Annotated in this window: 56 protein-coding genes and 7 pseudogenes (2 of these 63 cut by a window edge); 36 read left to right on the plus strand and 27 right to left on the minus strand. The window is 67.4% G+C overall.

The genetic code is table 11. The annotated features are described in order from the left end of the window. A protein-coding gene (locus tag BN4346_RS35180; RefSeq protein ID WP_067972129.1) for a class I adenylate-forming enzyme family protein crosses the window boundary here: on the plus strand, positions 1-420 show its final stretch. It extends 1,107 nt beyond the left edge of the window; only the last 420 of its 1,527 coding nucleotides appear in the window; the start codon falls outside the window, past its left edge; it ends in the stop codon at positions 418-420. A 49-nt stretch (positions 421-469) separates the two neighbouring features. On the opposite strand, the gene BN4346_RS35185 is transcribed toward BN4346_RS35180, so the two are convergent. From BN4346_RS35185 to BN4346_RS35200, 5 genes are all read right to left on the minus strand, one after another. Further along, on the minus strand, positions 470-1,729 hold the full coding sequence (locus BN4346_RS35185) for an ATP-binding protein (protein ID WP_067972132.1): 1,260 nt from the start codon (positions 1,727-1,729) through the stop codon (positions 470-472). Positions 1,730-2,229: 500 nt separating this feature from the next. Further along, positions 2,230-2,907 (minus strand): GH25 family lysozyme, encoded by a 678-nt coding sequence (locus tag BN4346_RS35190; RefSeq protein ID WP_067972135.1) that lies wholly within the window; start codon positions 2,905-2,907, stop codon positions 2,230-2,232. Then, entirely contained in the window at positions 2,904-3,080 is a 177-nt protein-coding gene (locus BN4346_RS49015; RefSeq protein WP_235653628.1) for a hypothetical protein, read from the minus strand. Before BN4346_RS49015 ends, BN4346_RS35190 begins: the two co-directional genes overlap by 4 nt. 48 nt (positions 3,081-3,128) lie before the next feature. After that, positions 3,129-3,935, minus strand: coding sequence for a hypothetical protein (locus tag BN4346_RS35195; RefSeq protein ID WP_154677594.1), 807 nt, complete (start codon positions 3,933-3,935; stop codon positions 3,129-3,131). 191 nt (positions 3,936-4,126) lie between these two features. Continuing rightward, positions 4,127-4,816: a chymotrypsin family serine protease gene (locus tag BN4346_RS35200; protein ID WP_067972462.1), complete on the minus strand. Its 690-nt coding sequence runs from the start codon at positions 4,814-4,816 to the stop codon at positions 4,127-4,129. Positions 4,817-5,127: 311 nt separating this feature from the next. Between BN4346_RS35200 and BN4346_RS35205 the strand changes: the two genes are divergently transcribed. The 8 genes from BN4346_RS35205 (at position 5,128) to BN4346_RS35240 (ending at position 13,939) form a co-directional block, all read left to right on the plus strand. Further along, positions 5,128-6,660: a class I adenylate-forming enzyme family protein gene (locus tag BN4346_RS35205; RefSeq protein WP_067972140.1), complete on the plus strand. Its 1,533-nt coding sequence runs from the start codon at positions 5,128-5,130 to the stop codon at positions 6,658-6,660. A 37-nt stretch (positions 6,661-6,697) separates the two neighbouring features. Continuing rightward, a complete protein-coding gene (locus BN4346_RS35210; RefSeq protein ID WP_067972142.1) occupies positions 6,698-7,945 on the plus strand; it encodes a DNA recombination protein RmuC in 1,248 nt (415 codons plus the stop codon). Positions 7,946-7,954: 9 nt separating this feature from the next. Then, the gene (locus tag BN4346_RS35215) at positions 7,955-8,614 is read left to right on the plus strand and encodes a TetR/AcrR family transcriptional regulator (RefSeq protein ID WP_067972144.1); all 660 of its coding nucleotides are present in this window, start codon (positions 7,955-7,957) and stop codon (positions 8,612-8,614) included. 73 nt (positions 8,615-8,687) lie between these two features. Further along, the gene (locus tag BN4346_RS35220; protein WP_067972146.1) at positions 8,688-9,509 is read left to right on the plus strand and encodes an SDR family oxidoreductase; all 822 of its coding nucleotides are present in this window, start codon (positions 8,688-8,690) and stop codon (positions 9,507-9,509) included. 13 nt (positions 9,510-9,522) lie between these two features. Next, on the plus strand, positions 9,523-10,743 hold the full coding sequence (locus tag BN4346_RS35225) for an acyl-CoA dehydrogenase family protein (protein ID WP_067972149.1): 1,221 nt from the start codon (positions 9,523-9,525) through the stop codon (positions 10,741-10,743). Beyond that, a complete protein-coding gene (locus tag BN4346_RS35230; RefSeq protein ID WP_067972151.1) occupies positions 10,740-11,516 on the plus strand; it encodes an SDR family oxidoreductase in 777 nt (258 codons plus the stop codon). Before BN4346_RS35225 ends, BN4346_RS35230 begins: the two co-directional genes overlap by 4 nt. Beyond that, positions 11,509-12,537, plus strand: coding sequence for a phosphotransferase family protein (locus tag BN4346_RS35235; RefSeq protein WP_235653629.1), 1,029 nt, complete (start codon positions 11,509-11,511; stop codon positions 12,535-12,537). Before BN4346_RS35230 ends, BN4346_RS35235 begins: the two co-directional genes overlap by 8 nt. Position 12,538: 1 nt before the next feature. Next, on the plus strand, positions 12,539-13,939 hold the full coding sequence (locus BN4346_RS35240) for an MFS transporter (protein WP_067972157.1): 1,401 nt from the start codon (positions 12,539-12,541) through the stop codon (positions 13,937-13,939). A gap of 12 nt (positions 13,940-13,951) precedes the next feature. Here the strand turns inward: BN4346_RS35240 and BN4346_RS35245 are convergent. The 6 genes and pseudogenes from BN4346_RS35245 to BN4346_RS35265 all read right to left on the minus strand — a co-directional run. Continuing rightward, positions 13,952-15,202: pseudogene (locus BN4346_RS35245) on the minus strand (FAD-dependent monooxygenase); the annotation flags it as partial. Beyond that, the gene (locus tag BN4346_RS49920) at positions 15,160-15,633 is read right to left on the minus strand and encodes a transposase (protein WP_407695150.1); all 474 of its coding nucleotides are present in this window, start codon (positions 15,631-15,633) and stop codon (positions 15,160-15,162) included. The gene BN4346_RS49920 and the pseudogene BN4346_RS35245, both read right to left, overlap by 43 nt. A 28-nt stretch (positions 15,634-15,661) precedes the next feature. Next, positions 15,662-16,057 carry an IS5 family transposase gene (locus BN4346_RS49925; protein ID WP_067972409.1) on the minus strand — a complete coding sequence of 132 codons (396 nt, stop codon included), beginning with the start codon at positions 16,055-16,057 and terminating at the stop codon, positions 15,662-15,664. Positions 16,058-16,096: 39 nt separating this feature from the next. Further along, positions 16,097-16,438: pseudogene (locus BN4346_RS35255) on the minus strand (FAD-dependent monooxygenase); the annotation flags it as partial. A 2-nt stretch (positions 16,439-16,440) separates the two neighbouring features. Continuing rightward, complete coding sequence (locus tag BN4346_RS35260) at positions 16,441-17,064, minus strand: TetR/AcrR family transcriptional regulator (protein ID WP_067972164.1); 624 nt, start codon at positions 17,062-17,064, stop codon at positions 16,441-16,443. 65 nt (positions 17,065-17,129) lie between these two features. Beyond that, positions 17,130-17,870, minus strand: a complete 741-nt coding sequence (locus BN4346_RS35265) for a dienelactone hydrolase family protein (protein WP_067972167.1) — start codon at positions 17,868-17,870, stop codon at positions 17,130-17,132. A gap of 97 nt (positions 17,871-17,967) precedes the next feature. Here BN4346_RS35265 and BN4346_RS35270 point away from each other — a divergent pair, with 97 nt between their 5' ends. From BN4346_RS35270 to BN4346_RS35280, 3 genes are read left to right on the plus strand one after another with little or no spacing between them, the layout of a single operon-like run. Continuing rightward, positions 17,968-18,768 carry a thymidylate synthase gene (locus tag BN4346_RS35270; protein ID WP_067972173.1) on the plus strand — a complete coding sequence of 267 codons (801 nt, stop codon included), beginning with the start codon at positions 17,968-17,970 and terminating at the stop codon, positions 18,766-18,768. Then, positions 18,765-19,259, plus strand: a complete 495-nt coding sequence (locus tag BN4346_RS35275) for a dihydrofolate reductase (RefSeq protein WP_067972176.1) — start codon at positions 18,765-18,767, stop codon at positions 19,257-19,259. The genes BN4346_RS35270 and BN4346_RS35275 overlap by 4 nt, the downstream gene beginning before the upstream one ends. After that, positions 19,247-20,461 (plus strand): winged helix-turn-helix domain-containing protein, encoded by a 1,215-nt coding sequence (locus BN4346_RS35280; protein ID WP_067972180.1) that lies wholly within the window; start codon positions 19,247-19,249, stop codon positions 20,459-20,461. Before BN4346_RS35275 ends, BN4346_RS35280 begins: the two co-directional genes overlap by 13 nt. On the opposite strand, the gene BN4346_RS35285 is transcribed toward BN4346_RS35280, so the two are convergent. Further along, positions 20,448-21,149, minus strand: coding sequence for a DoxX family protein (locus tag BN4346_RS35285; RefSeq protein WP_067972182.1), 702 nt, complete (start codon positions 21,147-21,149; stop codon positions 20,448-20,450). The two genes, BN4346_RS35280 and BN4346_RS35285, sit on opposite strands and share 14 nt — an antisense overlap. A gap of 344 nt (positions 21,150-21,493) precedes the next feature. Here BN4346_RS35285 and BN4346_RS35290 point away from each other — a divergent pair, with 344 nt between their 5' ends. The 4 genes from BN4346_RS35290 to BN4346_RS35305 all read left to right on the plus strand — a co-directional run bounded on the left by BN4346_RS35290 (position 21,494) and on the right by BN4346_RS35305 (position 25,518). Further along, on the plus strand, positions 21,494-22,075 hold the full coding sequence (locus tag BN4346_RS35290) for a sensor domain-containing protein (protein WP_235653630.1): 582 nt from the start codon (positions 21,494-21,496) through the stop codon (positions 22,073-22,075). A gap of 72 nt (positions 22,076-22,147) precedes the next feature. Continuing rightward, complete coding sequence (gene thyX / locus BN4346_RS35295; protein ID WP_067972189.1) at positions 22,148-22,900, plus strand: FAD-dependent thymidylate synthase; 753 nt, start codon at positions 22,148-22,150, stop codon at positions 22,898-22,900. 31 nt (positions 22,901-22,931) lie between these two features. Beyond that, a complete protein-coding gene (dapA, locus tag BN4346_RS35300; RefSeq protein WP_067972192.1) occupies positions 22,932-23,834 on the plus strand; it encodes a 4-hydroxy-tetrahydrodipicolinate synthase in 903 nt (300 codons plus the stop codon). Positions 23,835-23,841: 7 nt separating this feature from the next. Next, positions 23,842-25,518, plus strand: coding sequence for a ribonuclease J (locus tag BN4346_RS35305; RefSeq protein ID WP_067972465.1), 1,677 nt, complete (start codon positions 23,842-23,844; stop codon positions 25,516-25,518). Positions 25,519-25,544: 26 nt separating this feature from the next. Here the strand turns inward: BN4346_RS35305 and BN4346_RS35310 are convergent, their stop codons facing one another. The 3 genes and pseudogenes from BN4346_RS35310 to BN4346_RS35320 form a co-directional block, all read right to left on the minus strand. Next, a complete protein-coding gene (locus tag BN4346_RS35310) occupies positions 25,545-26,411 on the minus strand; it encodes an SAM-dependent methyltransferase (RefSeq protein WP_078058616.1) in 867 nt (288 codons plus the stop codon). Between the two features lie 30 nt (positions 26,412-26,441). Then, positions 26,442-26,627 (minus strand): annotated as a pseudogene (locus BN4346_RS35315) (SDR family NAD(P)-dependent oxidoreductase); the annotation flags it as partial. Further along, positions 26,626-26,946, minus strand: a pseudogene (locus BN4346_RS35320) (putative quinol monooxygenase); the annotation flags it as partial. The pseudogenes BN4346_RS35315 and BN4346_RS35320, both read right to left, overlap by 2 nt. A 147-nt stretch (positions 26,947-27,093) precedes the next feature. Between BN4346_RS35320 and BN4346_RS35325 the strand changes: the two are divergent. Continuing rightward, positions 27,094-29,613 carry a DNA translocase FtsK gene (locus BN4346_RS35325; protein WP_078058617.1) on the plus strand — a complete coding sequence of 840 codons (2,520 nt, stop codon included), beginning with the start codon at positions 27,094-27,096 and terminating at the stop codon, positions 29,611-29,613. 98 nt (positions 29,614-29,711) lie between these two features. On the opposite strand, the pseudogene BN4346_RS35330 reads toward BN4346_RS35325, so the two are convergent. After that, positions 29,712-30,949: pseudogene (locus BN4346_RS35330) on the minus strand (wax ester/triacylglycerol synthase domain-containing protein). Positions 30,950-31,119: 170 nt separating this feature from the next. Between BN4346_RS35330 and BN4346_RS35335 the strand changes: the two are divergent. Continuing rightward, entirely contained in the window at positions 31,120-31,629 is a 510-nt protein-coding gene (locus tag BN4346_RS35335; RefSeq protein WP_067972207.1) for a DUF421 domain-containing protein, read from the plus strand. Here BN4346_RS35335 and BN4346_RS35340 read toward each other — a convergent pair. Beyond that, positions 31,626-32,114, minus strand: coding sequence for an amino-acid N-acetyltransferase (locus tag BN4346_RS35340; protein ID WP_407695137.1), 489 nt, complete (start codon positions 32,112-32,114; stop codon positions 31,626-31,628). The genes BN4346_RS35335 and BN4346_RS35340 overlap by 4 nt on opposite strands. 91 nt (positions 32,115-32,205) lie before the next feature. On the opposite strand from BN4346_RS35340, the gene pgsA reads away from it, so the two are divergent. The 4 genes and pseudogenes from pgsA to pspM all read left to right on the plus strand — a co-directional run bounded on the left by pgsA (position 32,206) and on the right by pspM (position 35,042). Continuing rightward, complete coding sequence (gene pgsA, locus BN4346_RS35345) at positions 32,206-32,802, plus strand: CDP-diacylglycerol--glycerol-3-phosphate 3-phosphatidyltransferase (RefSeq protein ID WP_067972214.1); 597 nt, start codon at positions 32,206-32,208, stop codon at positions 32,800-32,802. Between the two features lie 144 nt (positions 32,803-32,946). Beyond that, complete coding sequence (gene clgR / locus BN4346_RS35350; RefSeq protein ID WP_067972216.1) at positions 32,947-33,288, plus strand: transcriptional regulator ClgR; 342 nt, start codon at positions 32,947-32,949, stop codon at positions 33,286-33,288. A gap of 105 nt (positions 33,289-33,393) precedes the next feature. Further along, positions 33,394-34,161: pseudogene (gene pspA, locus BN4346_RS35355) on the plus strand (phage shock protein PspA); the annotation flags it as partial. Positions 34,162-34,328: 167 nt separating this feature from the next. Next, positions 34,329-35,042, plus strand: coding sequence for a phage shock envelope stress response protein PspM (gene pspM, locus BN4346_RS35360; RefSeq protein ID WP_235653632.1), 714 nt, complete (start codon positions 34,329-34,331; stop codon positions 35,040-35,042). Here the strand turns inward: pspM and BN4346_RS35365 are convergent. Together BN4346_RS35365 and BN4346_RS35370 are read right to left on the minus strand one after the other, a co-directional pair. Then, a complete protein-coding gene (locus tag BN4346_RS35365; protein WP_067972225.1) occupies positions 35,039-35,461 on the minus strand; it encodes a DUF5313 domain-containing protein in 423 nt (140 codons plus the stop codon). The two genes, pspM and BN4346_RS35365, sit on opposite strands and share 4 nt — an antisense overlap. A 10-nt stretch (positions 35,462-35,471) precedes the next feature. Next, positions 35,472-35,918, minus strand: a complete 447-nt coding sequence (locus BN4346_RS35370) for a limonene-1,2-epoxide hydrolase family protein (protein WP_067972228.1) — start codon at positions 35,916-35,918, stop codon at positions 35,472-35,474. Between the two features lie 187 nt (positions 35,919-36,105). Between BN4346_RS35370 and BN4346_RS35375 the strand changes: the two genes are divergently transcribed. Genes BN4346_RS35375 through BN4346_RS35385 form a run of 3 tightly spaced genes read left to right on the plus strand, consistent with a single transcriptional unit; the run spans position 36,106 to position 39,990 of the window. After that, positions 36,106-38,607, plus strand: a complete 2,502-nt coding sequence (locus BN4346_RS35375) for a plasma-membrane proton-efflux P-type ATPase (RefSeq protein ID WP_067972232.1) — start codon at positions 36,106-36,108, stop codon at positions 38,605-38,607. 57 nt (positions 38,608-38,664) lie between these two features. Continuing rightward, entirely contained in the window at positions 38,665-39,837 is a 1,173-nt protein-coding gene (locus tag BN4346_RS35380) for a glycosyltransferase (protein ID WP_067972234.1), read from the plus strand. Between the two features lie 9 nt (positions 39,838-39,846). Next, a complete protein-coding gene (locus BN4346_RS35385; protein WP_078058618.1) occupies positions 39,847-39,990 on the plus strand; it encodes a DUF3046 domain-containing protein in 144 nt (47 codons plus the stop codon). Between the two features lie 59 nt (positions 39,991-40,049). On the opposite strand, the pseudogene BN4346_RS35390 reads toward BN4346_RS35385, so the two are convergent. After that, positions 40,050-40,229, minus strand: a pseudogene (locus BN4346_RS35390) (glycosyltransferase); the annotation flags it as partial. Beyond that, positions 40,205-40,771 (minus strand): TetR/AcrR family transcriptional regulator, encoded by a 567-nt coding sequence (locus BN4346_RS35395; RefSeq protein WP_456080968.1) that lies wholly within the window; start codon positions 40,769-40,771, stop codon positions 40,205-40,207. The gene BN4346_RS35395 and the pseudogene BN4346_RS35390, both read right to left, overlap by 25 nt. Before the next feature lie 231 nt (positions 40,772-41,002). Between BN4346_RS35395 and recA the strand changes: the two genes are divergently transcribed. The 4 genes from recA (at position 41,003) to BN4346_RS35415 (ending at position 45,208) form a co-directional block, all read left to right on the plus strand. Next, positions 41,003-43,144: an intein-containing recombinase RecA gene (recA, locus tag BN4346_RS35400; protein WP_067972239.1), complete on the plus strand. Its 2,142-nt coding sequence runs from the start codon at positions 41,003-41,005 to the stop codon at positions 43,142-43,144. Further along, the gene (gene recX / locus BN4346_RS35405) at positions 43,113-43,649 is read left to right on the plus strand and encodes a recombination regulator RecX (RefSeq protein ID WP_067972241.1); all 537 of its coding nucleotides are present in this window, start codon (positions 43,113-43,115) and stop codon (positions 43,647-43,649) included. The genes recA and recX overlap by 32 nt, the downstream gene beginning before the upstream one ends. Before the next feature lie 84 nt (positions 43,650-43,733). Next, on the plus strand, positions 43,734-44,279 hold the full coding sequence (locus BN4346_RS49510) for a PGRS repeat-containing protein (protein WP_067972243.1): 546 nt from the start codon (positions 43,734-43,736) through the stop codon (positions 44,277-44,279). Positions 44,280-44,611: 332 nt separating this feature from the next. After that, entirely contained in the window at positions 44,612-45,208 is a 597-nt protein-coding gene (locus BN4346_RS35415) for a hypothetical protein (RefSeq protein ID WP_154677595.1), read from the plus strand. A gap of 72 nt (positions 45,209-45,280) precedes the next feature. On the opposite strand, the gene BN4346_RS35420 is transcribed toward BN4346_RS35415, so the two are convergent. From BN4346_RS35420 to BN4346_RS35440, 5 genes are all read right to left on the minus strand, one after another. Next, the gene (locus tag BN4346_RS35420) at positions 45,281-45,514 is read right to left on the minus strand and encodes an Rv1893 family protein (protein WP_067972251.1); all 234 of its coding nucleotides are present in this window, start codon (positions 45,512-45,514) and stop codon (positions 45,281-45,283) included. 63 nt (positions 45,515-45,577) lie between these two features. Then, entirely contained in the window at positions 45,578-46,462 is an 885-nt protein-coding gene (locus BN4346_RS35425) for an amino acid ABC transporter permease (RefSeq protein WP_067972254.1), read from the minus strand. After that, positions 46,459-47,136, minus strand: coding sequence for an amino acid ABC transporter permease (locus BN4346_RS35430; protein ID WP_067972257.1), 678 nt, complete (start codon positions 47,134-47,136; stop codon positions 46,459-46,461). The genes BN4346_RS35425 and BN4346_RS35430 overlap by 4 nt, the downstream gene beginning before the upstream one ends. Continuing rightward, a complete protein-coding gene (locus BN4346_RS35435) occupies positions 47,133-47,954 on the minus strand; it encodes a glutamate ABC transporter substrate-binding protein (RefSeq protein ID WP_078058620.1) in 822 nt (273 codons plus the stop codon). The genes BN4346_RS35430 and BN4346_RS35435 overlap by 4 nt, the downstream gene beginning before the upstream one ends. Beyond that, positions 47,954-48,712 carry an amino acid ABC transporter ATP-binding protein gene (locus tag BN4346_RS35440; RefSeq protein ID WP_067972260.1) on the minus strand — a complete coding sequence of 253 codons (759 nt, stop codon included), beginning with the start codon at positions 48,710-48,712 and terminating at the stop codon, positions 47,954-47,956. The genes BN4346_RS35435 and BN4346_RS35440 overlap by 1 nt, the downstream gene beginning before the upstream one ends. 126 nt (positions 48,713-48,838) lie before the next feature. Here BN4346_RS35440 and miaB point away from each other — a divergent pair, with 126 nt between their 5' ends. Together miaB and BN4346_RS35450 are read left to right on the plus strand one after the other, a co-directional pair. Further along, the gene (gene miaB, locus BN4346_RS35445) at positions 48,839-50,278 is read left to right on the plus strand and encodes a tRNA (N6-isopentenyl adenosine(37)-C2)-methylthiotransferase MiaB (RefSeq protein ID WP_235653741.1); all 1,440 of its coding nucleotides are present in this window, start codon (positions 48,839-48,841) and stop codon (positions 50,276-50,278) included. Continuing rightward, a complete protein-coding gene (locus BN4346_RS35450) occupies positions 50,275-50,880 on the plus strand; it encodes an Rv2732c family membrane protein (RefSeq protein WP_067972267.1) in 606 nt (201 codons plus the stop codon). Before miaB ends, BN4346_RS35450 begins: the two co-directional genes overlap by 4 nt. Before the next feature lie 9 nt (positions 50,881-50,889). Here BN4346_RS35450 and BN4346_RS35455 read toward each other — a convergent pair whose 3' ends face one another. Further along, a complete protein-coding gene (locus tag BN4346_RS35455) occupies positions 50,890-52,194 on the minus strand; it encodes a DUF349 domain-containing protein (RefSeq protein WP_078058622.1) in 1,305 nt (434 codons plus the stop codon). 360 nt (positions 52,195-52,554) lie between these two features. On the opposite strand from BN4346_RS35455, the gene BN4346_RS35460 reads away from it, so the two are divergent. From BN4346_RS35460 to dapF, 5 genes are all read left to right on the plus strand, one after another. Continuing rightward, complete coding sequence (locus tag BN4346_RS35460; RefSeq protein ID WP_067972270.1) at positions 52,555-53,436, plus strand: DMT family transporter; 882 nt, start codon at positions 52,555-52,557, stop codon at positions 53,434-53,436. A gap of 88 nt (positions 53,437-53,524) precedes the next feature. Beyond that, on the plus strand, positions 53,525-54,442 hold the full coding sequence (locus BN4346_RS35465) for a DMT family transporter (protein WP_067972272.1): 918 nt from the start codon (positions 53,525-53,527) through the stop codon (positions 54,440-54,442). A gap of 10 nt (positions 54,443-54,452) precedes the next feature. Continuing rightward, positions 54,453-55,121 (plus strand): class III extradiol ring-cleavage dioxygenase family protein, encoded by a 669-nt coding sequence (locus tag BN4346_RS35470; RefSeq protein WP_067972480.1) that lies wholly within the window; start codon positions 54,453-54,455, stop codon positions 55,119-55,121. Next, positions 55,118-56,032 carry a tRNA (adenosine(37)-N6)-dimethylallyltransferase MiaA gene (gene miaA / locus BN4346_RS35475; protein WP_067972275.1) on the plus strand — a complete coding sequence of 305 codons (915 nt, stop codon included), beginning with the start codon at positions 55,118-55,120 and terminating at the stop codon, positions 56,030-56,032. The genes BN4346_RS35470 and miaA overlap by 4 nt, the downstream gene beginning before the upstream one ends. Before the next feature lie 4 nt (positions 56,033-56,036). Next, on the plus strand, positions 56,037-56,099 hold the 5' end (the start) of the coding sequence (gene dapF / locus BN4346_RS35480) for a diaminopimelate epimerase (protein ID WP_067972277.1). Its footprint extends 816 nt past the window's final position; only the first 63 of its 879 coding nucleotides appear in the window; its start codon is at positions 56,037-56,039; its stop codon lies beyond the right edge, outside the window.

Genomic DNA, 56,099 nt, shown 5'->3' on the forward strand with positions numbered 1-56,099 from the left:
CGGCCCGATGCCACGGCGGCCACCATCGTCGACGGCTGGCTGCACACCGGCGATGTGGTGCGTGTCGACGACGCCGGCCGGGTGCACATCATCGACCGGCTCAAGGACATCATCAACCGCGGCGGCGAGAACGTCTCCAGCGTCGAAGTGGAGGCCGCACTGCTGTCGGCGCCCGGGGTGGCCGACGCCTGCGTGCTCGCGGTGCCCGACGACGTGATGGGCGAGAAGGTCGGCGCGGTGTTGCTCGGCGAGGGCATAGACGTGGCCGCGGTGGTTAACCACTGCCGCGGCCAGCTGGCGGACTTCAAGGTGCCGCAGTACATCGCTGTGGTCACCGAGGCACTGCCCCGCACCGCCAGCGGCAAACTGCTCAAAACGCAGCTGCGTGAGCAGGTGCGATGGGGCCAGCCGCTGCGGTAGTCGGCGTCAACCCGGGTAGGAGATCCTGTACCAGTTGGGGCCGTCTGAATCAGGTCGTGGAGGTCTGCCACAGGGCGCTCACTGGCATGGCGAGCATTTTTGGCCCAAATGGCAGGGTCTGCGCTCCGGTGTGCATGACAATGCCGGCACGGAAATCGTCGCCGGTCCGCTGGGCGAGGTGCCGCAGTCCACGGAAGTCGGCGGGCCCGACAGTCGAGGCCGCTTTGACCTCGATGCCGACAACGTCACCGCATCGATGTTCGAGGACGGCGTCCACCTCGACTTGATCCCTGGTCCGGTAATGGAAGAGCGCAACGTCTTCGTCACACCAGGTCAGCTGGCGTGCCAGTTCCATCAGGACGAAGCCCTCAAGGAGGGGGCCGAACTGGCCCGTAGGCCGCAAAATGCTACGCGCGTCCGCGCCGATCTGGTGCGCAGCGATACCGGAGTCGACGAACGCGAGTTTGGGGGCTGTCGTTGCTCTGGTGCTGACGTTTCGGGACCACGCCGGTATCCGCTTGACGAGAAAGACCTCTTCGAGCAGGGCGACATACTTCTTGACCGTCGTAGCGCCGAGCCCGAGTTCGTTGCCCAAGGTGGCGATGGACAGCAGCTGCCCTGATCGGGCGGCCAGCATCTGAACCAATGCGCGCATCTCGGTTGTCCGCTCGATCTCCGACAATTGCTGCACATCGCGGGCGATCAGATCGCCGAGGTACGAATTGAAAAAGCTGCGCCGTCGCCGATCGTTGGTTCGTGCGACCGCTTCTGGGAAGCCGCCACGAACGAGTCGCTCGGCGTACTCCGGTCGTGAAACCGTGGAGCTGTGACGCAGCTTGTCGCCCTGGGCGAAGACGGCGTCGATGAATCCGTCAGGGGCTCTGTCGATCTCCCCTTGGGAGAAGGGCCAGAGCTCAATAGTCTCCATTCTGCCCACGAGAGTGTCGGGTAGGGACCGCAGGCCGAGCACGCGCGCCGATCCGGTCAGCAGAAAGCGCCCGGGCGTGGGGTCTGCATCCACCTGGGCCTTGATGGACAGCAGCAGATCGGGTGCTCGTTGGATCTCGTCGATGACCATCGGGCCGGATTGGTCGACGAAGCCGTCCGGGTCTTCAAGGGCGGCCTGTCGGGTCAGGGAGGTGTCCAGATCACGCCATTCAGCGTTGCGGCCCTTTGCTATGAGCCGAACCAGAGTGCTCTTGCCGCTTTGGCGGGCACCGTTGACCAGCACAACTCGGGTGTCCTCCAGAGCCGCGTTCACGGCAGCCTCGGCGTGTCGGGGCAAAACCGGTCCCAGCAGGGTACGCATCCACACTCCCCTCTGTCGGACTTGCTGGAGCACGTGGATCTGCCGCTACTATACGCGTGGATCTGCCGCATAGTAGCGCGCGGATCTGCCGCTACTGTGCGCGTGGATCCGCCGTGCTATGACTTGCGCTGACCGGGAGTTGTCAGTGGCTCGCGGTTAGCGTTCGAGGCGTGTGGACGTGACGTGACGTCCTGCAATCGAGAAGGGGAGAGAGATGGAGGACGAACACAGCGAGGAGAACACAGCGAGGATGAGCCGGAATCGCGGGCGGGCCATCTTCGTCGGTCGGAATCGGACAAATCGGACATTCTCGCGGCAACGTGAATCAACCCCTGGAATGCGTGTGGGTTGACGCGATAAATCTGCAGGTCAAAGGCCCGAGGCAATTGGCTGTGCCCCAAGAAGGTCGGATGCCAGACCATCGGACAAACCCCATCGAGAGACGGGCCTTTGCCTCGGACGGTGGCACGGGCGACCCCGATGGGTGTTCTGAACAGCGGTTATAGCGCTATGGCTCCGTCAGGTGTCGGCGCTCGGGTGGTCGGGGTGGTGCCGAACAGGTTTCGCAGGTCGGTTCCTCGGTAGGCGTTGCAGTCGACGGTGCGTCCGGCGATGCGGGCTTGGTCGGTGAACTGCCAGGCGGCTGGGGTGGCGCCGCCGTAGGGTGCCCAGCCTGTTCCGGTGTTGCTGCCGGAGCGGGCGTAGATGGTGGAGGAATATCCGCCGCCGTCGGGGTAGCCCGAGGAGACCAGGTAGGTGGCCAGTCCCGCCAGCGTGCCCCCGCCCTGCTGTTGCCAATACCAGTTTGGGTAGTAGCCCAGTTGTACGGTGATGCCAGCGGTGTTGAACGCGTCGACGACGGCGGTCAGGTTGGCGAGGTTGCCGCCGTTGGCTTCCCAGTCCAGCATCGCGACCGGTCCGCCGTTGTTGGCCGTCCAGGTGTGGGCTTGGGCAGCCGGGTTATCGGTAGTGACGTAGTGGTAGCCGATGACGGGCAGATCATTGTGCTGGCACCATTGCTGCACAGGCGGCCAGTAGGGGTCTTCGTAGTAGCTGCCTTCGGAGACCTTGTGGCAGATGCCGCTAAAGCCTTCGGGAACAAGCTGTTCCAGGAAATCGATGGCGTCCTGTGTCGATGACCAGTTGTTGTTGCTGCAATCGGGGTAGAACAGCGTCACGGCCGCCGGTGCCAATGGTCGGTGTGGGCAAGACATGAGGTGATGCGCACCAGCCCGTCACGCTCACGGCGCACCTGCCAGCACAGCCCGTCCTCGGTCTTGACCGCGGTGGCCACCGCCCCGGCCTGACGGCGAATCTCCCCGGCCCGCGTCGGGCGACCATGCTTATTCACCGCTTATTCACCCGCGCCCGTCCGCTGCGAATTCGCCAGCTTCAGGGGTTATAACCCGGACGGAAGGTCGAAGAGACCCGAGGTGGCAGCGGCATCACCAGCCCCGCCGTCCCCCATGAGGTCCGCGATGACCATGAACGGTATCGACTCAAACTCGGCGGGGAGAAAGTTGGCGTCGGCTACGAGCATCTGCTGCAGGGCGGTCGTAATGGTTGATTCCGAACCGCTGGCGATCGCGGTGGCGAGTCCGTTGTCGGCGGTGAGCAAGTCCCCAGCCTCGGTGGCCCAGCTCTGATTGAGCGGCTCGAAAAACCACTGGTTGATCACCGTCGACAGTGGACCGGTGTCTGCGAGGATGGCCGTCTCGACCGGCTTCAAGTCCCCGTTGATGAGCTGCAGACCTGTGTCCGCCATCCTTATTTCGCTGCCGATGTCCTGAGTAAGCGTCGACTGAAGGTCACTCGGCGCCTTGGAGACGTCGATACCGGCGAGCAGGGACTTGTCGTCGGTGAAATCCGTTGCGGCGGTACTCAACGAGTCATCTGGGCCGGTGTTACCGGTGGCGCCTGCCGACCCGCTGGTGGACGGGTCGCCGAGGAGGTTCTCCACGTCGGCCCATAGCCAGCCCAGGCCTGGACTGCTTGTGGCACTGGTGATATCGGCGATGTCGTTGCCGGGTGCAGCGTGAGCGGCGCCCGATCCGAGCATCATGGCTGTGGCGATGGCCCCGCCGACAAGAGTCGCACCGGCGCCAAAGCGGCGCACGCCCTGAGCGGACATTTCAAAACCCCCATGCAAATCATCGCTTCTCATCAGCGATCTGGCGCCAGACGATATCACGCTGTGGCGGGGCATGCCAGAGCGAAATCGTTTTGGGTTGAATCAATTTCGCTGCCGACACGGTGGGAGATGACTGGTGGTCGCCTGCAAAATCTCTGTGGAATCTGGACCTCAGAGCGGTCCGCTACGTAACCGACGTCAGGGCGGAACCGCGTTGGTGACCCAGCTGGGAATTCCCGGAAAAAGCAACCCCACGGCCGTCCATCTCAGGCCGGGATCGGGATGAAACCGGCCCCCGGGCCACCACCGGCGTTGACGTCATCAAGGATCGCACTGAACTTCGTCATATTTGTGAATTGATGCGGGGGATGTACTTGAAACTGACCGACGGAGCCAGGCACGAACATGCCGCCGGTGATCAGGCCGATCAGCTGGTCATTGGAGGTGACCGGGCCGCCATTATCGCCGGGCTGATTAGCCCCCCCGCCCATGGTCATTCGCGGGCCCGGACCGGGGAGGGAGCTGTTGTCGCTGCAGAAGTCGCCGGTGGCGGCTCCGAGTCGGCACTCGGACTGGTGCCATTCTGGGTCGGTCCCGATGCCGTTGATGACGAAGCCGGCGAAGTTGGGGATCGGGGTGATTTTCGCGGGGTCGAATTTGATGACCGCGTAGTCCAGGTCGCCGTTGGTGGCCACCATGGTGCCCACGGGGCCGAGATCGTCGGAGCCTTCGGCGACGACGGGGGAGTCGGGTCCGCCGCAGCTCGCGGCGGTGAAACCGACCAGATCCCCGGTCTTGTCGTGGCCGATGGTGGTCAGGGTGCAGTACGTGCCGTTGACAATAATCCCGGCTCCGCCGCCCAGAGGGAGTGCCGCCGAGGCTACCGGAGCGCGCACCACGGCCAGCAGAGGTATGAGCACGAAAACGCCGATCCACCAGCGGTATCCAGGTTTCATCATTTGCACTCTAATAATGCTTCCCTTCGATTGACGGGATACGGACGAAGACGGGATCGACGACCTCGGCTGGGAAGCCGCCAATATCGTGGGCGACTCATTGGGCGCCATGGTCGCTCAAACGCTGGGCGCCGGGCATCCGAGACGAGCACGCTTGCTGACCGTCATAGCCTCTTCTGCTTCGGCAAGAATCGGCCGCGCGTCGGTCAAAGCACCGTCGTATGGTGGCCTGGGGGACCAGCGCAAAAGGAAAGGCACCACGATGCCCTCTCTGCTGAGCATGGCGCATAGCCGGCGATGACGGGTTGCCCATGACAAACGTCGTCGAGATTCCACGTCGCCACAATCCTTTTCCGACCACCGGGGTGCTCCGAGACCGCCACGGCGTCGCGCACTACCAGCAACTGCCCGCCACGCTGCTCGACCTGCTGGCCGAGCAGGCCGAGCAGCGGCCCGACGGCGAGGCCGTGGTGGAACTCGGTGGCGACCGGCTGACCTACCGGCAGTTGTGGCAGCGGGCGGCACGGGTGGCCGGCGGACTGCGGGCCGACGGCCTGGGGCGCGGTGACCGGGTCGCGTTGCGCTACCCGGCGGGGCTCGACTGGGTGCTGGCGTTCTGGGGCACGTTGATGGCCGGTGGAATACCGGTGGCCGTCAACACCCGTTCGGCTGCAAAGGAAGTCGACTTCGTGCTCACCGATGCCGGGGTTCGGGTGGACCTGGCTCCCGGCACCGCACTGCCCGATGGCCAACCGTATGTGGTGGACGAGCTCGAAGCCACCGACACCGCGGCGCTGTTCTACACCTCCGGTACCACCGGCAGCCCCAAGGGAGTGCCTACCACCCACGAGGCGTTTGTGACCAACGCCGAGAACATGATGCGCACCTTGGGACGATCCCGGGCATTGGGCGAGGAATATCGCACGCTGATCTCGGTCCCGCTGTTCCATGTGACCGGCTGTAACTCCCAACTGCTGGTCGCCGCCTACACCGGTGGCACGGCGATCATCATGCCGTCGCTGAGCCTTCCCGAGTTGATCGCAACGCTTCCCGCACAACGAATCTCATCGATGGTGACGGTACCGGCGATCTACTCGTTGTTGCTGCGGCATCCCGGTTTCGCTGCGGTCGACGTGAGCGGGGTGCGGTGGGTCGGCTACGGCGGGGCGCCGACGGCACCCGTGCTGGTCCGCTCGCTGCGCGAGGCATTCGGCGCGGCAACGGTCTTCAACGGCTACGGCATGACCGAGACCGCCTCGCTCATGACGGTGCTGCCGGACTCCGACGCGGTGGCGCACGCGGACTCGGTCGGCTACGCCGTGCCGTCGGGAGACATCGGTGTGGTTGCGCTCGGGGACGATCCGGGCACCGGTGAACTGGTGGTGCGCGGTGCGAATGTGATGCGGGGCTACTGGAACCGGCCCGAGGCGACCGCCGCCACGATAATCGACGGCTGGCTGCACACCGGCGACGTGGTGCGTGTCGACGACGCGGGCCGGGTGCACATCATCGACCGGCTCAAAGACATCATTAACCGCGGGGGCGAGAACGTCTCCAGCGTCGAGGTGGAAGCAGCCCTGCTGTCGGCTCCCGGCGTGGCCGACGCGTGTGTGCTGGCGGTGCCCGACGAGGTGATGGGGGAGAAGGTCGGCGCGGTGCTGATCGGCGACCAGCACGAGATCGATGTGGCGGCAGTGCTGGAGTACTGCCGCAGCCAATTGGCGGACTTCAAGGTGCCGCAGTACATCACCGTGGTGACCGACGCGCTGCCGCGCACCGCCAGCGGCAAGCTGCTCAAGGCGCAGCTGCGTAACCAGGTGCGATGGGGCTCGCCGCTGCGGTAACTCCGGACTTGTCGGTGGCGCGCGCTACCTTGCCGGCATGGACACAGCACTGCTGATCCTCCTTACCTCGCTGGCACTGCTGGCGGTGATCCTCCAGGTGGTGGTGCTCGTGCGCCCCGCCGGCGGGGCGATCTCGCCTTCGCAGCTCTCCGCGCTGCGCGGGGACAGTGAGCGCGTGGAGCGGACGCTGCGCGAAGAGCAGCATGCCGGGCGGGCCGAACTCGCGCAGGCGTTCCATCAGTGGCAGCTGACCCTCCACCGCTTCGGATCGACCCTGCAGGGAACGCAGGACAAATTGGGCGCCACGTTGGATCGACAGCTCAGGAGCCTGCAGAGCGAGAACACCGCGCAACTGGAGAAGATGCGCGCCACGGTGGACGAAAAGCTGCAGGCGACGTTGGAAACCCGTCTGGCGCAATCGTTCACGCAGATCTCCGAGCGCCTGGAAGCCGTGCAGCGGGGCCTGGGCGAGATGCAGACGCTGGCCACCGGGGTGGGTGATCTGAAGCGGGTTCTGACCAATGTCAAGACCCGCGGCATCTTCGGTGAGGCGCAATTGGCCGCGCTTTTGGCCGAGACGCTGACGCCCGAGCAGTACGCCACCAACGTCGTCACCGTGCCCGGTTCGAAGGCTCGGGTGGAGTTCGCGATCCGGTTGCCCGGCGCCACCGGTGCCGGTGAGGTGTTGTTGCCGGTCGACGCCAAGTTTCCGCGTGAGGATTTCGAGCGCCTGCTCGACGCCCAGGAGCGCGCTGACGTCGCGGGAGAGGCTGCCGCTCGGCAGGCGTTGGTCCGGCGGATCGAAGCCGAGGCCGGCGATATCCACGACAAGTATCTCGAGCCGCCGCACACCACGGATTTCGCGATCCTGTTCCTGGCCACCGAGAGTCTGTATGCCGAGGTCCTGCGCCAGCCGGGGCTGTTCGAGCAGATCCAGGCCAAATACAAGGTCACCCTGGCCGGGCCGACCACCTTGGCCGCCCTGCTCAACAGCCTGCGCATGGGTTTTCGCACCCTGGCGATCGAGCGGCGCAGCAGTGAGGTGTGGCAGGTGCTCGGCGCGGTCAAGACCGAGTTCGGAAAGTTCGCCGCGGTGCTGGAGAAGACCCGCAAGCAGCTCGACACCGCCCGCAACACCATCGACACCGCCGGTGTCCGCACCCGCGCCATCGAACGCACGCTTCGCGGGGTGGAATCGCTGCCCGAACCGGAGGCCGAAGCCATGCTGGGTGACCTCGCTGACGGAACCCCGGCATCCGGTGAACTTGATATCGAGTTCAGTTAGGATTTCGGGATGGATGCGGTCCCGGCTGTTGCGGTCACCCCGGCGCGCCAGCTGCCGGCGACGGTGCGCGGTGCACGGACCCGGGCGGGACTGGTGGCGGCGGCCCGCAAAGTGTTCGAACGGGACGGCTACCTCGACGCGAAACTGATCGACATCACCAAAGCCGCCGGCTGTGCGACCGGATCCTTCTACACCTACTTCGCGAACAAAGAAGAGATATTCGCCGCCGTCCTCGAGCAAGCCCAGCAGGACATGATGCATCCGGGCATGGGCCGGGTGAGCGACACCGACGACCCATACGCGGTGCTCGAAGCGAGCAATCGTGCCTATCTGGAAGCGTATCGGCGCAATGCCCAGTTGATGGGACTACTTGAGCAGGTGGCACAGATCGATCCCAAGTTCCGTGCCTTCCGTGCGCGACGAGCCGACGCGTTCGTCCAACGCAATGCCGCCGGCATCGCCGATCTGCAGGCGCGGGGTATCGCCGGCGCCGATGTCGATCCGCTGCTGGCGTCGCGGGCGCTTTCGGGAATGGTCAGCCGGCTGGCCTACACCCTCTTCGTGGTCGGGGAGGGTGGCGACGGCTCGGGCACCGACTTCGAGGCGCTGGTCGACACGGTCACCAAACTCTGGGCGAATGCCCTGCAGTTCCGTGAGACCAATAATTGAACATGAGGTCGGATTCAACTACAGTCACTGGCGCTGCGGCGTTGCTGCGGACGGAAGAGCGAGGAAGTCGCCGATGAAGGTTGCCGAGCGGGTCGCGATAGTCACCGGGGGTGGGGGCGGCATCGGCGGCGCGCTGGCAGCAGCGCTTGCTCATGCCGGGGCCAAAGTCGTGGTCGCCGATCTCGACGCGGACGCCGCCGGGGAGGTGGCCCAGGCGATCAACGCCGAGCAGCCCGGCGCCGCGGTCGGTCGCGGCGGTGACGTCTCCGACACCGAGACCATCCGGGAACTGATCGCGTTGGCGCAGGAGCGATACGGCCCGGTCGACTTCTACTTCGCCAACGCCGGGATCACCGGTGCCCCCGGCCTGCCCGGCGAAGCCGACTGGGATCAGGCCATCGACGTCAATCTGCGCTCGCACATCCGCGCGGCGCAGCTGCTGATTCCGGACTGGGTGCGCCGCGGGGAGGGATATTTCGTCTCCACGGCATCCGCCGCCGGCCTGCTCACCCAGCTCGGCGGTGCCACCTACTCGGTCACCAAGCACGCGGCCGTCGGATTCGCCGAATGGCTCAACATCACCTACGGCGACCAGGGTGTGCGGGTCAGCTGCCTGTGCCCGATGGGGGTCAACACCAAGTTGCTGTATGCCGGTGAGCAATCCGGTGACCCGCTGGGTGATCTGGCCACCCGGGCGGTCACCACCGCCGGCGCGGTGCTGGAACCCGCCGACGTCGCCGCGGAGGTGCTTGCCGCCATCGACGACGAGCGGTTCCTGATCCTTCCGCACCCGGTGGTGCTGGAGATGTACCGGCACAAGGCAGGCGATTACGACCGCTGGCTGCGCGGTATGCGCCGCTACCAGCGCGGCCTGCTCGACTCCGAAAAGTCCTAGGTGAGGAGCCTGTATGTCCCTGTTTGAAATGTCCGAGCGGGCAACGAAATACCAGACCGATCTGCTGGAATTCATGGACGAGTGCGTCTATCCGGCCGAGTCGGTCTACGAGACGCAGATGGCCGAATCCGGCAACCCGCACTTCCAGCCCCCGATCCTGGAGGACCTCAAGGCGCAGGCGCGCGAGCGCGGTCTGTGGAACCTATTCCACCCGCACCCGGAATGGGGGCCGGGCCTGACCAATCTGGAGTACGCACCGCTGGCCGAGATCATGGGCCGCAGTCCACATCTGGCGCCGGAAGCGACCAACTGTGCCGCCCCCGACACTGGCAACATGGAAGTGTTCACGCTGTTCGGCAGTGACGAGCACAAGGAGAAATACCTCAAGCCGTTGCTGGAGGGCACCATCCGGTCGGCCTTCGCGATGACCGAGCCGCAGGTGGCCAGCTCGGACGCCACCAACGTGCAGCTGTCGATGGTGCGCGATGGTGACGGCTATGTGCTCAATGGCCGGAAATGGTTTGCCTCCAACGCTTTGCATCAGAACTGCAAGGTAATGATCGTGATGGGCAAGACTGACCCGAACGCGGCCACTCACCGGCAGCAATCGATGATGGTGGTTCCCCTCGACGCCCCGGGGGTCACCGTCATGCGGGGGCTGACGGTGATGGGCTATCAGGACCGCGAGGGTCACGCCGAGATCGACTTCAAAGACGTTCGGGTGCCCGCCAAAGATGTGCTCAAGGGTGAGGGCGAGGGGTTTGCGATCGCCCAGGCGCGGCTTGGCCCGGGTCGCATCCACCACTGCATGCGGGCCATCGGCATGGCCGAGCGAGCGTTGGAGCTACTGTGCAAGCGCGCGCAGTCCCGGGTGGCTTTCGGCCGGCCGATCTCCGACAACGCCAACATCCGTGACTGGATCGCCGAGGCGCGCATCGACATTGAGATGATCCGGCTGCTGACTCTGAAGACCGCGTATCTGATGGACACTGTCGGCAACAAGGCAGCGCAGGTCGAGATTGCGGCGATCAAGGTTGCCGCGCCCAACATCGCGCTCACGATCGTCGACCGGGCCATGCAGGTGCACGGCGCCGGTGGGCTCACCGAAGACTTTCCCCTGGCCGGCTTCTGGGCGCACCTGCGCACCCTGCGGCTTGCCGACGGCCCCGACGAGGTGCACAAGCGTGCCATCGCCCGCCAGGAGCTGGGCAAGTACCGCAAGGAATCCCGATGACGACACAGGATCTCGCGGGACGCACCGCGATCATCACCGGCGGGTCGCGGGGAATCGGGCTGGCGATCGGCCAGCGGCTGGCCGAAGCGGGCGCCAACGTGGTCCTGACCTCACGCGATCAGGAAAGTGCCGACGCGGCGGCGGCCCAGGTCAACGGGAACGCGCTGGGCGTGGCCGCCCACGTCGCCGACGACGAGGCCGCCCAGCGTTGCATCGAGGCCGCCCTGGAACGGTTCGGCAGCATCGACGTCTTGGTCAACAACGCCGGCACCAATCCGGCGTTCGGTCCGCTGATCGACCAGGACCACGCCCGGTTCGCCAAGATCTTCGACGTCAACCTGTGGGGGCCGCTGCTGTGGACGTCGTGTGCGGTCAAGGCATGGATGGGCGAACACGGCGGAGTGGTGGTCAATACGTCCTCGATCGGCGGGATGAGTTTCGCGCCGCTGATGGGCATGTACAACGCCACCAAGGCAGCGCTGATCCACGTCACCAAACAGCTTGCGCTGGAACTGTCGCCCGGGATCCGGGTCAACGCGATCTGCCCGGGTGTGGTGCGCACCAAGCTGGCCGAGGTGCTGTGGAAGGAACACGAGCAGGGCCTGGCGGCGACCTTGCCGTTGGGGCGGATCGGCGAACCGGTGGACGTGGCCGATGCGGTGCTGTTCTTGGCGTCTGATGCGGCGAGCTGGATCACCGGTCAAACCCTGGTCATGGATGGTGGCCAGATCCTCGGTGACGCAACCGGATTCCGGGGAGGTCTCGGTGGCTGACGAGCCATTGGGGATCGACCCGGCGGTTGCGGCCGCGTGGATCACCGAACTGGGCCTGCCCGTGCGCGGGCCGCTGAGCTTCGAGCGGATCGGAATCGGGCAGTCCAACCTGACCTACCGGGTATCGGACGAGGCCGGCCACAGCTGGGTGCTGCGCCGGCCCCCGCTGGGAAAGCTGTTGGCCTCGGCCCACGATGTGGCCCGGGAAGCACGCATCCTCGCCGCGCTGGGCGACACCGGCGTCCCCACCCCGAAGGTGTACGGGCTGACCCGCGACCCAGACGACACGCCGCTGCTGTTGATGGAGTTCGTCGACGGTGTGGTGGCCGACCGGATGTCGGTGGCGCAGTCGCTTGCTCCCGAGCGGCGCCGACAGATTGGGTTGTCCATGCCCAAGACCCTGGCCAAGATTCACGCCGTCGACATCACCGCGGTGGGCCTGGATGATCTGGCCAGCCACAAGCCCTACGCCCAGCGTCAGCTCAAACGCTGGGCCGGCCAGTGGGAGAAATCCAAGACACGCGAGCTACCCGCACTCGATGATCTGACCCGGCGCCTTACCGCCGCCGTCCCGCCGCAGCAAGAATTGACCCTGGTACACGGGGACTTTCACCTGCGCAACGTGATCACCTCACCGGAGAACGGCGAGGTGATCGCAGTGCTGGACTGGGAGTTGTCCACCCTCGGTGACCCACTGGCCGACATGGGCAGCCTGCTGGCGTACTGGCCGCAGGTCGGCGAAGAGCACATCGCCGGGGAGTTTGTCATCAGCACTCTGGAGGGCTTCCCGGATCGGGCAGAGCTGGCCCGGGTGTATCTGGAAGAGACCGGGCGCGACGCGGCGACGCTGCAGTACTGGCATGTCCTGGGGCTGTGGAAGGTCGCGATCATCGCCGAGGGAATCGTGCGGCGGGTGCTGGACAACCCCGCGAACAAGGCCGCCGCCGGCACTCCGATCACGGCGTGGATCGATGCCTTGGTGGACAAGGCGCGTGAGGTTGCCGACGAGGCGGGCATCTGACGTGAGCACGTCGTATCGCGCCGGCGCCGCCGCCGGCGGGGCGGACCGTGTCGGCGGTGTCCCGCGTCGGAGGATCGCGGTGGCGGCGATGGTCGGCACCACGATCGAGTTCTACGATTTCTACGTTTATGCGGCCGCCGCGGTCACCGTCTTCCCGCACTTGTTCTTCCCGCAAGGCAGTCCGACGGCGGCGCTGTTGGCCTCGTTGGCGACGTTCGGCTTGGCGTTCGTGGCCCGACCGGTGGGGTCGATCCTGTTCGGTCACTTCGGTGATCGGCTGGGCCGCAAGTCGACACTCGTCGCCTCCTTACTGCTGATGGGTGTTGCCACCTTCCTGATCGGCGTGCTCCCCACCTACCAGCACATCGGGCTGCTCGCCCCCGTGCTGCTGGCCACCCTGCGGTTCTGCCAGGGCTTGGCGCTCGGCGGCGAATGGAGCGGCGCTGCGCTGCTGGCCACCGAAACCGCCAAACCAGGTCGCCGGGCGACGGCGGGAATCTGGCCGCAACTGGGTGCGCCGCTGGGCTATCTGCTCGCCACCACGATCTTCCTGATCCTGTTCACCTGGTTGCCCGCCGGTGCGGACGGGACCGGGCCATTTCTCACCTGGGGCTGGCGCATTCCGTTCCTGCTGAGCGTCGTCATGGTGGCCGTCGGCCTATATGTCCGGCTGCGGCTCACCGAAACCCCGGTCTTCGCCCAGGCGAAGGCTACCGGTGCGCCGGTGAACGCTCCGATCGCGCAGCTACTGCGGGGAAGCTGGCGCCGTCTGGTCATCGGCACGCTGGTGATAGTGGTGCCCTACACGCTCTTCTACACCGTGACGACCTGGAGCCTGAGCTACGGCACCGCCAAACGCCCGCCCGAGGGCTTCGGGCTGGGCTACGGCTACGCCGAATTCCTCGGACTGCAGCTGATCGCCGTGCTGTTCTTCGTGGCGGTGCTGCCGATCGTGGGGAGGCTGGCCGATCACTTCGGCCGGCGCCCGCTGCTGCTGCTCTTTACCGCTGGAATCATGGTGTACGGAGCCACCTTCGGCGTATTCCTGAAGCCGACCGCCTCCACCGGCGTGATGCTGGCTTTCCTGATCATCGGGATGACGTTGATGGGGTTGGCGTTCGGCCCGATGAGTGCGGTGCTGCCCGAACTGTTCCCCACCAATGTGCGCTACACCGGTTCGGGGGTCGCCTATAACGCGGCGAGCATTCTCGGGGCGGCGGTGGCGCCGTTCATCACCACCTGGCTGGTCAGCAGCTACGGCGTGGCATGGGTGGGCGGCTATCTGTCGACGGCGGCCGCCCTATCCTTCGTCGCGCTGCTGGCGATGCAGGAGACCCGGGATACCGAGCTGCATGACGTAGGAGTCGCCGACCACGTTGGTGACGCCGTGCATCCCGGCTGATGTCGAATCCTGTCAGGGGCGTGGCACGCCGAACCATCGGGTCAACGCGGCTTCCAGGGCCGTTCGCTCGGAGAGTTTGAACTCATCTGTCGCCCAGGCGATATAGCCGTCGGGTCGGATGAGCATGGCCGCTGCCGGGGGCTCGGACATCGCGGCCGTGGCGGCGTCGACCCGATCGGCCCACGGGCGCGCGGCGGCCGCCGCGGTGCCGTCGGCCAAGTCGAGTAGCACGGCGCGCCCACGGTGCAACAGTTCGGCGACTCGGCGCCCGTCGTCGAAGGTGAGATCGGGGACATGCCAGCCGGACAGTCGGTGGCCGTCGCCGACGTCGTAGCGGACATCGCTGCCGGCGAGCAGTTCGGCGAGATGCGCGGACACCGCTGGGATGGCGGTCAGTTCACCGAAAAGCTCGCGCAGCGCGGTGACGTGCGCTCCTGGCGACATCAGTGCGGTCTGGGCCATCGAGTGCATCATCACTCGCTGCCCCAGTGGTTTACGCTCTGACTCGTAGGTGTCCAGCAGTGCCTCGGGTGCCCAGCCGTTGATCTGGGCGGCCAGCTTCCAGCCGAGGTTCGCGGTGTCCTGTAACCCCAGATTGAGTCCCGGTCCGCCCATGGCACTGTGGACGTGGGCCGCGTCGCCGAGCAGTAGGACCCGTCCGGCACGGTAGCACTCTGCCTGCCGGCTGTTCTGACCATCGATCCGGCGCAGGGCATGCGGGCCGGGCCCCGACGGTTCGTCAAACGGGACATCTACGCCGAGGATGCGTTGCAGGCTTTCCCGGAGTTCGGCAAGCGTCATCGGGCCCGCCTCCTCGCCTGACGGGCCGAATTCCAGCGTTCCCAGCAGCGACCGGTCGGGGTCCAGATCGCCGAACACCACCATCCCGCGGTCGAACCTGTTGTGGCCAAAAGAAATCCGATCGATGCCCGGTATTTGTAGACTCTGGTCGGCAGCGCGCAGGAACTCGGGGATCTGCACGTGAGCCAGCCGCGAGACCGTCGGCGCGGTGATCCCCGGAAAGTCGATTCCGGATGTCTTGCGCACGATGCTGCGGCCCCCGTCGGCGCCCACCAGATAATCGGCCGTCAGGGCATAGTCGCCGTCGACCGAGCTGACGGTAGCCACCACCGCGGCGTCTCGGGCATCAAGCCCGGTGAGTCGGTGGCCCCAGCGCACGTCTACACCGAGCTCACCGGCCCGGTCCAGTAGTAGCCGCACTAGGGCGTGTCTGACAAATGCGGTAGCCAGAGGGTGATTGCGCGCAGGACCGCTGCGCCGCGGTAGACCAGGGCGAGTTTGTCGTAGCGGGTGGCCAGCCCACGCCATTGCTTGACGGTGTTGAAGTTGCGTTCAACAACATTGCGGCCCTTGTAATCGTCGGCGTCGAAGGCCGGTGGTCGCCCGCCGGCCGAGCCACGGCGCTGGCGATTGGCGACCTGGTTCGATGGCTCCGGTATCACCGCACCGATGCGGCGTCGCCGCAGCATGGTGCGGATCGCGCGACTGGAATACGCCTTATCGCCGCGGACGCGATCAGGGCGGGTGCGGGACCGGCCACCACCGCAGCGGTCAACTTTCAGGTGAGCGAGCAAATGCCCCAACACCGGGCCATCGTGGGATTGGCCAGCACCCACCAGTACCACCAGCGGCCGGCCGCGGCCATCAACGAGATGATGGATTTTGCTGGTCAACCCACCGCGGGAGCGGCCAATGCCGTGGTCAGGCGGCTCGATCGTCAGATTCTTGTAATTCGACCCAGCCCCCTGTGTCACGGGTGATGTTCGTGGCGTGCTGATGGGCGCGGGCGATCGTGGAATCCACCGACACCGCCCAGTCGATCACCCCGGCCTCATCGGCAGCAGCCAGCAAACGCGCCAGCACCCGATCCCACGTACCGTCGCCGCTCATCCGACGGTGCCAGGTCCAAATCGTCTGCCATCGCCCGAACACCTCGGGCACATCCCGCCAGGCGATCCCGCACCGATACCGGTAGATGATGCCCTCCACCATCTTCCGGGCATCCTGAAAAGGCCTGCCCCGCTTACCCGTCCGCACGGGAAGCAAGTCTTCAATCAACAACCACTGCGCATCGGTGAGCAACTGAAACCGCGACATACTGAAAAGCTTCAGCCACAACACCCGAAATATTTGTCAGACACGCCCTAGTCGCGGCTGGGCGACCGGCAGTATGTACATCGGGTTGGCGCGGGCGCCGGTGAAGCTCAGCGACAGATCTAATGCCATCCCGGAGAACATCCAAGTGGGCAGGGGCTGTGGCCGGCCGTCCACGCCGCTGAATCTGTTGTAGAGCCCGCGCAGATCGAGCGTCCGAACCACTTGGCCGACAAGGCCATTAGCCTTCAGCTCGGAGCTGGGGCCCGGCAGCTCGTCGAGCACCACGGGCTGTACTCCGGCCAGCGCGAGCTCGCATGCCAGCATCAACCCGTTGGGGCCGGCGCCCGCGATGACCACGGGGTGCTCTGCTGCAGCGGCCATGCTCAGACCTTCCGATCGGCGGGTGCCGGAAGTCCGGCGGCGACGTCGGCGAACGCCGCGCGCAGCAACTGCGGATAGGCGACCGGCGGATCCAGCGTCACGTAACTGTCGATAGTGGCCTCAACGACCGCATGGACCACCGCTGCTACCAGGCGCGGATAGGTGTTGCGGTGCGGATCGGTGCCGGTACGTTCGGCGATCGCCGCGGCAAAATCATCGAACAGGCTGCGGGGGAAGCTGTTACGGAGGTCGCGGTCCGTCAGCGCCGAGCGGAGCACGGCAAGCCGAGCACGATCCGGCGGGCCGTACGCGTCGCCCTTGGTGGCGGCGAAATCGTCTTGGACCGGTCCGACGATCGCTTCGGTGATCGACGTCCATAGCGGCTCGTCGTCGGGGCGCTCCCGCAGCAGGGCGACACTGCGGCGCAGGCGCTCGGTCTGGCGATAGGCGAGCGCTTCGTACTTGGTGGAGAAGTAATTGCTGAAGGTCCGCGGGGACACGCCCGCGAGGCCGGCGATGTCTTCCCTGGTGACATTCTCCAGGCCGCGCTCGAGCGTCAGTTGCAGCGCGGCGTCGGAGAGGGCACGTCGAGTGTCGGCTTTTTTGCGTTCTCGCAGCCCGGTCATACCGCCACCGTACAGAAAGATTGCCCGATGGGCAAAAATGCCGTTAGGGCAAATAGCGAGCCGGTTTACCCGGCCAGCGTGGCGCCGAACAGCTCGCGCATCGCCGCCCAATGCCGAGCGGCGGCGGCGGCGTCATACCTCGGGTTGTCGGGGACAGCGAAGCCGTGCTCGGCGGGATAGCGCTCGACGGTGTGTTTGACGCCGGCGGCACGCAGCGCCTCGTCCAGGGTTGCGGCCTGCTCCTTCGTGAACGATGCGTCGTTCTCGGCGCCGGCCACATAAACGGTGGCCGTCATTCGATCGGCCAGCAGGTGGGGGCTGTCCGCGGCGTCGGTAACGAGACCGCCGGGGTGAAACGCCGCCGCGACGGCCACCGGGTCCGGAACCCGGCCGGCCACCGTGACCGAGGTCCGCCCCCCCATGCAGTAGCCGGTGATGCCGAACGTCTGGCCGCGGACTTCCGGCCGACCGGCCAGGTAGTCGAAGAACGCACCGGCGTCGGTCGCCATCATGTCCGGGGTGATGCTGGTCAGCATCGTCATCAGCCGTTCCCGCTCTTTTGGGTCGTCGAACACGGTCTGCATGTGAAACGGCGCCCAGTTGCCGTGCCGGTAGTACACATCAGGCAGCAGCACGGCGTAGCCGAAGCCGGCGAGTTCGGTGGCCATGCCATAGAAAGACTCGCGCACCCCGCCGGCGTCGGGGTACATCACGATGCCTCGCCAGGGGTCAGAACCCTCCGGAGTGAACAGGCGAACCGGGCAGGCGCCGTCGGGCGTGGTGATGGTGTCGGTGATCGTGGGCATGGCCTCCGTTGTACTCCGACCGATCGCCGCTGTGTTGAAAGCGGCGACCCGCGGCGCGTGGCTTCGTCGCGCTTGCGATCGCCGCTAAGCTGGCGGCGTGCCGATCGCGACCCCGTACGAGGACCTGTTGCGGCTGGTTTTGGCCGAGGGAACCCCGAAGGCAGACCGCACCGGTACCGGCACTCGCAGCCTGTTCGGCCACCAGCTGCGCTACGACCTGTCGGCCGGGTTTCCGCTGATCACCACCAAGAAAGTGCACGTCCGCTCGGTGATCTACGAGCTGCTGTGGTTCCTGCGTGGTGACTCCAACATCGCCTGGCTTAACGACCACGGTGTCACCATCTGGGATGAATGGGCTTCTGAGGCAGGAGATCTCGGTCCGGTCTACGGAGTGCAGTGGCGGTCGTGGCCGACTCCGGCGGGTGAGCACGTAGACCAGATCTCGGCTGCGCTGCATCTGCTGCGCACCGATCCGGATTCGCGCCGCATCATCGTGTCGGCATGGAACGTCGGCGAGATCGGCCAGATGGCGCTGGCCCCCTGTCACGCGCTGTTCCAGTTCTACGTCGCCGACGGCAAGTTGTCCTGCCAGCTCTATCAGCGCAGCGCCGACCTGTTCCTCGGGGTGCCATTCAACATCGCCAGCTACGCGCTGCTGACCCACATGATGGCCGCGCAGGCCGGTCTGGGCGTGGGGGACTTCGTCTGGACCGGCGGCGACTGCCACATCTACGACAATCACGTCGACCAGGTCACCGAACAACTGAGTCGCGATCCGCGTCCGTATCCGCAATTGGTTCTGGCGCCGCGTGAATCGATCTTCGACTACACCTACGACGACATCGAGATCCGCGACTACGACCCGCACCCGGCGATCAAGGCGCCCGTGGCGGTATGACGATCAGTCTGATCTGGGCTCAGTCGAAGTCCGGGGTGATCGGCCGTGCCGGCGGCATTCCCTGGCGGGTGCCCGAGGATCAGGCCCGCTACAAACAGCTCACCGTCGGCCACACCGTGGTGATGGGGCGGCTGACCTGGGAATCGCTACCCGCCAAAGTCCGGCCGTTGCCGGACCGGCGCAACGTCGTGCTGACCCGACACCCGGACTATGTCGCTGAGGGCGCCACCGTCGTGCCGACCCTGGAGCAAGCCGTTGCGGGCGAAGACATCTGGGTGGTCGGCGGCGCGGAGATCTACGCGCTGGCGCTGCCGCTGGCCAGCCGCTGCGAAGTGACCGAGGTCGATATCGACCTGCCGGTGCAGGACGGTGACGCCGTCGCGCCGGTGCTCGACCAGTCCTGGCAGTCCAGCACGGGGGAGTGGCTGACCAGCCGAACGGGCCTGCGCTACCGCTACCTGACCTATCACCGGACTTCGTGCCAGTCCTGACCGCCGCGCAGGCGCGCCGGATCGCCGTCGCCGCACAGGGTTTCACCGAGGCCAAGCCGCGTGCCGGCGTCAGCAGGGCGCACCTGAAGCGGCTGGTATCGCGTATTCAGGTCCTGCAACTGGACTCGGTCTCGGTAGCGGTGCGCGCCCACTACGCTCCGGTGTTCAGCCGGCTCGGCCCCTATGACCGCAGCGTGCTGGACCGCGCCGCGTGGAGCCACAGTGCCCGATCGCCGCGACTGCTGGTCGAATACTGGGCGCACGAGGCGGCACTGATGTCCGTCGACGACTGGCCACTGATGCGCTGGCGGATGCGGCAGTACACCCACGGCCGGTGGGGCAATGTGCGGCCCAACCCGAAACTGTCCGACGACATTGTGGCCGCGGTCGCCGAGCTGGGCCCGAGCACCGCCGGACAGATCGAAGAACATCTGGCAACCAAGCGCAAGGCCGGTAAGGGAACCTGGTGGAACCGCAGCGACACCAAATGGGTGGCCGAGGCGCTGTTCGCCGCCGGAGTGCTGACCACCGCCACCCGGGTCGGGTTCGCCCGGCACTACGACTTGGTGGAAAACGTGCTGCCGCCGCAGGTGCTGGCTGTCGAGGTCGAGGACGACGAGGCGATCCGCGAGCTGGTCCGCCGCGCCGCCGGCGCCCTGGGCATCGCCACCGAGGCTGACCTGCGCGACTACTTCCGGCTGTCGGCCGCCCAGACCAAACCGGCGATCGCAGCGCTGGTGGCCGCCGGCGAACTGGAACCGGTGACCGTCGAGGGCTGGGGGTCAGCAGCGTATCTGCTTGCCGGACAGTCGATTCCGCGAACCGATCGCGGCACCGCGCTGCTCTGCCCGTTCGATCCACTGATCTTTTTCCGGCCACGGGTGCAGCGGGTGTTCGACTTCTTCTATCGCATCGAGATCTATACCCCGGCGCCCAAGCGCCAGTACGGCTACTACGTCTGGCCGTTCCTGCTGGACGGGGAGCTGGTCGGCCGGGTGGACCTCAAGGCTGATCGGGCCCGCGATGCCCTGCACGTCGTCGGGGCGTTCTGTGAATCCGGGCAGACCCCGGGCCGAGTGGCCGATGCGCTGGCCGCCGAGCTGAGGTCGATGGCGTCCTGGCTCGGGCTGAGCCGGGTCAGTGTGGGCGAGCGCGGCGATCTGGTGACCGAGCTGCGCCGGCGGGTGCTCAATGGCCCTTAACCCGACGGCCGGCGGCGATGGATCGGGCCGCCTGCGCCAGCTCAATTCCGCGATCGGCGGCGACTTCGGCGAGTTGTGCTCCCCGTTCACCGGCCGACTCAAGTAGCGGTCCGGCCTTTTCGCCCACCATCTCGGCCAGTTCGCGGCCGTGTTCGACGCCGGCCAGCAAGCCCGCGCTCACCTTTTCGCCGACGCTCTCCAGCACGGCATCACCGGCCGTGGTGGGCAAGGAGTTGGCTGCACGACGATAGGCTCGACGGGCCCGCCAGCCCACCGAAGGTTTTCCTTCGGTGTCGGCGGCCGCGATCATCAATCCGCCGATCAGGCTGACGTCGGTCAAGAACGCTTTGCGCTGTTCGGTCCTGCGTTGCGGGTCGGGTTCGGCCCAGAACATGTGTGCCCCGGCGCTACCCGGAATGACCGTGCATGCCAGCACCGCGGACGCAATCCGCGGGAGCCGGCCGCTTGCCAGCAAGACGCCACCGCCGATCTGCGCCAGCGCGTTGGCCCTGGCGAATGCTTCAACGTCGGACGGCACCTTCGCCGCTATCTGGTCGGGTAACTGTTTGAGCCCGTCGAACGCCGGACGGGCCACCTGCCCGGCTTGCTGCGGCCGGCGTAACGCGTCCACACCTTGACCGACAAACGCCGCCGCGAGCAGTGGACGTGCGATCTTACGTAGCAACACTGGGACCCCTATCGCCGGTGGGATTGCTGTTCGGCACGCTCGCGTGCCTCAGTCCGCAGCGGCCTTCGCTCGGGATACCCGCCGGGGCTTACGACGTAAACGTCGATCGTCGAGGGACCGGTCGCCACCGGCGAAGCTCCTCCGACGACGCTAAGGTGGCGACCGGGAACTGATCGGCAGCGCTGACCACTGGCGTGCCGAGCCGGGGTCGGGGATGTCGGGGTGATCGTATGCGGGTTTCTGTTGCATGGGCGCTTGTTGTCGCGGGCACTGGGCTGGCTGCCGGCTGTGGGAGTCACGAACTGAAGGTCCTACCGAACCCCACATCGACGGTGCCCACCACCATGGCGGCCGCACCCATCGCCGAAGATGGCCTGCGCGCTCTGCTGCTCACCCCCGAGCAGATCAACCCCATCATGGAGGCGACCGATATGGCCGTCACCCGTACCCACACCGCCCTGTCGGACGACAGCACCACCATGCAACCGCGCGAGTGCCTGGCCATCGACGGTGCGGCTCAGGAGCCGGTCTACGCCGACAGTGGCTACAGCGGCGTGCGGGAGCAGGCGCTCAGCGAGGGTGATGATTTCGAGCACTTCGCCGAACAGGCCGTCGTCGCGTTTCCGTCGGCCAAGCAGGCCGCCGCATTTTTCGCCACTGCCGCCCAACAATGGCCGGCCTGCCACGAATACAGCCATCTGCAGAGCGGCACGACCTGGATCGCCGGTCCCATCACCAACGCCGACGGCATGCTGAGCACCATCGCGACCCAAGACAATGCGGGCAACGACGTGAGCTGGGCCTGCGGACGGGCGTTGACCGTAGCCAACAACGTCGTGATCGACGTCAACACCTGCAGTGCGGACCCCAAGGACACCGCGGTGATCATCGCTGGGCAGATCGCCGCGAAGGTACCCAACGGCTGACGGTTCAGCTGGTGCCCTACGTCCGGGCGCGGTGGCGCTGACACCGGCCGGGCACGCTTTAAGGTAAGTGCCGTGGCCGAGACGGCGCCGCTGCGCGTGCAATTGATTGCCAAGACCGACTTCACTGCGCCGCCGGACGTGCCGTGGAGCACCGACGCCGACGGCGGTCAGGCCTTGCTGGAGTTCGCCGGCCGGGCCTGCTACCAGAGTTGGTCCAAACCCAACCCGCGCACCGCCACCAACGCCGCCTACCTCAAGCACATCATCGACGTCGGGCACTTCTCGGTGCTCGAGCACGCCTCGGCGACCTTCTACATCACCGGCATCTCCCGGTCGGCCACCCACGAGCTGATCCGGCACCGGCATTTCTCGTTCTCCCAGCTATCGCAGCGCTACGTGCCGGAACCGGACTCACGGGTCGTGGTGCCGCCCGGCATGGCGGAGGACCCGGAACTGCAGCAGATCCTGACCGACGCCGCCGACGCCAGTCGCGCCGCCTATGTCGAGCTGCTGGCCCGGCTGGAAGCCAAGTTCGCAGATCAACCCAATGCGATACTGCGGCGCAAACAGGCCCGCCAGGCCGCTCGCGCCGTGCTGCCCAACGCCACCGAGACCCGCATCGTGGTGACGGGCAATTACCGGGCTTGGCGGCACTTCATCGCGATGCGGGCCAGCGAGCACGCCGATGTCGAGATCCGCCGGCTGGCCGTCGAGTGTCTGCGGCAGCTCACCGCGCTGGCTCCGGCGGCGTTCGGGGACTTCCAGATCAGCGCGCTGGCCGACGGCACCGAAGTCGCGACCAGTCCGCTCGCCACCGAGGTCTGAGCAACTCCGGGGGCCAGGTAATCTTGGGGCCGTGAGCAGCAGCGGATTCGACGCCAAGGCGCAGTTCGGCACCGTGCTGACCGCCATGGTGACCCCCTTCGGCGCGGACGGCTCGGTGGACACCGACGCCGCCGTGCGCCTGGCCAATCGCCTCATCGACGCCGGTTGCGACGGTCTGGTGATCTCGGGTACCACTGGCGAGTCGCCGACCACCGCGGACTACGAGAAGCTCACGCTGCTGCGTGCGGTGGTCGAGGCGGTCGGTGACCGGGCCCGCATCATCGCCGGCGCCGGCAGCAACGACACCGAGCACAGCGTGCGGCTGGCCGAGGCCTGCGCCGGGGTCGGCGCGCACGGCCTGCTGGTGGTGACCCCGTACTACTCGCGGCCCTCGCAGGCCGGCCTGTTGGCGCACTTCACCGCCGTCGCCGACGCCAGCGCGTTACCGGTGATGCTCTACGACATTCCGGCCCGCTCGGTGGTACCGATCGCGCCGGACACCATCTTCGAATTGGCCGAACACCCCAACATCGTCGCGATCAAGGACGCCAAGGGGGATCTGCATGCCGGGGCGCAGATCATGGCCGAGACCGGATTGGCCTACTACTCCGGCGATGACGCCCTCAACCTGCCGTGGCTGGCCATGGGCGCCACCGGATTCGTCAGCGTGATCTCGCACTTCGCGGCCGGTCAGTTGCGCGACATGTTGGCTGCCTTCGCGGCCGGCGACGTCGAGACCGCCCGCAAGATCAACGTCTCGATCGCCTCGCTGTCCAACGCCATGGGCCGCGTCGGCGGGGTGACCTTCGTCAAGGCCGGCCTGCGGTTGCAGGGTTTCGAGGTGGGCGACCCCCGGTTACCGATGGTGCCGGCAACCGCTGCCGAGGTCGACGAACTGGCCATCGACATGCGCGCCGCGTCAGTCCTCGGGTGAGGTGCGGGTGACTGACGAACTCTCCCCGCCGGGTCCGCTGACCGAAGGCGGGCTGCGCGTCACCGCGCTCGGCGGTATCAGCGAAATCGGCCGCAATATGACCGTTTTCGAGCACCTCGGCCGGCTGCTGATCATCGACTGCGGTGTGCTGTTCCCGGGCCATGACGAGCCCGGCGTCGACCTGATCCTGCCGGACATCCGCCACATCCAAGATCGGCTCGACTACGTCGAGGCGCTGGTGCTGACCCATGCCCACGAGGACCACATCGGCGCCATCCCATTTCTGCTCAAACTGCGGGCCGACATCCCGGTGGTCGGCTCGAAGTTCACCCTGGCCCTGGTCGCCGCCAAGTGCCGGGAACACCGCATCAAGCCGGTCTTCGTCCAGGTGGCCGAGGGTCAGCGCAGCACCCACGGGGTGTTCGAATGCGAGTACTTCGCGGTGAACCACTCCATCCCGGATGCGCTGGCGATCGCGGTACACACCGGCGCGGGCACCGTGCTGCACACCGGCGACATCAAGCTCGACCAGCTGCCCCCGGACGGGCGCCCCACCGACCTGCCGGGCATGTCACGCCTGGGCGACCGGGGCGTGGACCTGTTCTTGTGCGACTCGACCAATGCCGAGATTCCCGGCGTCGGGCCGAGCGAGAGCGAGGTCGGTCCCACCCTGCACCGGTTGATCCGCGGTGCCGAGGGCCGGGTGATCGTGGCCTGCTTCGCCTCCAACGTGGACCGGGTGCAGCAGATCGTCGATGCCGCGGTCGCGCTGGGCCGTCGGGTGTCGTTCGTAGGCCGGTCCATGGTCCGCAACATGGGCATCGCCAAGGATCTGGGCTTCCTGCGGGTCGAGGACTCGGACCTGGTCGATATCGGGGCCGCCGAGATGATGCCGCCGGAGAAGGTGGTGCTGGTCACCACGGGGACCCAGGGCGAACCGCTGTCGGCGCTGTCGCGGATGTCGCGCGGCGAGCACCGGTCCATCACCCTGACCGCCGGTGATCTGGTGGTGCTGTCGTCGTCGCTGATTCCGGGCAACGAGGAAGCCGTGTACGGCGTGATGGACGCACTGGCCAAGATCGGCGCCCGGGTGATCACCAACGCCGCGGCCCGCGTGCATGTCTCCGGGCACGCCTACTCCGGCGAACTGCTGTTCCTCTACAACGGCATTCGGCCGCGCAACGTGATGCCGGTGCACGGCACCTGGCGGATGATGCGTGCCAACGCCGCACTGGCCGTTCGCACCGGCGTGCCGGAGGAGTCGATCCTGTTGGCCGAGAACGGGGTCAGCGTCGACTTGGTTGCCGGGCAGGCTCGCATCGCCGGGGCGGTGCCGGTCGGCAAGATGTTCGTCGACGGCCTGGTGGACGGCGACGTCGGCGATGCGACGCTGGGCGAGCGGCTGATCCTGTCCAGTGGATTCGTCGCGATAACGGTGGTGGTGCGCCGGGGGACCGGCAAGCCGGTGGCCCCGCCGCACCTGCATTCGCGGGGCTTCTCCGAAGACCCCAAGGCGCTGGAACCGGCGGCGCGCAAAGTCGAGGCGGAGCTGGAATCCCTGGCCGCAGAGCAGGTCACCGATCCGGTCCGGATCGCTCAGGCGGTGCGCCGCACCGTGGGCAAGTGGGTGGGCGAGGTCTACCGGCGTCAGCCGATGATCGTGCCGACGGTGATCGAGGTCTGAGCCGGCCTTCCCTCGCGGGGAAGAAATCACACCTTCTCGGCGTAGACCGACCATTCCAGGTCACTCGCACCGAGGTCGCGGCCGGTCGGCTCGACGTAGCGCTGGAGAAATTGTTCGGGCCCGGCCTGCTCGATCAGGCGCCAGCCGTATTCGGCCAGGAAATCCGCCACCTCGTCGGGCTGCAGCCCGAAATGCCACAGCTTGTTGATCACCCTGCGGTACAACGTCGGTGAGCCGTAGCGGTTCGTGCCGTCGATGAAGTCACGGCGGACGTAGGTGAACACCAACCTGCTGCCGGTCGCGGCCGGCCGCAGCCCCTCGAGGGTGCCGCGGACGGCGCGCTCGGTCAGGTACTGGGTCACCCCTTCCCAGACGAAGAACGTGCGGAACGCGGTGCGATACCCGTGTTCGACCAGTGTGGTCAGCAGATCGTCGCGCTCGAAGTCCACTGCCACCAGCCGAACCGACAGTGGCGGGCCACCTAACACCCGGCGCACGGTGGCGGACTTGCGGGCGATGTTGACCGGCTGATCCACTTCGAACACCGGAATGGGGGTCCGCCGGGCGAGCCGGTAGGCGAGGGTGTCCAGGCCGGCACCGAGGATGACCACGGCGTCGATCTCCTCGCCGGCCTCGTCGATCCGGTCGGCGATGAAGCGTTTGCGGCAGGTCAGGTTGGCCCAGAGTCCCGGCCCGGAGCGGTCCATCGCGGCGATGACCCACTTGCGCAGCAACGCCGAGCGCGTCACCGCCACCAGCCAGCGCATTCGGGCAGGTAGGAACGGGGCCGCCAGGTCGTCGTCGACCAGCCGGCGGCTCGGCGGCTCGTGCTGCTCGACGGCCGCGAGCACCATCGGGCCGTAGGCTGTCTGAGCTGCTGGGTTGCGTGCCACGGGCTACCTCTTGTTGATGAAGCCGGCGTCCGCCAAGTCCTCGGCGTCGGCCAGCGGATAGGGCACGCTGGCGATCTGCTCGCACAGATCGACCGCAATGATGTCGGCTCCGTCGGCGGCCAGGCGCAGGGCATGGGCGCGGCCCTGGCCGCGGGCCGCGCCGGTGATCAGCGCGACCTTCCCCTGCAGGCTTCCGCTCGGCGGCCGCGCCGTCACGGACGTAACTGGCCCTCGGGTCGCCGGCGGGCACCGGGGTCAGCATCTTGATGTCCGGTGCCCCGGCCAGGTGCTCGCTGAGGCTGCCGACCAGCTCGCCGATCGCCGGCGCGGTCGAGTGGGCCTTCAACGCGTCGGCGTCGGCCCACTGCTCGATGAACACGAAGGCGCCGTCGGCTTCGTGCAGGGAGTACAGCTGGCAGCCCGGTTCTTCGTGCACCTGTGCCACCGCCTTGGTGCAGATCTCGCGGACGGCTTCGACCGATTCCGGCTTGACGGTGAAGGTGGCGACGACCACTACTGGCGAGACCACGGGCATATTGCGACTCCTCGGCTGATGGGGGATGCCGAATGCGATTTCAGGGGCCACCCTACCCAGCCCCCGGCCGGATGCGCGGTGAACCGATCGGCCGGGGCCAGTGTGGCTTATGGTGCGGATGGGGTAATTGCGACTAGGCTTGCCGATATGGCTAGTAAGACCGCTACTAGTAGGGCTTCCGCGCGTTCCGGTACCCGCACGACCAGGGCCAAAGCCGGTTCCACGGCTGCCGCCAAGGGTGGTTCACGGCCCGCTCGGTCCCGCCCGGCAGCCAAGCCGCGCAGCGCCTCCCGGCAGCATTCGGGTCCGGTGGCACTCGGGATGGCCTGTGGACGCCTCGCCCGCGCAACGTGGCTGATGGTCGCCAAGGGCGCCGGAAGCGCTGCACGCTCGGTGGGCCGCGCCCACAACATCGACCCCGGTCATCGCCGCGACGGCATCGCACTGGCTTTGCTGGGTTTGGCCGTGGTGACCGCGGCCAGTTGCTGGCTGGATGCGGCCCGGCCGGTCGGGGCCTGGATCGACACCGGTCTGCGCACCGTGGTCGGCGGAGCGGTGGTGCTGCTACCGGTGTTGGCTGCTGCCGCCGCCGTGTTGCTGATGCGCACTGAACCCGATCCGGAGAGCCGGCCCCGGCTGATCCTCGGATCGGCCATGATCGGGCTGCCGATCCTGGGCCTGTGGCACCTGTGGTCGGGCTCGCCGCAAAGCCCCGACGGGCGTCTGCATGGCGCCGGCTTTGTGGGCTTCGCGATCGGCGGCCCGCTCGCCGACGGACTCACGGCGTGGATCGCCGCGCCGCTGTTGTGCATCGGCGTGCTGTTCGGCGTGCTGCTGCTGACCGGGACCACCCTGCGCGAGGCGCCCGAGACCTTGCGCACCATGTTCCGCGGCGACTACGGCGAGGACGATTACTACGACGACTACGACGAGGCCTACGACGACAATTTCGACAACGCCGATTACGACGCCGGCTACGACGACGTCGGGAGCAGCAGCGTAGGCACCGCGTCCGACGTCGTCGACGATGCCCCGGACTGGCAGTCGCGGACCCCGCTGGACAACTACCCCCTCGACGAAGAGCCCGCCGCGGCGCCGCCCCCGGTTAAACCCGTGCGCCGCAAAGCCCCCAAGGAACCTAAGGCGGCCAAATCCGCCGACGCCACCGTCGTCCTGGACCGGGTGGTAGAGGGGCCCTACACGCTGCCGGCGTTGAGCCTGCTGGTCGCCGGGGACCCCCAGATGGCCGATGCGATCACCTCGGTGCTGGAGCAGTTCAAGGTCGACGCCGCGGTCACCGGCTGCACCCGCGGTCCCACCGTCACCCGCTACGAGGTGGAGCTGGGCCCCGGCGTGAAGGTCGAGAAGATCACCGCCCTGCAACGCAACATCGCCTACGCGGTGGCCACCGAGAGCGTGCGGATGCTCGCCCCGATCCCGGGCAAGTCCGCCGTCGGTATCGAGGTGCCCAATACCGACCGCGAGCTGGTGCGGCTCGCCGACGTGCTGACCGCGCCGTCCACCCGCGGCGACCATCACCCGCTGGTGATCGGCCTGGGCAAGGACATCGAAGGCGACTTCATCTGCGCCAACCTGGCCAAGATGCCGCACCTTCTGGTGGCCGGTTCCACCGGTTCGGGTAAGTCCAGCTTCGTCAACTCGATGCTGGTGTCACTGTTGGCGCGGGCCACCCCCGAAGAGGTCAGGATGATCCTGATCGACCCCAAGATGGTGGAACTCACGCCGTACGAAGGCATTCCGCACCTGATCACCCCGATCATCACCGAGCCGAAGAAGGCCGCCGCGGCGCTGGCCTGGCTGGTCGAGGAGATGGAGCAGCGCTACCAGGACATGAAGTCGTCCCGGGTGCGCCACATCAACGACTTCAACGACAAGGTCCGCTCCGGGGAGATCACCACGCCACTGGGCAGCGAGCGGGTCTACCGGCCCTACCCCTACATCCTCGCGGTCGTCGACGAGCTCGCCGACCTGATGATGACCGCACCCCGCGATGTAGAAGACGCGATCGTGCGGATCACCCAGAAGGCCCGCGCCGCCGGCATCCACCTGGTGCTGGCCACCCAGCGGCCGTCGGTGGACGTCGTCACCGGCCTGATCAAGACCAACGTGCCGTCCCGGCTGGCGTTCGCCACGTCGTCGCTCACCGATTCCCGGGTCATCCTGGACCAGCCGGGCGCCGAGAAGCTGATTGGCATGGGCGACGGGCTGTTCCTGCCGATGGGTGCCAACAAGCCGATCCGGCTGCAGGGAGCGTTCATCTCCGACGAGGAGATCCAGGCCGTCGTCAGCGCCTGCAAGGACCAGGCCGAGCCCGAGTACACCGAGGGCGTCACCGCCGTGAAGGCCACCGGCGATCGCGCCGACGTCGACCCCGACATCGGCGACGACATGGATGTCTTCCTGCAGGCCGTCGAGCTCGTGGTGTCCAGCCAATTCGGCTCGACCTCGATGCTGCAGCGCAAGCTGCGGGTGGGCTTCGCCAAGGCCGGCCGGCTGATGGACCTGATGGAGACCCGCGACATCGTCGGCCCGTCCGAGGGCTCCAAGGCCCGGCAAGTGCTGGTCAAGCCCGACGAGCTGGCCGCCACGCTGATGCTGATCCGCGGCGGCGCCGCCCCCGACGACGATGGCGACGACGAGTTCTAGCGCCCTCAACCGGCGCCGAGAGTGAATCTGACGACGCGACGCGCCGATGGGGCGTCGTCAGAGTGCGATTCACCGGGAGTCAGCCGGCGAGCCGGCGGCTAGGCGCTGTGCACCAGAGCAAGGCCATGCCAGTCGCGCAGCGGCTTGCGGCGCTTGCTGCGTGCCACCAGCCGGGCCACCGCGGCCTCCAGCCCGCGGGCCAACTCGTCGACCGCGGCGAACTCGAAGTCGGCTAGTACTCCGATGAACAGTTCCCCGGCGGCGGGCCGGGGACGTTGGTCGCCAATGCCACCACGCCACGCTGGTGGAGCTGTCCGAGCAATCGCGCCGCCCAGCCTGACCACGCGACCGGCAGCAGGCTCGCGGCCGACATCACCGTACGTCCGGCGTGCCGCTGCCCACCGGCCTTGGCCCGCGCCAGCCGGGAACGCACGGCCAGCAATCGCTTCACCGGGTTGGATTCTTCGATCGGCAGACGCGGCAACAGCAAAGTGGACAGAGCCGATTCCGGCACCAGGGTGCGCAGCGAATCGGGTTGGGGCACTTGACCACGACGGATCATGAAGTCGCGGTAGCTCTCGGTCAGGGCTGCCAACACCACGTCATCGATGGACACATCGAACACCCGACAGACCTGCTGGATGTCGTCGAGCGGCACCCGTGCCGCGCTGTAGCGGCGGCGGCTGGTGATCGGACCGGTCAGTGACGACGTGCCCGGCTGCAGCAAGCCGGTCGCGAGTTCCACCACACCGCGCAGGTTGGACACCCAATGCACCGGATTGAGGTCCAGCAACGGCCGGCCCTGCGGCGCATCGTGCCCCGGCGCGGCGGCGTGGGCCGCCAGGTGGGCGAATCCCTTGTCGGACAAACCGGTCAGCATGTGCGCGGCCGCGGTGCCGTCGGCGATGCAGTGGTGGACCTTCATCAGCAGGGCCCACCGGTCGCCGCTGAGACCGCTGATCACCCAGATCTCCCACAGCGGACGGTTGCGGTCCAACCGCCAGGACATCACGTCGGCAATCACCGTGTGCAGTTCGGCGTCGCCGCCGGGGGAGGGCACCGCGAGCCTGCCGATGTGGTGGGCGAGATCGAAGTGGGGGTCGTCCACCCATTCGGGTGCGCTCAGATCCAGGGCGTGGCGTACCAGTCGCTGCCCGAACCGCGGGCACCCGCGCAGGCGTTCGGCCAGCGTTGCCTGCAGCAAGGCATGGTCGGGAACCGGACCGTCGAGGACGGCCAGCGTCCCGGTCGCCATGCTGACGTTGTGGTCGGAATCTTCGACGCCCAGAAAGCCGGCGTCCAGGGGGGTCAGGTGCTCGGCCACGACTACCTCCAGTTGTCTGCAACTGTCGGTACCACTATCTCCCCCCTGAACGGCTTGGGGCAGGGCCGGAAGTCCCCAGGTTCGGTGACTGTGACACTTCCCAGACACGTGCGGGACACGGACCGGCTACGGACCGGACACCAGCGGTTTTCCAGAGCCGGGCGGGCGCGTAATCTCGCCACGTGGATTGGGCACGACTTTTCGCTTTCGATACACCGCCCTCGGAGATCTTTATCCGCGGAACCGTCATCTACATTGCGATTTACGCGTTGCTGCGGGTGGTATTGAAACGCGAGGCGGGCACCAACGGCATCACGGATCTCATCGTCGTGGTGTTGATCGCCGACGCGGCACAGAACGGGATGGCCGGTGGCTATCGATCGGTCAGTGACGGCATCCTGCTCGTCGGGGTAATCATCGGCTGGTCATACCTGCTGAACTGGATGGCGCACCGCTGGCCCTCGGTGGCGAGGATCCTGCGGCCGGGGCCGCTGTTGGTGATCTACGACGGCGCATTCCTCTACGCCAATATGCGCAAAGAGATGATCACCGAGGAGCAGGTCCGCGAGCAGGCGCGCAAGCAGGGAATCGCCGATCTTTCCGTAGTCCGTGAGGGCCGGATGGAATCCGACGGGCAGTTCAGCTTCCTCATCGGCGCGACTCGCCGGGCACGCGATCTGGTCGTCGACTAGAGGACCAGCAACATCCGGGTGTTGCCCAGGGTGTTCGGCTTGACGTAGCTCAGATCCAAGAACTCGGCCACGCCGACGTCGTAGGAGCGTTGCATCTCCTCGAACACCTCGGCGGTCACCGGCGTTCCGTCGATCTCGGTGAAGCCGTGCCGGGCGAAGAACTCGGTCTCGAAGGTCAGCACGAACAGCCGCTGCAACTCCAGCTCGCGGGCGACCTGCAGTAGGCGGTCGACGATCGCGTGTCCGATACCGCGACCGGTCAGGGCTGGGTCCACCGCGATGGTGCGGACCTCGCCGAGATCCGACCACAACACATGCAACGCGCCGCAGCCCACCACCTGCTGATCCGCGTCTTCGGCAACCCAGAATTCCTGGACCGCCTCATACAACGTCACCAGGTTCTTTTCCAGCAGGATCTTGCCGGCATAGACGTCCACCAGCTGCTTGATCGCCGGGACGTCCGAGGTGCGCGCACGCCGAACCACGGACTGCCCCGCCGGTCGATCCGCCGCAAGATTCACAGCTGCACAGTATCGGTTTCTCATTTCGGGCTGGGCAACAGATATTCTGACTTCCGTGTCGGGACAGCCAAAAACCGGACCAGCGGTGACGCATGTCCCCGTAGTCAATCTTGCGAACGCGTTGACCGTCCTGCGGATGGCGCTGGTCCCGGTCTTCCTGCTGGCGCTGTTCGCCCAGGACGGCCACGATCCGAAGACCCGCATCGCGGCGTTCGTGATCTTTGCCGTGGCCATCATCACCGACCGGCTGGACGGCACCCTGGCGCGCAACTACGGCATGGTGACCGAGTTCGGCACGCTGGCCGACCCGATTGCCGACAAGGCGCTGATCGGCGCGGCGCTGATCGGCCTGTCGATGCTGGGCGACCTGTGGTGGTGGGTGACGGTGGTGATTCTGGTCCGCGAGATTGGGATCACCCTGCTGAGGTTCGCGGTGCTGCACCGCGGTGTGATCCCGGCCAGCCGTGGCGGCAAGCTCAAGACCCTGGTGCAGGCGGTCGGTATCGGGCTGCTCATCCTGCCGCTGGAAGGCCCCTGGCTGGTGACGGCCTGGACGGTGATGACCGCAGCGGTGATCCTGACGGTGCTGACCGGCGTCGACTACGTCGTTTCGGCGGTTACCGACCTGCGCGGCGGGCCGGTCCGAAGCTAACCCGAAGGTAACCCGGCGGTTCCGCGAGGCTCGGCGCTGGACCGCCGAAGGAAACCGCCGAATCCGGGAACCCATTCGGGCGTCGCGGGCGTTGACCTTGGTGACTGGTGGTTTCCAAGGTTGACCCGTAAGGGGGAGTGCGCGATGACGACATTGCTGCGGGAGTCGGTCGGCGAGGTGCTGCGCCAGGCCCGGACGGCCCAGGGCCGCACGCTGCGTGAGGTGTCTGACGCGGCGCGGGTCAGCCTCGGCTACCTCTCGGAGGTCGAACGGGGCCGCAAGGAAGCGTCCAGCGAGCTGCTCAACGCGATCTGCGCGGCCTTGCGGATGCCGTTGTCGACGGTGCTCTTCGACGCCGGAACCCGGCTGGCGCAGGCCGAGCGGGCCGAGTTGGCAGTGCGCAGCGGCGCAGTGACCCGCATCGACGCCGGCACCAAGGTCGTGATCCCGCCGATTCGGACGCTGGCATCGGTGGCCTCGGCGTGACGCGCCCGGCCTGAACACCCACCCGATAACCGTCGACCCGATAAATTGATCACCGGTACCGGCGGTAGAGCGTCAACACTGGAAACAAGCAGACGGAGCTGACTGATGGCCAACCCGTTCGTCAAGGCGTGGAAGTACGTGATGGCGCTGTTCAACTCGAAGATCGACGAGCACGCCGATCCCAAGGTGCAGATCCAGCAGGCGATAGAAGAGGCGCAGCGTCAGCACCAAGCCCTGACTCAACAGGCCGCGCAGGTGATCGGCAACCAGCGGCAATTGGAAATGCGGTTGAACCGGCAACTGGCCGACATCGAGAAGCTTCAGGTCAACGTGCGCCAGGCTCTGACCCTGGCCGACCAGGCCACGGCCGCCGGAGACGCCGCGAAGGCCACCGAGTACAACAACGCCGCGGAGGCGTTCGCGGCCCAGCTGGTCACCGCCGAACAGAGCGTGGAAGACCTCAAGGCCCTGCACGACCAAGCGCTGTCGGCGGCGATGCAGGCCAAGAAGGCCGTCGAGCAAAACGCCATGGTGTTGCAGCAGAAGATCGCCGAGCGCACCAAACTGCTCAGCCAGCTCGAGCAGGCCAAGATGCAGGAGCAGGTCAGCGCCTCGCTGCGCTCGATGAGCGAGATCGCGGCCCCCGGAACCACTCCGAGCCTGGACGAGGTGCGCGACAAGATCGAGCGGCGCTACGCCAACGCGATCGGGGCAGCCGAGTTGGCACAGGGTTCGGTGCAGGGCCGGATGATCGAGGTCGAGCAGGCCGGTGTCCAGATGGCCGGCCACTCCCGGCTGGAGCAGATCCGGGCATCGATGCGCGGCGAGTCGCTGCCGGCGGGTGGCTCCGCCACCGCCCCCGGCCAGGCCACCCCGGCAACAGACAACCCCCGAGAACCCGTTGGGGCGATAGTCCGGTGGCCGCGACACTCGGAGGCAGCGCTCGGCACCCACTGCTGCAGCGTGCCGTGGACCGAGCCAGCGAGGCTGCCGACACGCTCGCCGACAAGCTGGGTGCGCTCGCCGACCCGAGGGCCAGGATGTTGCGCAAGCGCCGGTGGGCGCTGCGGCTGGGCTTGTTCTTTACCGCCACCTGCGGATTCTGGACGTTGGTGACGGCCGTGCTGGCGTCGTGGTCGACGCCGGTGTGGGTGCTGTTGATCACCGGGCTGGTAGCCGCGGGCGCGGCTGCGCCGGCGACGCTGTTGTTGCTGCGCTATCGCTGGCTGCGTGCGACACCGCTGCCGGCTATGCGCTCCACCGCGGTGCGGCGCCTGCCGCCGCCCGGGTCGGCGGCACGGCCGGCGATGTATGCGCTGGGCGCCTCCGAGCGCGGGATGGTCTCGCTGCTGGGCGTGCTCGAGCGGGGCCGGCTGCTGCCCACCGATGAGATCACCGAACTGACGGCCGCAGTCAACCGCGCCGCATCGACCATGGCGGCCACCGCGGCTGAGGTGGTCTCCATGGAACGCGCCGTGCAGCACAGCGCCCAGTCACGTCAGTACCTGGTGCCGACGATCAACGCGTTCACCGCGCAACTCAGCACCGGTGTTCGCCAATACAACGAGATGGTCACCGCCGCAGCGCAACTGGTGGCCTCGGCCAACGACGGCTCCACGACGTCGACCGGGGAACCGGCGAATTCCCCGATGTCCCAGCGGCGCTACCGCGAGGAGCTGGTCGGCGCGACCGAGAAGATGCTGGGCTGGGCGCAGGCATTCGACGAACTGGCCGAGTTGCCCCGGGTCGTCTAGATGTCGTCGCTGCGCTGATCGACCGATTCGGGCCGGGGACCGTAGCGTTTCTCGTAGGACCGGTGAATGTGGGCGTCGCGCTCACGCTTTCGCGCGTTGGCCAGCTCCGGATCCAGGCCGTGCATCCGCAGCATGTGCGAGCGCCACACCTTGTTGAGCGCGTGCGCAAACAGGATCACCATGAACCAGATCGGAAACGTCATGCTGAACCGCGTCATAAAGTCTGTCGGGAACAGCCAAAACGGGATCAGGATCAGCGTCGTCGGCACGACGGCGCGCATGATCATCCGGACGGTGGCACCCGGGCCGGCCAGGTCGTTGCGGACCCAGTCCAGCAGCTCTGGGGGCAACGGGCGTCCGTAGCAGTACCGGAAGTATTGAATCGGAGTAGGGCGGGCAGGCTTTGAACTTTGACGCACAGCGGTGACCCTAGAACGTCGGCCGCAGCGCCGGGAACACGGTGGCCGCCACCGCCCGCAGCGTTGCCTTGAACATGTCCAGGAAGTCGAAGTAGTCGCGCCACAACGTGATACGCCCGTGGTGCACCTCGAAGACTCCGCACACCCAGAACTGCAGCCGTAGCGGGCCCAACGTCAGCGCGTCCGTGCGCTCGGTGAGCACCGTCGCGCCGTCGGCGGCGATGCGGTGGATCTTCACGTCGAAGCCTGCCCGGCCGGCCATCCGCCCAAACACCCCGATGGTGGCACTGCGGCCGTAGATGGTCGGCAGCCCGACATTCTGGTACACCACGTCCTCGGCGAGTGCCGCCGCCGCGGTGTCGAGGTCCTCGTCGCGCAGGGCGTCGAGGAACGTCTCTACGGTGCGGATGTTGGCGGCGGCCTCAACAGCGCTCTGCTGGCCAGTCAGTTCGGTCATGCCTGCCACCCTAGGCCGCCCGGCGGCGCGGGGGAACCGCGCGCTGGACTGCCGCCGAATGCCTCGCGGTCGGGACGAAAGTCTCTGGTGGATGGCACCGGTATGCGGGCAATCTCACTATGAGATACGCATGACGATCGAGTGCCCCACTCCTGTGACGCTCGGTCGGAAAGGACCACCACGGGCGATGGCACAGCTGAGCGGACCATCGGTGCCTGCAGCACCACCCGAACAGGCAGCCGACCTGGCGACGATACCGCTGGGCGAATTGGTTGTGCGGCTGGGCAGCGGAGCGGACGGGCTGTCGGCCGCAGAGGCAGCGCGTCGGCTTGCCGCGAACGGGCCCAACGCGGTTCAGGAGACGCGGAAGAGCCCGTTGCTGACGTTCCTCGGCTACTTCTGGGCGCCGATCCCGTGGTTGATCGAGGTGGCGCTGCTGCTGTCGATCGTGGTGCAGCACTGGGCCGACGTGATCATCATCGCGGTGTTGCTGCTGATGAACGGCCTGGTCGGCTTCTACGAGGAGCATCAGGCCGCGGACACCATCTCGGCGTTGAAGAAGTCCTTGGCGACCACCGCCCACGTGCGTCGTGACCGCACCTGGCACGACGTGCCGGTCGAGGAGCTCGTCACCGGCGACCTGATTCACCTCGCGCTCGGCGACGTGGTGCCCGCGGATGCGCGGATCGTTGACGACGGCACCGTCTCGGTCGATCAGTCGGCGCTCACCGGTGAGTCGCTTCCGGTCTCCCGGACGACCGGAGCGCAGCTCTACTCGGGGTCCGTCGTGGCCCGCGGGCAGGCGAACGCATTGGTGTACGCGACGGGCGCGGACAGCTATTTCGGCAAGACCGCGACGCTGGTGCGAGGGGCGGGGAATGTCAGTCATTTCCAGCAGGCGGTGCTGCGGATCGGCAAGGTCCTCATCTACGCAGCACTGATCCTGGTGGCCACCACCACCGCCTCGGATCTGCTCAGGGGCGGAACGTGGTTCGACGCCGTGGAGTTCGGTCTGGTGGTGGTCATCGCGTCGGTGCCGGTGGCGATGCCCGCGGTGCTCTCGGTCACCATGGCGGTCGGTGCCCGCAGCCTGGCCCACCAGAGGGCCGTGGTGAGCCATCTGCCTGCGGTCGAGGAGCTCGGTGGCGTCGACATCCTGTGCTCGGACAAGACCGGCACGCTGACCCAGAACCGCATTCAGGTCGGCATTCCCTGGAGCGCCCCGGGCGTCGACCCGGAAGCACTCATCCTGGCGGCCGCAACGGCATCCAGCCCAGACAGCAAGGACGCCATCGACCTTGCCGTGCGCGCCGCGGTGACCGACCCGAACCTGCTCGACCGATACTCGGTGAGGGTGTTCACCCCGTTCGACCCCACGAGCAAGCGCACCGAAGCCCAGACCACCGACCAGCAGGGCGCACCGGCCCGGTTCACCAAGGGCGCACCCCAGGTCATCGCGGCCCTGTGCGCGAACGAGGGCGCCAGCACGCTGACCGGCTATGCGGGCGCGGTCTCCGACTTCGCCGGCCGCGGCGATCGTGCGCTGGGTGTGGCCGAGTGCCGGGACGGCTGCACCTGGCGGCTGCTGGGCCTGCTCCCGCTGGCCGATCCGCCCCGAGCGGATTCGGCGGCCACCATTGCCGCTGCCACCGAGCTGGGAGTGCAGGTGAAAATGATCACCGGCGACGCGCTCGCGATCGGCAAGCAGGTCGCCTGCCAGGTCGGTATCGGCACCAACCTGCTCGACGCCGCCGAATTGGAGAGCCCGGGCGCCGGCGAGCCGGCAACGCTGGCTGAACGGATCGAAAACGCGGATGGATTCGCGCAAGTCTTTCCCGAGCACAAATATCTGATCGTCAACGTACTGCAGTCCCGCGGGCACATCGTGGGGATGACCGGCGACGGCGTCAACGATGCGCCCGCCCTGAAGCAGGCCGATGCGGGCATCGCGGTCTCCGGCGCCACCGATGCGGCCCGCGCCGCAGCCGACGTGGTGCTGATGGAACCCGGCCTGTCGGTCGTCGTCGGCGCGATCCGGCTCGCCCGGGAGATGTTCGCCCGGATGACCAGCTACACGATCTACCGCATCGCGGAGACCATCCGGGTGCTGCTGCTGGTCACCGTCAGCGTCGTCGCGCTGAACTTCCGCCCGGTGACGGCGACCATGATCGTCATCCTCGCCCTGCTCAACGACGGGGCGCTGCTGTCCATCGCCTACGACCGTGCGCACGGCTCGAACCGCCCCGCGCGGTGGGACATGCGGCAGGTTCTGACCGTGGCCGGGAGCCTGGGCGTACTGGGGGTGATCGAGACGCTGGGCCTGATGTTCCTCGCCGTCGGACCGCTTCATCTCAACACGCCGCACGGGCTGCTGATCGTGCAGACGATGATCTTCCTGAAGCTGTCGGTCTCCGGCCACCTGACGGTGTTCGTCGCCCGCAGCAGGAGGCGCTTCTGGGCCAGGCCGTTCCCCGCCGGGATCCTTCTCGTGATGGTTCTGGGTGCGCAGGTGGCCGCCACGATCATCGTGCTCACCGGCTTCCTGATGACGGCGATTCCCTGGTCGCTGGTCGGCATGGTCTGGGGGTGGTCGCTGTTCTGGTTCCTGATCGAGGATCAGGCCAAGCTCGGCGCCTATGCCTGGCTGGGCCGACGTCGCGGGCAAGGGATTGGCGCGCCGGGGCGATGATCCGCCACCCGGGGGCGACCCGGCGTCGGGCCCCTGTGGCTGTGGCACGGTAGGCCGATGCGAGTCGTAGTGGTAGCCGGCCCGGATCCCGGCCACGCGTTCCCGGCGATCGCGTTGTGCAAGCGCTTCGTGGCGGCCGGGGACACGCCGACGCTGCTGACCGGTGTGCAGTGGCTGGACACCGCGCGGGCCGCCGGGGTGGACGCCGCGGAGCTGCTGGGACTCGATCCCACGGTGGCCGATGACGACGCGGACGACGGGGCCAAGCTGCATCAGCGGGCGGCGCGGATGGCGGTCGAAAACCGCGATCAGCTGCGGGCTCTGGCGCCGGATCTGGTGGTTTCCGACGTCATCACGGCCTGTGGGGGGATGGCCGCCGAGCTGCTCGGCATCGGGTGGGTCGAACTCAGTCCGCACCCGCTGTATCTGCCGTCGACGGGGTTGCCGCCGATCGGCAGTGGTCTGGCGCCGGGCATCGGGCTGCGGGGCCGATTGCGGGATGCGGTGATGCGCTCGTTGACGGCACGGTCGGTACGCGGCGGCATGCGCCAGCGCGCCGAAGCCCGGGTGGGTATCGGCTTGCCGGGCAACGATCCCGGGCCGCTGCGGCGCCTGATCGCCACGCTGCCAGCCCTTGAGGTGCCCCGGCCGGACTGGCCCGCCGAGGCTGTCGTCGTGGGGCCGCTGCACTTCGAGCCGACCGAGCAGGTGCTGGCGGTGCCACCGGGTTCGGGCCCGCTGGTGGTGGTGGCGCCGTCCACCGCATCCACCGGAGCCGCCGGGCTGGCCGAGCTCGCCCTGGAGCATCTGGTGCCCGGCGCCGGACTGCCCGACGGCGCTCGGCTGGTGGTGTCGCGGCTGGGCGGCCCGCCGCTGGAGCTGCCGTCGTGGGCCGTTGCCGGATTGGGGCGTCAGGATGAACTGTTGACGCACGCCGACGTGGTGGTCTGCGGCGGCGGGCATGGCATGGTGGCCAAGACGCTGCTCGGCGGGGTGCCGCTGGTGGTGGTGCCTGGTGGCGGCGATCAGTGGGAGATCGCCAATCGCGTGGTGCGCCAGGGCAGTGGGCGGCTGATCCGGCCGTTGACCGGGCCGGCATTGGCCGAGGCGGTGGGCGCCGTATTGGCGTCGCCGAGCTATCGCGATGCTGCCCGGCGGGCCGCAGGCACCGCCACCGACGTCGCCGATCCGGTACGGGTGTGCCACCAGGCGCTGTCGGGCACTGGGTAGGTTAGGTGTGTGCGCCTGACCGAATTCCACGAACGGGTCGCGATGCGTTTCGGTACCGCTTACGGCAACTCGGTGCTGGCAGACCACGTGCTGGCCGCGGTGGGCGGACGGACCGCGGCCAGCACGTGGTCTGCCAGCACCGAGTTGCCGTAAGCGGTACCGAAACGCATCGCGACCCGTTCGTGGAATTCGGTCAGGCGCACACACCTAACCTACCCAGTGCCCGACAGCGCCTGGTGGCACACCCGTACCGGATCGGCGACGTCGGTGGCGGTGCCTGCGGCCCGCCGGGCAGCATCGCGATAGCTCGGCGACGCCAATACGGCGCCCACCGCCTCGGCCAATGCCGGCCCGGTCAACGGCCGGATCAGCCGCCCACTGCCCTGGCGCACCANTTCTCGACCTCATCGCCGCCGACGATGAACAGTGCGCCGCGGCGCAGCTCTTCGGGCGCGAGATCCTGACCGTCGAGAACACCCGGGGCATGTTCGACGATCGCCTCGGTGATCATGTCGAGGATGCCCGCACGGTGCTCGTTGAGCCCCGGAATCGCCGACAGGTCGCTGGTGGCGATGCGGTGGATGCAGGGGTCGGCGGCGATGAGGTCGAGAAAGGCCGTCAGCGCGGACCGGAGCTTGTCGGCGAGTGTGCCGGGGTCGCCGATGCCGGCGGTGACCATCGCTTCGAGCAGCTGGTCGCGGACGTCGTCGGAGACGGCGAAGAACAGCGCGTCGCGATTGGGAAACTGCTCGTAGAAGTAGCGCGGGGTGAGGCCCGCGGCGGTACAGACGCCGCGGACCGTGACGTCGCCGATGCCCGATTCGCCCCAGATTTGGCGGCCGGCGGCCAGCAGCTTGCTACGGCGCTCGGCGCGGCGGTCCACCGCGCTGATTCCGCCGTAGTCACGCACCACCTCAGGGCGTTTCATTGGCATCACCCTACTGAAGGCGTGTCGGGCACCGCCGTTCTCGGGCGTCGTCGGTCACGACGGTGTTGGAAATCGGACACGCCGACACGCCGCGTGTCTGACTTGATTCGAACATTCGTTCGCCTACTGTGGAGGCAGTTCGTTCGGCCTGACGGGTTTGTCGGACCCTGTCGCTAGCGTCACGGCCAATCGACCGACAACCGGTCAACCGAACTACCGAACCACAGGAGAGGCATCATGGCGCAAGCGCCCGATCGCGAAAAAGCACTCGAACTGGCGATGGCCCAGATCGACAAGAACTTCGGCAAAGGCTCGGTGATGCGTCTCGGGGACGAGGTGCGTCAGCCGATCTCGGTCATCCCGACCGGCTCGATCGCCCTGGATGTGGCGCTGGGTATCGGCGGTCTGCCCCGGGGCCGGGTCATCGAGATCTACGGCCCGGAGTCCTCCGGTAAGACCACCGTGGCGCTGCACGCGGTGGCCAATGCCCAGGCCGCCGGCGGGATCGCGGCGTTCATCGACGCCGAGCACGCGCTGGACCCCGACTACGCCAAGAAGCTCGGCGTGGACACCGATTCGCTGCTGGTGTCCCAGCCCGACACCGGCGAGCAGGCGCTGGAGATCGCCGACACGCTGATCCGCTCCGGCGCGCTGGACATCCTGGTCATCGACTCGGTGGCCGCCCTGGTGCCGCGCGCGGAGATCGAGGGCGAGATGGGGGACAGTCACGTCGGCCTGCAGGCCCGACTGATGAGCCAGGCGCTGCGGAAGATGACCGGCGCACTGAACAATTCGGGTACCACCGCCATCTTCATCAACCAGCTGCGGGAAAAAATCGGAGTCATGTTCGGATGCATGAACTATGCCACCCGAGTGACTCTCGCCGATGGGACCACCGAGAAGATCGGCAAGATCGTCAACAACAAAATGGATGTCGAGGTGCTGTCCTACGACGCCGACGCCGATCGGTTGGTGCCGCGCAAGGTGGTCAACTGGTTCGACAACGGACCCACCGAGAAGTTCCTGCAGTTCACCGTCGAAAAGTCCGGCGGCAACGGCAAATCGCAGTTCGCCGCGACGCCCAACCACCTCATTCGTACCCCGGGTGGCTGGACCGAAGCCGGTGAAATCATCACCGGTGATCGGGTTCTGACTGCGGAACCACACCTGCTCAGCGACCAGCAGTTCCAGGTGGTGCTCGGTTCGCTGATGGGCGATGGGAACCTCTCGCCCAATCGGCGGGACCGCAATGGCGTCCGGTTCCGGCTCGGGCACGGTGCAAAGCAGGTGGAGTACCTGCAGTGGAAGACGGCGCTGATGGGCAACATCGGTCACTCGGTGCGGGAGAACGCCAAGGGCGCAACCTTTGTCGACTTCACCCCATTGCCCGAGCTGGGGGAGTTGCAGCGCGCGGTGTATCTCGGGGACGGCAAGAAGTTCCTTTCCGAGGATTACCTCAAGGCGCTTACTCCGTTGGCGCTGGCCATCTGGTACATGGACGACGGCTCATTCACGCTGCGTTCCAAGGGATTGCAGGAGCGTACCGCCGGCGGCAGTGGACGCATTGAAATCTGCGTCGAGGCGATGACGGAAGGCACCCGGACCCGGTTGTGCGATTACCTGCGTGACACTCACGGCCTGGATGTCCGCCTGCGGTTGTCCGGCTCGGCAGGCAAGGCGGTCCTGGTGTTCTCGACCGCGGCGACCGCCCAGTTCCAGGAAATGGTGGCGCCCTACATGGCGCCGTCGATGGAGTACAAGCTACTGCCGCGATTCCGTGGTCAAAGCACCGTGACGCCGCAATTCATCGAGCCCGCTCAACGGCTGGTGCCGTCTCGGGTGCTGGATGTGCACGTCAAACCGCGCACTCGCTCGATGCATCGCTTCGACATCGAAGTGGAGGGTAATCACAATTACTTTGTCGACGGGGTGATGGTGCACAACTCTCCCGAAACGACCACGGGCGGAAAGGCTTTGAAGTTCTACGCCTCAGTCCGCCTGGACGTCCGGCGGATCGAAACCCTCAAGGACGGCACCGACGCGGTCGGTAACCGCACCCGGGTCAAGGTCGTCAAGAACAAGGTTTCGCCGCCGTTCAAGCAGGCCGAGTTCGACATCTTGTATGGCCGGGGCATCAGCCGTGAGGGCTCACTGATCGACATGGGTGTGGACCAGGGCTTCATCCGCAAGTCCGGTTCCTGGTTCACCTACGACGGCGAACAGCTGGGGCAGGGCAAGGAGAACGCCCGCAACTACCTGCTGACCAACGTCGACGTGGCCAACGAGATCGAGAAGAAGATCAAGGAGAAGCTCGGTATCGGCGCCGTGCTGACCGATGAGCTGGCCGATGAAGTCCTGCCCGCCCCCGTCGACTTCTGAGCCGGTCGAGGCGGCAGAGCCCAAACGCGAGGAGCAGGCGAAGTCACTGTGCCTTCGCCTGCTCACCGCCCGGGCCCGCACCCGCGCTGAGCTCGCCGGCCAGCTGACCAAACGGGGCTACCCCGACGACGTCAGTGATCGGGTGCTGGACCGGCTGGCCACTGCCGGTCTGATCGACGACACCGATTTCGCCGAACAGTGGGTCCGATCCCGGCGCGAGCATGCGGGCAAGGGCCGCAAAGCGTTGGCCGCCGAACTGCGCACCAAAGGTATCGACGAGGACGTGATCGCCGGGGCGCTGGCCGATATCGACGCCGGCGCCGAGCGCGATCGGGCCGAGCAACTGGTGCACGCCAAGCTTCGCCGGGAGACGCTCGGCGACGACGACGTGAAGGTCACCCGTCGGCTGGTGGCGATGCTGGCCCGGCGCGGCTACCACCCGTCGATGGCCTACGACGTGGTCAGCACCGAACTGGCCGCCGAGCGGGAGCGCCGCCGGGTGTGAATGGCCTCCCGCCCGGAGCCTATTTCCAGCAGAGCTTCAGGTTCATCCATTGGTTGGCCGACACCGGCGTGAGACGCTGGCTTAATGGCTCGGGCACATGACAATTACCGGGGCATCCGGCTGGTCGGGGTCGGTTCGGCGGTCGCATTGCTGATGGCGGTCGCGCCGGTAGCCCACGCAGATTTCGACATTGACGATCTGTTTGATCCGGCCCTCTGGGTCACCGCGCCCGCCGCCGATGCCACGACCGCGGACTTCTCGGACTCGGCTGCAGCCGGCTCGGGTGTCGATCCATTGGCCTGGTACATCGACGCCGGGGGCCTGATTGGCCTGATCTATGCTCCGCTGCACGATTTCGGTGAGGACTGGATCGCCAGCTCATTCGGCGCACAGCTGGACAACCTGATCAATCCACTGTTTGCCATTGGCGACCACTGCGGTCTGATCTGCAACGGCGAGGTCGGTACGGCGGCCGACCCGACCGGGGGCGGCGGCGGCTGGTTCTTCGGCGACGGCGGCGCCGGCTGGGGTAGTGACCAGGCCGGGGTGGCCGGCGGTGAGGGTGGCGCGGCTGGGCTGTTTGGCAATGGTGGACGGCGGCAACGGCGGCAACGCCGGCAGCAACAATGAACTCAGCAACGGAGGGAACGGCGGTAACGGCGGGCAAGACGGGCCCCACGGCGACGGTCGCGGCGGAGACGGCGGCAATGGTGCCAACGGCCTCTCGGCCGGACCCGGCGGCGACGGTGGCAACGGCGGTAGCGACGGCACTCCTGGAACCCCCGGCGCCCCCGGATAAATGTCTCCGACGGATCGTCCAGTTCGGAGCCAGCTAACGGCAAGGGTGTGGGCGTAGCGTCTGCTCGCATCGCCGACGAGGCGCTCGTTGAAGGGTTCGTGAAATGCACGTCCGCCGTATTCGCACCGGGTTTGTCGGCATGGGTGTGGCCGGTGGGGCTGCCGTGGCTGCCGCACTGGTCGGGATAGGTGCTGCGCACGCCGATGACGGCACCGAGGAGATCAACGGCTGGACGGTGACGCCGACCGGCGGCAGTGCCAATGGCAGTCTGTTTCCCCCGGCCACACTGTCGGACCCCAGCGATTCATTGGGGCTGGGCACCGCGCCGATAGTGGGCGGTTTTGACAGCGTGCCAGCTACACCGCTCAGTGCCATCGGGTCGAACGAGTCATTTGCTACGGCCCTGTCGACAGCCGATACCGCCGACAACCTCTTCATCCAGGACAACTGGTTCCCGGGATTCGAGATCGCCTCCGTTCAAGCCGGCCAGAACGAGGGCGTCATGTCGCTTCTGGTGCCTGATGCTGATGGCAAAGTCATTGACCTTTTCAACTTCAGCACCCCGGACCCCGCGCCGCTGTTCAACCCGGACGCGACGGGCCCGATCGACATCGGCGGGGGTCCACTGGCCGACTCGCAGGACGGGGCATTGCTCAACGACCTCTTCGGCGCGGCGTTGCAAGGTGACAGCGCCGATTGGAGCAATGCGATGACGCTGTTCGATAACTGGCTCGGTATCGACCCATCGGTCGGCCTCTGACGCTCAGACCAGAGCACAAAAACTCGGCCCAGGTGCGAACACCTGGGCCGAGTTGCCGTTTGGGAGGTGGAATTAAACCTCTTCGGCGTCTTCCTCGGCCTCGTCCTGGCTGGTGAAGACTTCCCGGGTCCGCTCGACGGCGTGCGTGGCGATCTCCATCGAGTCCTGGACGATCGCGCTGACACCGCCGGAGATGTCCCCGCGGATGATGTCGCCGGCGTCCTCGACGATGTCCGAGGCCTTTTCGACGGCGTGAGTGGCGATGTCGCGTGCAGCGTTGAATGCGTCCTTGGGGGTGATGGCCATCCGAGTCTCCTGTCGTGAGCTGTCGAATCCGACTCTAGACGGCGGACTCCGTGTGCGCAGTCCCTAAACGACCCGGGCGCCCGGGGTGCCCTCCGGCTCAATCGTGGCTGCCCCCAAGGGGGAGTGGCGGGCCCGGCGCAGCCGGCGCTCCAGCCCGATGGCACCGGCCGACAGCGCCATATTTCCGGTGATCATCAGCGCCGCGATCACCAGCAACGCGGGCAGGTAGTTGCTGTACTGAGAGCCGACGACGGTGCCCTGGCGCACCATCTCCACAAAGGTGATCTGGTAGCCGATCGCGGTGTCCTTGAGCACCACCACCAGTTGGGACACCAGCACCGGCAGCATTGCGGTGACGGCCTGCGGCAGCAGGACCAGTCGCATCGACTGGGCCCAGCCCAGCCCCAACGCGGCGGCCGCCTCGGACTGCCCGCCGGGCAGGGCTTGCACTCCCGCCCGCACGATCTCGGCGATGACTGCGCCGTTGTAGAGGGTCAGCCCGGTGACCACCCCGGCCAGCGCGATCTGCTGCGGCGGAAATGCGTTGAGCAGCCCGTAGACGTAGTAGGCAAAGATCATCATGATCAGCACCGGAATCGCCCGGAAGAACTCGACGGTCACCGCACAACTCCAGCGAACCGGCGTATTCGGCGACAGCCGGCCGACCCCGAGCCCGACCCCCAGGATCAGCGCCAGCCCGATGGACCAGGCCGCCGCGGTCAGGGTGCCCACCACCCCGGGCAGCACGTAGGTCCGCCACAGGTCCGCGGTCAGAAACGGCGCCCACTTCTCCGCGGCCAGCTGGCCTTTGGCCGACAACCGCGAATAGATCACCCACCCCAGCAGTCCCGCGGCCAGCACCGTCGCCACCGACAATGCGTGATGGCGTGCCCGAGCCCGGGGCCCGGGGGTGTCGAACAGCACCGTGGCGCGCGGCGCAGACCTCATCGCGACACCGCCCAGCGCCGGTCCAGATAGCCGAACAACAGGCCCAGCGGCAGGGTGAGGACCACGAAGCCGGTGGCGAACACCGCGCCCACCCCGAGCAGCGCCGCGGTGTTCTCGGTCATCGTCTTCATCAGCAGCGCCGCCTCGGCGACTCCGATCGCGGAGGCCAGGGTGGTGTTTTTCGTCAGCGCGATCAAGACCGAACCCAGTGGAATGATCACAGCGCGAAAAGCTTGGGGGAGCAAGATGATTCGCAGGTTTTGAGTGAAGCTCAGCCCCAGCGACCGGGCGGCTTCGGCCTGGCCGATCCCCACCGTGTTGACACCGGAGCGCACCGCCTCGCAGACGAAGGACGCCGTGTACACGCTCAGCCCGAGCACCGCCAGTCGGAAGTTGCTGTCGTCGATCGACGTTGGCGACTGCGGGTCGGTCAGAGTGACGCCCAGCGTCTGGGCCAGGCCGAACGAGCACAGCAGCAACAGCAGGGTCAGCGGAGTGTTGCGCACCAGATGGACGTAGGCGCCGCCGAGCCACCGCAGCACCGGTACCGGAGCCAACCGCATCGCGGCGAGCCCGGTGCCCAAGATCAGGGCGAGCGCGCCGGACAACACCGCCAACTCCACGGTGACGGTGAAGGATTGGAGGATCTGCCCTCGGTACTCGGCGAGCATCATCGTTGGATCGGTGGCGGTTCGGGCACCGCGAACCCGGCGGGGCCGAAGTTGTCCACGAATGCCGCCCGCCACGAACCGTCGCGTTCCATCTGCTCAAGGGCGTCATTGATTCGCTGGCGCAACACGTCGTTGCCCTTTTGCACGCCGATCCCGTAGAGCTCTTGGGAGAACCGTTCGCCGACCAGCCTGAAGGCCCCGGGGTTTTGGGCGGCATAGCCGGCCAGGATCACATCATCGGTGGTCACCGCGTCGATCGCGCCGTTGCGCAGTGCCTCCACGCACGCCGAGTAGGTGTCGTAGCGCTGCAGCTGTACGCCCGGATAGCGGTCCTTGATCCGTTGGGCCGGGGTGGAGCCCGACACCGAACACAGCTTCTTGTGCCGTTGCAGCGACGCGGTACCGGTGATGTCGGTGTTGTCGGCGCGCACCAACAGGGACTGCCCGGTGAGCAGGTAGGGGCCGGCGAAGTCGACCTTCTGGCGCCGGGAGTCGGTGATCGAATAGGTGGCGACCAGATAATCGACCTGTCCGTTGCGCAGCAGCATCTCGCGTTGGCCGGACGGGGCTTCGATCCAGGCGATGCGGTCGGGCGGGTATCCCAGCCGGGCCGCCACGTAGCGGGCCACGTCGACATCGAATCCGCCGAGTGTGCCGTCGGGCTTCTTGACGCTCAGACCGGGCTGGTCGAACTTGACTCCGACGGTGATCTTGCCGCTGTCGTGAGCGGTACACGCCCCGCAGAGCGCGGTCACTGCGGACGCCACCGTGAGGATCGTCCAGGCCCGTGCCAGCGCGCGCAGGGATCGCACCGTCAGCATCAGTGCTCGAGGACCTTGGCGAGAAAGTCTTGGGCCCGTGCGGATTTCGGGGACCCGAAGAACTCTGCGGGGGCGGCTTCCTCGACGATGGCGCCGTCGGCCATGAACACCACCCGGTCGGCTGCGCGGCGGGCGAAGCCCATCTCGTGGGTGACCACCACCATGGTCATCCCGTCGTCGGCCAGCGTGGTCATCACATCGAGCACCTCGCTGATCATCTCCGGGTCCAGGGCACTGGTCGGCTCGTCGAACAGCATCACTTTCGGGTTCATCGCCAGCGAACGTGCGATCGCCACCCGCTGCTGCTGCCCGCCGGACAACTGTGCGGGGTGCTTGTGAGCCTGATCAGCCACCCCGACCCGCTCCAGCAGTGCCATCGCCTGGTGCTGCGCTTGGGTTCGGGGCATCTTGTGCACCTTCATCGGTGCCAGTGTGACGTTGTCCAGGATGGTCTTGTGCGGAAACAGGTTGAACGACTGGAACACCATGCCGACCTGGGCCCGTAGCCGGGCCAGCGCCGCACCTTCGGCCGGCAGCGGCTGCCCGTCGACGGCTATCGCGCCGGAGTCGACGACTTCGAGCCGGTTGATGGTGCGGCATAGGGTCGACTTGCCCGAACCCGACGGGCCGAGGATCGCCACCACCTCACCGCGAGCGACTTCGAGGTTGATGTCTTTGAGCACGTGCAGGCCGCCGAAGTACTTGTTGACGTCTCGGATGGCGATCATCGGCACCGGCTCCGGTCCGCCGCTGGTCATGGCAAGTGACCCTACCCAGGAAGCCGTCGCGGGCGCGCCGCTATCGGCCGGGTCACTCCGATCGACTCGGACGCCGCCAGCCGCCGTACCATAGTCCGGGTGAGTTTGCCGGTGATTTCCGAACAGATGCGCACCTACGAGGTGCGCACCTACGGCTGTCAGATGAATGTTCACGACTCCGAACGCATTGCCGGCATGCTCGAGCAGGCCGGTTACCGTCGGGCTCCCGATGACGCCGACGCCGATCTGGTGGTGTTCAACACCTGCGCGGTGCGGGAGAACGCGGACAACAAGCTCTACGGCAACCTGAGCCACTTGGCCCCCAACAAGCGCAGCAACCCCGACATGCAGATCGCCGTCGGCGGCTGCCTGGCGCAAAAGGACAAGGACAGCGTGCTCAGTCGCGCGCCGTGGGTGGACGTCGTCTTCGGCACCCACAACCTGGGGTCGTTGCCGGCGCTGCTGGAGCGCGCCCGGCATAACCGAAGCGCCCAGGTCGAGATCGTCGAATCGCTGCGGGAGTTCCCATCGTCGCTGCCGGCCGCACGGGACTCGGCCTATTCGGCCTGGGTTTCCATCTCGGTCGGCTGCAACAACAGCTGCACCTTCTGCATCGTGCCGTCGTTGCGTGGCCGCGAGGTGGACCGCAGCCCCGACGACATCCTCGCCGAGGTGCGGGCGCTGGCCGCCGAAGGCGTTCTCGAGGTCACCCTGCTGGGCCAGAACGTCAACGCCTACGGTGTCTCGTTCGCCGACCCGGAGCTCCCGCGCGACCGCGGTGCATTCGCGTCGCTGCTGCGGGCCTGCGGGGACATCGACGGTCTGGAACGGGTCCGCTTCACCTCGCCGCATCCGGCCGAGTTCACCGACGACGTCATCGAGGCGATGGCCCAGACCCCGAATGTCTGTCCCACGCTGCACATGCCGCTGCAGTCCGGCTCGGACCGGGTGCTGCGGGCAATGCGCCGTTCCTACCGCGCCGAGCGCTATCTGGGCATCCTCGACCGGGTGCGGTCCGCCATCCCGGACGCCGCCATCACCACCGACCTGATCGTCGGGTTCCCCGGTGAGACCGAGCAGGACTTCGACGAAACCCTTGAGGTGGTGGCCGCCGCTCGGTTCTCGGCCGCGTTCACCTTCCAGTACTCCAAGCGTCCTGGAACACCGGCCGCCGAGCTGCCCGATCAACTGCCCAAAGAGGTTGTCCAGCAACGCTACGACCGGCTGATCGAGCTGCAGGAACAGATCTCCTGGGACGAGAATCGGGCTCAGATCGGGCGCACCGTCGAACTGCTGGTGGCGGTCGGTGAGGGCCGCAAGGACGCCCAGACGGCGCGGATGAGCGGCCGAGCCCGCGACGGCCGGCTGGTGCACTTCGCTCCGGGCACCGCGCAGGTGCGTCCCGGCGACGTGGTGACCACGACGGTGACCGGGGCGGCGCCGCACCATCTGCTGGCCGACGGGGCGGTGCTGAGCCACCGGCGTACCCGGGCCGGTGACAGCCATGCCGAACCAGTGCCCGGTGTCGGACTGGGCATGCCCAAGATGCCGGGGGTGGCGCGATGAGCCGCAAAGGGGAACACCAGCACGACTTCGAGGCCTACCGGGCCGACATCGAAGCCGCCGAGCGGCGCGTGGCCGGGGAAATCGACCCCGGCGGCAGGGGGCTGGTCGTCGCGATCTGCGTATTCGTACTGCTCGGGTCATTCCTGTTGCCGCACACCGGCTCCGTCCGCGGCTGGGACGTCCTGTTCCCCGGCGAGGGCACCGACGAAGCCTTGCGGACGCTGCCGTCACAGCTGTTCATGTGGCTGGCGTTGGTGTTCGGGGTGGGGTTCTCGCTGCTGGCCTTGGTGACCCGGCGCTGGACGGTGGCCTGGGTGGCACTGGCGGGCTCCGCGGTGGCCAGCGCCGTCGGACTTCTGGCCGTGTGGTCCCGGCAGACCGCGGTAGCGGGCGACCCGGGCCCAGGCATCGGACTGATCCTGGGCTGGATCACCCTGATCGTGTTGACCTTTCACTGGGCCCGCGTGGTGTGGTCACGCACCGCTCTGCAGCTCGCCGCCGAGGCCGAGCGCAGGCAGAGCACCGCGCAGCTGCAATCACGAAACCTGCTCGATGATTTCAGCCGTCCGCAGGACCAGCCACCGGCCGAACCGGGGGAGTAACGCGCGGCGTCAGCGCCGGTTGAGCGCCTGTTCGGCGGCCTGGGCCCATTGCCGCCACTGCTCGGCGTTGGCGGTGGCTTCGGCGGCTTCCTTGTCCCGACCCGCGGCCTGGGCTTTGAGTGCTTGACGTTCGTACTGTTCGGCACGGGTGCGGAACTGGGCGGCCCGGGCTTCGGCTTCGGGATCCACCACGGCCGCCTCAGCGGCCGCACCGGCGTCACGCACCTTTTTCTCCACCGCCCGCAGCCGCCGTTCCAACTCGGCGGACCGTTCCCGTGGCGCCTTGCCCAGCGCATCCCACTTGGTGACGATCGAGCGCAGCGCGGCGCGCGCGGCGTTCTGGTTGGCCGGGTCGATCCGCTCCGCCTCGACCAGCAGGGCCTCCTTGGCGGTGGCGTTGGCCTCCAGCTCGGCGTCACGTTCGGCGTTCACGGCATTGCGGGCGGCGAAGAACGTGTCCTGGGCGGCCTTGAACCGCTGCCACAGCGCCTCATCGACGTCCTTGGAGGCCCGCCCGGTCGTCTTCCAGGTGGCGAGCAGCTGCCGGAAGGTGGCGCTGGTCGACGCCCAGTCGGTGGAGCTCGACAGCTCCTCGGCCCGCTTGCACAGTTGTTCCTTCTCCTCGCGCGCCCCAGCGCGCCCGCGGTCGAGGTCGGCGAAGTGCGAGCCGCGCCGCCGGTTGAAGCCGTCGCGGGCCGCGGCGTAGCGCTTCCACAGCGCGTCGTCGACCTTGCGGTCCAGGCCGGTGATCGTGCGCCATTCGTCGAGAATGGCGCGCAGCCGATCGCCGGTGGCCTTCCACTGCGTCGAGTTCGCGGCCAACTCCTCGGCTTCGGCGGCCAGCGCCTCCTTGCGTGCGGTCGCCGCTGCCCGATGCTCATCGCGCTGTGCACGGCCGGCCGCGGCGATGGTGTCGGCGTGCTCGGTGACCGCCGCGATCCGCGCGGCCAGCGCCTCGATGTCACCGAGGACGCTGGCGGTCGGCAACTGCTCGGCCAGTGCCGCCGCGGACGCCTTGATCTTGCGGGCGTCGCCGCTGCCGGAAGACAACCGCTCCTCGAGCAGGGTCACTTCGGTGCTCAGGTCGTCGTACCGGCGGCCAAAGTGGGCGAACGCGGCTTCGCGGTCACCAGCCTGCCAGGAACCGATCTGGCGCTCACCGGCTGACGTGACCAGCCACACCGTGCCGTCGTCGTCGACCCGCCCGAATCGGTGCGGATCAACGGTGGGCGGCGGCCCGATGACGGCCGGCGCAGGCCGGACACCCGGTTTGGGTCCAGGGCGGGGCCCTGGGCGCGGACCCGGGCTGGTCATCGCTGTCGTCACCTAACCCTTCGCGGGATAACCCGCGCATCTGCCGCGCGCCGCGGCGCCTTCGATCTGTCTAGAAGCATTCAAGAGTATTCAAGCAGTTACCCGCCACACTGTGCCGCCAACCGGCGGTTCAGCGAGGCTCGACGCAGGAGAGGTGAAGCTGGGACCGCCGCATGGACCGGCGGTTCAGCGAGGCTCGACGAAGGAGAGCCGACGCTGGGACCGCCGCATGGACCGGGCGGTTCAGCGAGGCTCGACGCAGGAGAGGTGAAGCTGGGACGGCCGAACGAACCAGCGGTAACCTGTCCGATCGCCACCGGTGTCATCGGTCGGCACCCGCAGACTCCTGGGAGGCCGGCAATGGCGAAAGAGACCCTCGCCGTGCTGCTTGCCCTGGGCGCGGCGCTGTTCAGCGCCGTCAGCGATGTGCTTCAGCAGCGCAGTGCCCACCAGGTCGGTGACCAGGAGATCGGGGCCGCCGCGCTGTTCGCCCGGCTGTTGACCGACCGGCGGTGGTGGATCGGCACGCTGTCGGGTTTGGTGGGTTTGGGCCTGCAGGCCGTGGCGCTCGGCCTGGGGTCGGTACTGCTGGTGGAGTCGGTGCTGGTCACGTCGCTGTTGTTCGCGCTGCCGCTGGGCGCCCGCCAATCTGGTCGTCGTCTGGGGCGTTCGGTCTGGCTGTGGTCGGCGCTGCTGGTTACCGCCGAGTCCATCATCATCACCGTCGGCCATCCCACCGCCGGGCAGGCGAGGGCTTCGCTGCAGTCCTGGGCCTGGGTGATCGCGGTGCTGGGGCCGACCGTGTTGCTGTGTCTGATCGGGGCGCGGGCTTACGCGGGGCGGGCGGCGGCGGCTGTGCTGCTGGCTGCGGTGTCGGCCATCTCGTGGGGCATCTTCGCAGTGCTGACCAAGGGGGTGGTCGATTTGATCGGCCACGGCCCGCGCGCGCTGCTGGCCGCACCGGAGTTGTACGCATGGGGCGCAGTCGCTCTGACCGGCGCGGTGTATCAGCAATCGTCGTTTAGGGCCGGCGCCCTGACGGCCTCGTTGCCGACGATCACGGTGCTGGAACCCATGGTGGCCGCGACGCTGGGCATGGTCCTGCTCGGCGAGGTGCTCAACCCTGACCGGCATGCTGCGTTCACCATGGTGCTGGCGGTGGCCACCCTGGTCGCCGCGGTCGCGGCGCTCTCGCGTGATCAGGCGACCACCGCAGGCGACCCCGCGGTCGTCGCGGCCTAACGGCGATTTAGCTCAGCCGCAGCCATCAGCCTTGCTCCCGGGCCGGAAGGTGAACAACAGGTATCGTTGCCCGTTTGAGGAGGGGGTCATGTCGACAGGGAATTTCCTAGCGGCCTTACTCGCGCTGTGCGCCGCGTTGGCGTCTGCTATCGGTGACGTGATCCGGCAGCGGTCGGCCCAGGAGATCACCGACCAGCAGGTAGGCCACTTGGAGCTGTTCTGGCTGTCGTTGCGCGACCCGCGGTGGTGGGGCGGCGGTGCAGCGGCGGTGGCCAACTACGCCCTGCAGGCGGTGGCGCTGGCGGTCGGTTCGGTGATGCTGGTGACCGGTTTGCAGGTGACCGCACTGCTGTTCGCGCTGCCGATGTATTCCTGGCTGACCCATCGCCGGGTGACCAACTGGGAGTGGATGTGGGCCATCCTGCTGGCCGCGGCGCTGGCAGTGGTCGTGATCGTGGGGGATCCGACCGAAGGCAAACATCACGCGCCGGCAGCCACCTGGATCACCGTGTCGGTGGTGCTGGCGGCGGTGCTGGTGGGCTGCGTGCTGGCCGCCCGGATCTACAAGGGCCGGCCGGCGGCAGCGGTCCTGCTGGCGGTGGTGGCCGGTACCTCGCTGGCGGTATTCGCCTTGCTGACCAAGGTTCTGGTGGAGGTGCTCAAAGCAGACGGCATCGCGGCGGTGCTGCGCTCGCCGACGCTGGTGCCCTGGCTGGTGGCGACGCTGGCCGGGATGATCTTCCAGCAGTCGGCGTTTCGCGCCGGTGCGCTGACCGCTTCCATGCCGACGATGACCGTGGCCAAACCGTTGGTGGCCACTGCGCTGGGCGTACTGCTGCTCAACGAGACCATTCAGGCCGGCGGGACCGAGGACGTCGCGGTGATCATCGGGGTGGTGCTGATCGTGATCGCCACGGCGGCACTGGCCCGCGGTGAGGCGGCCACCATCGTCGCCGATGCCGGCGCCGACCTGGCCGAGCCGGTGGCTGCGCCGACCAACAGCTAGCTTGGGTGCCGTGCTGGGACCGATTGCGATCATGCCGTCGGCGCCGGTGCTAGTGCCCGAGCTGGCCGGCACCGCCGCCGAAGCCGCCGAGTTGCGGGCCGCGGCGCTGAACGCTGCCCGGGCGCTGCCGGCGCGCTGGGTGGTCCTCGGTGCCGGACCCGATGCGGTGTACGGGCCCGACAGCGCCGGCAGTTTCGCCGGATTCGGCGCCGACATCGCGGTCCGGCTGTCGCCGGGGGCCCAGCAACCCATCGATCTGCCGTTGTCCGCGTTGGTCGCCGGCTGGGTGCGCGGTCAGGTCTGTCCGGACGCCGAGGCGGTGGTGCACTGCTGCGCCGATCCGGACGCGGCGCTGGCCACCGGCCGGCGCGTGCGCGCCGAGATTGACCAAGCGGCCGAGCTCACCGGCGTGCTGCTGGTTGCCGACGGTGCCAACACCTTGACCCCGGCAGCCCCGGGTGGGTTCCACCCGGCCGACGTCCAGTGCCAGCGCGCCTTGGACGATGCACTGGCCGGCGGCGATGTCGCCGCACTGACCGGGTTGCCCTCGCAGGTCGTCGGTCGGGCGGGATTCGCCGCTCTCGCCGGGCTGGTTGGGATTGCACCGCGCGGTGTCACACAGCTCTACCGCGATGCCCCGTATGGCGTCGGTTACTTCGTGGGGGTCTGGCAGCCGTGAGGCCGATCGCGGTCGTCGGGCCCACCGGGACCGGCAAATCACAACTGGCGCTGGAGCTGGCCGCCCGGTTGGGCGGCGAGATCGTGAACGCCGATGCCATGCAGCTCTACCGCGGCATGGACATCGGCACCGCGAAGCTGCCGCCGGGCGAGCGCGGCGGTATCCCGCATCATCAACTCGATGTGCTCGATGTCGTACAGACCGCGACGGTCGCCCGCTATCAGCAGGCCGCGGCGGTGGACGTCGAGGCGATCATGGACCGCGGCGCGGTGCCGATCATCGTGGGCGGCTCGATGCTCTACCTGCAGGCCCTGCTCGACGACTGGTCGTTCCCGGCCACCGATCCGGTGGTGCGGGCCCGCTACGAGCAGCGGTTGGCCGAAGTCGGGGTTGCCGCCATGCATGCCCAACTGGCCGGCGCCGACCCCGCGGCGGCGGCGGCGATCCTGCCCACCGACCGCAGGCGGATCGTGCGGGCGCTGGAAGTGGTGGAACTGACCGGACAACCGTTCGCCGCCTCCGCGCCCACCATCGGAGCGCCGCGCTGGGACACCGTGATCCTCGGATTGGACTGCGACACAGCAATTCTCGATGAGCGGCTGGAGCGGCGAACCGACACGATGTTTGCCAAGGGACTGGTCGCCGAAGTTCAGGGACTGCTGCAGTCGGGGTTGCGAGAAGGGGTCACCGCCGGCAGAGCGCTGGGTTACGCGCAAGTGATCGCCGCGCTTGATGCGGGCGGTGACGACCGGGATCTCGCGGCTGCCCGGGAGCAGACGTTCATCGGAACCCGCCGCTATGTGCGCCGGCAGCGCTCCTGGTTCCGCCGCGACCATCGCACCCAATGGCTCGATGCCGCCACCGATCGCCTGCTCGAGGCGGCGTTGGCGGCGCTGCGGCACGTATCCTGAGCACATGCTTTTCGCCAAAGGCCACGGCACCCAGAACGACTTTGTGTTGCTGCCGGACCTGGATGCG

The sequence above is a fragment of the Mycolicibacter icosiumassiliensis genome (genome assembly GCF_900078685.2).
Taxonomy (GTDB): Bacteria; Actinomycetota; Actinomycetes; order Mycobacteriales; family Mycobacteriaceae; genus Mycobacterium; species Mycobacterium icosiumassiliensis.

Bases quoted from the DNA above. Each gene is read 5' to 3' on its own strand.
- BN4346_RS35440 (WP_067972260.1), bottom strand. From the start codon at position 48,712: ATGACCAGCGGCGGACCGGAGCCGGTGCCGATGATCGCCATCCGAGAC.
- BN4346_RS35225 (WP_067972149.1), top strand. From the start codon at position 9,523: ATGTCCCTGTTTGAAATGTCCGAGCGGGCAACGAAATACCAGACCGAT.
- recA (WP_067972239.1), top strand. From the start codon at position 41,003: ATGGCGCAAGCGCCCGATCGCGAAAAAGCACTCGAACTGGCGATGGCC.
- BN4346_RS35375 (WP_067972232.1), top strand. From the start codon at position 36,106: ATGGCACAGCTGAGCGGACCATCGGTGCCTGCAGCACCACCCGAACAG.
- recX (WP_067972241.1), top strand. From the start codon at position 43,113: ATGAAGTCCTGCCCGCCCCCGTCGACTTCTGAGCCGGTCGAGGCGGCA.
- clgR (WP_067972216.1), top strand. From the start codon at position 32,947: ATGACGACATTGCTGCGGGAGTCGGTCGGCGAGGTGCTGCGCCAGGCC.
- BN4346_RS35195 (WP_154677594.1), bottom strand. From the start codon at position 3,935: ATGCCCCGCCACAGCGTGATATCGTCTGGCGCCAGATCGCTGATGAGA.
- BN4346_RS35290 (WP_235653630.1), top strand. From the start codon at position 21,494: ATGGCGGCCGCACCCATCGCCGAAGATGGCCTGCGCGCTCTGCTGCTC.
- BN4346_RS35200 (WP_067972462.1), bottom strand. From the start codon at position 4,816: ATGAAACCTGGATACCGCTGGTGGATCGGCGTTTTCGTGCTCATACCT.
- BN4346_RS35210 (WP_067972142.1), top strand. From the start codon at position 6,698: ATGGACACAGCACTGCTGATCCTCCTTACCTCGCTGGCACTGCTGGCG.
- BN4346_RS35275 (WP_067972176.1), top strand. From the start codon at position 18,765: ATGACGATCAGTCTGATCTGGGCTCAGTCGAAGTCCGGGGTGATCGGC.
- BN4346_RS35205 (WP_067972140.1), top strand. From the start codon at position 5,128: ATGACAAACGTCGTCGAGATTCCACGTCGCCACAATCCTTTTCCGACC.
- BN4346_RS35430 (WP_067972257.1), bottom strand. From the start codon at position 47,136: ATGATGCTCGCCGAGTACCGAGGGCAGATCCTCCAATCCTTCACCGTC.
- BN4346_RS35460 (WP_067972270.1), top strand. From the start codon at position 52,555: ATGGCGAAAGAGACCCTCGCCGTGCTGCTTGCCCTGGGCGCGGCGCTG.
- BN4346_RS35265 (WP_067972167.1), bottom strand. From the start codon at position 17,870: ATGCCCACGATCACCGACACCATCACCACGCCCGACGGCGCCTGCCCG.
- BN4346_RS35230 (WP_067972151.1), top strand. From the start codon at position 10,740: ATGACGACACAGGATCTCGCGGGACGCACCGCGATCATCACCGGCGGG.
- BN4346_RS49510 (WP_067972243.1), top strand. From the start codon at position 43,734: ATGGCTCGGGCACATGACAATTACCGGGGCATCCGGCTGGTCGGGGTC.
- BN4346_RS35435 (WP_078058620.1), bottom strand. From the start codon at position 47,954: ATGCTGACGGTGCGATCCCTGCGCGCGCTGGCACGGGCCTGGACGATC.
- BN4346_RS35380 (WP_067972234.1), top strand. From the start codon at position 38,665: ATGCGAGTCGTAGTGGTAGCCGGCCCGGATCCCGGCCACGCGTTCCCG.
- BN4346_RS35465 (WP_067972272.1), top strand. From the start codon at position 53,525: ATGTCGACAGGGAATTTCCTAGCGGCCTTACTCGCGCTGTGCGCCGCG.
- BN4346_RS35455 (WP_078058622.1), bottom strand. From the start codon at position 52,194: ATGACCAGCCCGGGTCCGCGCCCAGGGCCCCGCCCTGGACCCAAACCG.
- BN4346_RS49925 (WP_067972409.1), bottom strand. From the start codon at position 16,057: ATGTCGCGGTTTCAGTTGCTCACCGATGCGCAGTGGTTGTTGATTGAA.
- BN4346_RS35260 (WP_067972164.1), bottom strand. From the start codon at position 17,064: ATGACCGGGCTGCGAGAACGCAAAAAAGCCGACACTCGACGTGCCCTC.
- BN4346_RS35420 (WP_067972251.1), bottom strand. From the start codon at position 45,514: ATGGCCATCACCCCCAAGGACGCATTCAACGCTGCACGCGACATCGCC.
- BN4346_RS35425 (WP_067972254.1), bottom strand. From the start codon at position 46,462: ATGAGGTCTGCGCCGCGCGCCACGGTGCTGTTCGACACCCCCGGGCCC.
- pspM (WP_235653632.1), top strand. From the start codon at position 34,329: ATGTTGCGCAAGCGCCGGTGGGCGCTGCGGCTGGGCTTGTTCTTTACC.
- BN4346_RS35185 (WP_067972132.1), bottom strand. From the start codon at position 1,729: ATGCGTACCCTGCTGGGACCGGTTTTGCCCCGACACGCCGAGGCTGCC.
- BN4346_RS35220 (WP_067972146.1), top strand. From the start codon at position 8,688: ATGAAGGTTGCCGAGCGGGTCGCGATAGTCACCGGGGGTGGGGGCGGC.
- BN4346_RS35450 (WP_067972267.1), top strand. From the start codon at position 50,275: ATGAGCCGCAAAGGGGAACACCAGCACGACTTCGAGGCCTACCGGGCC.
- BN4346_RS35215 (WP_067972144.1), top strand. From the start codon at position 7,955: ATGGATGCGGTCCCGGCTGTTGCGGTCACCCCGGCGCGCCAGCTGCCG.
- miaB (WP_235653741.1), top strand. From the start codon at position 48,839: ATGCGCACCTACGAGGTGCGCACCTACGGCTGTCAGATGAATGTTCAC.
- BN4346_RS35325 (WP_078058617.1), top strand. From the start codon at position 27,094: ATGGCTAGTAAGACCGCTACTAGTAGGGCTTCCGCGCGTTCCGGTACC.
- BN4346_RS35370 (WP_067972228.1), bottom strand. From the start codon at position 35,918: ATGACCGAACTGACTGGCCAGCAGAGCGCTGTTGAGGCCGCCGCCAAC.